39 protein-coding genes (1 of these 39 cut by a window edge) are annotated in these 57671 nt (G+C 46.5%); 21 read left to right on the top strand and 18 right to left on the bottom strand.

Annotated elements, in window-relative coordinates; all coding sequences use genetic code 11:
• Positions 1–306 precede the first annotated feature (306 nt).
• From glgC to BIT28_RS17865, 3 genes are all read left to right on the top strand, one after another.
• Positions 307–1524: a glucose-1-phosphate adenylyltransferase gene (gene glgC / locus BIT28_RS17875; RefSeq protein WP_075766190.1), complete on the top strand. Its 1218-nt coding sequence runs from the start codon at positions 307–309 to the stop codon at positions 1522–1524.
• A gap of 10 nt (positions 1525–1534) precedes the next feature.
• Positions 1535–3040: a glycogen synthase GlgA gene (glgA, locus tag BIT28_RS17870; protein WP_075766188.1), complete on the top strand. Its 1506-nt coding sequence runs from the start codon at positions 1535–1537 to the stop codon at positions 3038–3040.
• 338 nt (positions 3041–3378) lie between these two features.
• Positions 3379–5265, top strand: coding sequence for a methyl-accepting chemotaxis protein (locus BIT28_RS17865; protein ID WP_075766186.1), 1887 nt, complete (start codon positions 3379–3381; stop codon positions 5263–5265).
• Between the two features lie 145 nt (positions 5266–5410).
• Here the strand turns inward: BIT28_RS17865 and BIT28_RS17860 are convergent, their stop codons facing one another.
• The gene (locus BIT28_RS17860) at positions 5411–6325 is read right to left on the bottom strand and encodes a LysR family transcriptional regulator (RefSeq protein WP_075766184.1); all 915 of its coding nucleotides are present in this window, start codon (positions 6323–6325) and stop codon (positions 5411–5413) included.
• Positions 6326–6563: 238 nt separating this feature from the next.
• Here BIT28_RS17860 and BIT28_RS17855 point away from each other — a divergent pair, with 238 nt between their 5' ends.
• Positions 6564–8201 carry a glycoside hydrolase family 13 protein gene (locus tag BIT28_RS17855; protein WP_075766252.1) on the top strand — a complete coding sequence of 546 codons (1638 nt, stop codon included), beginning with the start codon at positions 6564–6566 and terminating at the stop codon, positions 8199–8201.
• 141 nt (positions 8202–8342) lie between these two features.
• Here the strand turns inward: BIT28_RS17855 and BIT28_RS17850 are convergent, their stop codons facing one another.
• The 5 genes from BIT28_RS17850 to BIT28_RS17830 are packed head-to-tail and all read right to left on the bottom strand — an operon-like array spanning position 8343 to position 13996.
• Complete coding sequence (locus BIT28_RS17850; protein ID WP_281251581.1) at positions 8343–9077, bottom strand: ABC transporter ATP-binding protein; 735 nt, start codon at positions 9075–9077, stop codon at positions 8343–8345.
• Positions 9070–10350, bottom strand: coding sequence for an ABC transporter permease (locus BIT28_RS17845; RefSeq protein ID WP_075766182.1), 1281 nt, complete (start codon positions 10348–10350; stop codon positions 9070–9072). The genes BIT28_RS17850 and BIT28_RS17845 overlap by 8 nt, the downstream gene beginning before the upstream one ends.
• A 1-nt stretch (position 10351) precedes the next feature.
• Complete coding sequence (locus tag BIT28_RS17840; protein WP_075766180.1) at positions 10352–11569, bottom strand: ABC transporter permease; 1218 nt, start codon at positions 11567–11569, stop codon at positions 10352–10354.
• On the bottom strand, positions 11566–12873 hold the full coding sequence (locus tag BIT28_RS17835; RefSeq protein WP_245823750.1) for a TolC family protein: 1308 nt from the start codon (positions 12871–12873) through the stop codon (positions 11566–11568). Before BIT28_RS17835 ends, BIT28_RS17840 begins: the two co-directional genes overlap by 4 nt.
• Positions 12866–13996, bottom strand: a complete 1131-nt coding sequence (locus BIT28_RS17830; RefSeq protein WP_075766178.1) for an efflux RND transporter periplasmic adaptor subunit — start codon at positions 13994–13996, stop codon at positions 12866–12868. Before BIT28_RS17830 ends, BIT28_RS17835 begins: the two co-directional genes overlap by 8 nt.
• Before the next feature lie 452 nt (positions 13997–14448).
• On the opposite strand from BIT28_RS17830, the gene BIT28_RS17825 reads away from it, so the two are divergent.
• Positions 14449–15555 carry a tyrosine-protein phosphatase gene (locus BIT28_RS17825; RefSeq protein ID WP_075766176.1) on the top strand — a complete coding sequence of 369 codons (1107 nt, stop codon included), beginning with the start codon at positions 14449–14451 and terminating at the stop codon, positions 15553–15555.
• 92 nt (positions 15556–15647) lie between these two features.
• Here the strand turns inward: BIT28_RS17825 and glgX are convergent, their stop codons facing one another.
• Positions 15648–17597: a glycogen debranching protein GlgX gene (gene glgX, locus BIT28_RS17820; RefSeq protein WP_075766174.1), complete on the bottom strand. Its 1950-nt coding sequence runs from the start codon at positions 17595–17597 to the stop codon at positions 15648–15650.
• 373 nt (positions 17598–17970) lie between these two features.
• Here glgX and BIT28_RS17815 point away from each other — a divergent pair, with 373 nt between their 5' ends.
• The 3 genes from BIT28_RS17815 (at position 17971) to BIT28_RS17805 (ending at position 22251) form a co-directional block, all read left to right on the top strand.
• Positions 17971–19263 carry a carbohydrate porin gene (locus BIT28_RS17815; protein WP_075766172.1) on the top strand — a complete coding sequence of 431 codons (1293 nt, stop codon included), beginning with the start codon at positions 17971–17973 and terminating at the stop codon, positions 19261–19263.
• A gap of 130 nt (positions 19264–19393) precedes the next feature.
• The gene (locus tag BIT28_RS17810; RefSeq protein WP_075766170.1) at positions 19394–20326 is read left to right on the top strand and encodes a MalM family protein; all 933 of its coding nucleotides are present in this window, start codon (positions 19394–19396) and stop codon (positions 20324–20326) included.
• A gap of 125 nt (positions 20327–20451) precedes the next feature.
• The gene (locus BIT28_RS17805; RefSeq protein ID WP_075766168.1) at positions 20452–22251 is read left to right on the top strand and encodes an alpha-amylase family protein; all 1800 of its coding nucleotides are present in this window, start codon (positions 20452–20454) and stop codon (positions 22249–22251) included.
• 108 nt (positions 22252–22359) lie between these two features.
• On the opposite strand, the gene BIT28_RS29620 is transcribed toward BIT28_RS17805, so the two are convergent.
• Positions 22360–22512 (bottom strand): hypothetical protein, encoded by a 153-nt coding sequence (locus BIT28_RS29620; RefSeq protein ID WP_175577555.1) that lies wholly within the window; start codon positions 22510–22512, stop codon positions 22360–22362.
• Between the two features lie 792 nt (positions 22513–23304).
• Between BIT28_RS29620 and BIT28_RS17800 the strand changes: the two genes are divergently transcribed.
• From BIT28_RS17800 to BIT28_RS17790, 3 genes are all read left to right on the top strand, one after another.
• Complete coding sequence (locus tag BIT28_RS17800; protein WP_075766166.1) at positions 23305–24495, top strand: potassium/proton antiporter; 1191 nt, start codon at positions 23305–23307, stop codon at positions 24493–24495.
• 189 nt (positions 24496–24684) lie between these two features.
• Positions 24685–25869, top strand: a complete 1185-nt coding sequence (gene malE, locus BIT28_RS17795; RefSeq protein WP_075766164.1) for a maltose/maltodextrin ABC transporter substrate-binding protein MalE — start codon at positions 24685–24687, stop codon at positions 25867–25869.
• Between the two features lie 150 nt (positions 25870–26019).
• Positions 26020–28815, top strand: coding sequence for an amylo-alpha-1,6-glucosidase (locus tag BIT28_RS17790; RefSeq protein WP_075766162.1), 2796 nt, complete (start codon positions 26020–26022; stop codon positions 28813–28815).
• Positions 28816–28998: 183 nt separating this feature from the next.
• Here BIT28_RS17790 and BIT28_RS17785 read toward each other — a convergent pair whose 3' ends face one another.
• The 3 genes from BIT28_RS17785 to malK form a co-directional block, all read right to left on the bottom strand.
• Positions 28999–29178 (bottom strand): hypothetical protein, encoded by a 180-nt coding sequence (locus BIT28_RS17785; RefSeq protein ID WP_075766160.1) that lies wholly within the window; start codon positions 29176–29178, stop codon positions 28999–29001.
• 184 nt (positions 29179–29362) lie between these two features.
• On the bottom strand, positions 29363–30238 hold the full coding sequence (locus tag BIT28_RS17780) for an alpha/beta hydrolase (protein WP_083651935.1): 876 nt from the start codon (positions 30236–30238) through the stop codon (positions 29363–29365).
• Between the two features lie 98 nt (positions 30239–30336).
• A complete protein-coding gene (gene malK / locus BIT28_RS17775) occupies positions 30337–31446 on the bottom strand; it encodes a maltose/maltodextrin ABC transporter ATP-binding protein MalK (protein WP_075766158.1) in 1110 nt (369 codons plus the stop codon).
• Positions 31447–32074: 628 nt separating this feature from the next.
• Here malK and malE (BIT28_RS17770) point away from each other — a divergent pair.
• From malE (BIT28_RS17770) to malG, 3 genes are all read left to right on the top strand, one after another.
• A complete protein-coding gene (malE, locus tag BIT28_RS17770; protein ID WP_075766156.1) occupies positions 32075–33256 on the top strand; it encodes a maltose/maltodextrin ABC transporter substrate-binding protein MalE in 1182 nt (393 codons plus the stop codon).
• Positions 33257–33323: 67 nt separating this feature from the next.
• Positions 33324–34898, top strand: coding sequence for a maltose ABC transporter permease MalF (gene malF, locus BIT28_RS17765; protein ID WP_075766154.1), 1575 nt, complete (start codon positions 33324–33326; stop codon positions 34896–34898).
• An 11-nt stretch (positions 34899–34909) separates the two neighbouring features.
• Entirely contained in the window at positions 34910–35800 is an 891-nt protein-coding gene (malG, locus tag BIT28_RS17760; RefSeq protein ID WP_075766152.1) for a maltose ABC transporter permease MalG, read from the top strand.
• A gap of 729 nt (positions 35801–36529) precedes the next feature.
• On the opposite strand, the gene BIT28_RS17755 is transcribed toward malG, so the two are convergent.
• The 3 genes from BIT28_RS17755 to BIT28_RS17745 form a co-directional block, all read right to left on the bottom strand.
• Positions 36530–37696 carry a GGDEF domain-containing protein gene (locus BIT28_RS17755; protein WP_245823748.1) on the bottom strand — a complete coding sequence of 389 codons (1167 nt, stop codon included), beginning with the start codon at positions 37694–37696 and terminating at the stop codon, positions 36530–36532.
• Positions 37697–37939: 243 nt separating this feature from the next.
• Complete coding sequence (locus BIT28_RS17750; RefSeq protein ID WP_075766148.1) at positions 37940–38497, bottom strand: DUF1415 domain-containing protein; 558 nt, start codon at positions 38495–38497, stop codon at positions 37940–37942.
• A gap of 144 nt (positions 38498–38641) precedes the next feature.
• Entirely contained in the window at positions 38642–40651 is a 2010-nt protein-coding gene (locus tag BIT28_RS17745) for an exoribonuclease II (RefSeq protein ID WP_075766146.1), read from the bottom strand.
• A 412-nt stretch (positions 40652–41063) separates the two neighbouring features.
• On the opposite strand from BIT28_RS17745, the gene BIT28_RS17740 reads away from it, so the two are divergent.
• From BIT28_RS17740 to BIT28_RS17725, 4 genes are all read left to right on the top strand, one after another.
• Complete coding sequence (locus BIT28_RS17740; protein ID WP_175577558.1) at positions 41064–42743, top strand: sensor domain-containing diguanylate cyclase; 1680 nt, start codon at positions 41064–41066, stop codon at positions 42741–42743.
• 213 nt (positions 42744–42956) lie between these two features.
• On the top strand, positions 42957–44852 hold the full coding sequence (locus tag BIT28_RS17735) for a DEAD/DEAH box helicase (protein WP_075766242.1): 1896 nt from the start codon (positions 42957–42959) through the stop codon (positions 44850–44852).
• A 347-nt stretch (positions 44853–45199) separates the two neighbouring features.
• Entirely contained in the window at positions 45200–45805 is a 606-nt protein-coding gene (locus BIT28_RS17730; protein WP_175577557.1) for a class I SAM-dependent methyltransferase, read from the top strand.
• A 177-nt stretch (positions 45806–45982) separates the two neighbouring features.
• Positions 45983–51853, top strand: coding sequence for a non-ribosomal peptide synthetase (locus BIT28_RS17725; protein WP_075766142.1), 5871 nt, complete (start codon positions 45983–45985; stop codon positions 51851–51853).
• A gap of 29 nt (positions 51854–51882) precedes the next feature.
• Here the strand turns inward: BIT28_RS17725 and BIT28_RS17720 are convergent, their stop codons facing one another.
• Positions 51883–52839 carry a LysR family transcriptional regulator gene (locus tag BIT28_RS17720; RefSeq protein WP_075766140.1) on the bottom strand — a complete coding sequence of 319 codons (957 nt, stop codon included), beginning with the start codon at positions 52837–52839 and terminating at the stop codon, positions 51883–51885.
• Between the two features lie 266 nt (positions 52840–53105).
• On the opposite strand from BIT28_RS17720, the gene fabG reads away from it, so the two are divergent.
• Positions 53106–53840: a 3-oxoacyl-ACP reductase FabG gene (gene fabG / locus BIT28_RS17715; RefSeq protein ID WP_075766240.1), complete on the top strand. Its 735-nt coding sequence runs from the start codon at positions 53106–53108 to the stop codon at positions 53838–53840.
• An 83-nt stretch (positions 53841–53923) separates the two neighbouring features.
• On the opposite strand, the gene BIT28_RS17710 is transcribed toward fabG, so the two are convergent.
• Positions 53924–54463, bottom strand: coding sequence for an HD domain-containing protein (locus BIT28_RS17710; RefSeq protein WP_075766138.1), 540 nt, complete (start codon positions 54461–54463; stop codon positions 53924–53926).
• Positions 54464–54875: 412 nt separating this feature from the next.
• Here BIT28_RS17710 and cspE point away from each other — a divergent pair, with 412 nt between their 5' ends.
• Both cspE and BIT28_RS17700 read left to right on the top strand, forming a co-directional pair.
• On the top strand, positions 54876–55085 hold the full coding sequence (gene cspE, locus BIT28_RS17705; protein ID WP_075766136.1) for a transcription antiterminator/RNA stability regulator CspE: 210 nt from the start codon (positions 54876–54878) through the stop codon (positions 55083–55085).
• Positions 55086–55432: 347 nt separating this feature from the next.
• Complete coding sequence (locus BIT28_RS17700) at positions 55433–56302, top strand: SDR family oxidoreductase (protein ID WP_075766134.1); 870 nt, start codon at positions 55433–55435, stop codon at positions 56300–56302.
• A gap of 98 nt (positions 56303–56400) precedes the next feature.
• Here the strand turns inward: BIT28_RS17700 and BIT28_RS17695 are convergent, their stop codons facing one another.
• Entirely contained in the window at positions 56401–57405 is a 1005-nt protein-coding gene (locus BIT28_RS17695) for a substrate-binding domain-containing protein (protein WP_075766132.1), read from the bottom strand.
• A gap of 91 nt (positions 57406–57496) precedes the next feature.
• Positions 57497–57671 carry the end of a ribokinase gene (rbsK, locus tag BIT28_RS17690; RefSeq protein WP_075766130.1) on the bottom strand. The gene runs 743 nt beyond the window's last position, so 175 of the gene's 918 nt are visible here — the last part of the coding sequence; its start codon lies off the right edge, out of view; it ends in the stop codon at positions 57497–57499.

Genomic DNA, 57671 nt, shown 5'->3' with positions numbered 1-57671 from the left:
AGCTATTTACCTCCTAAAGAGGTAGGAGACAGGGGGAGTAGAGGCGTTTAGCTAGCAAATTCGGGCGTTCCGTGAATTATGACAATTATATAAAATCTCGTTATTGATATTTCCCACCAATAAATACGAGGACAAGGCAGTCACTGTCGGTGTGAAAGTAGTAGTCGTCATACCAATAAGTGTGAACGTTGTAATAAATTTTTACTTTTGTAATATATCAATCAAGATTCACTGCAAAAGCATTCTCAATAGGCATGGAAGTGTGGTATATATGAGCATGATTGCTTACTAACAAGGAGGTACACTATGGCTGGTGTTTTAGGAATGATTTTGGCAGGTGGAGAAGGGTCGCGTCTGCGTCCGTTGACGGATACGCGTACTAAGCCTGCAGTGCCATTTGGAGGTAGTTACCGCCTGATAGATTTCGCATTAAATAATTTTCTTAATGCTGATCTGATGAAGATTTATGTGCTGACTCAGTTTAAATCTCAGTCACTCTACGTACATATGAAGAAGGGCTGGAATGTCTCAGGTATTACGGGCCGGTTTATTGACCCGATCCCTGCTCAGATGCGGATGGGTAAGCGCTGGTATGATGGCACGGCAGATGCTATTTACCAGAATCTGCGTTTTGTTGAACTCGAAGAGCCGGACCAAGTATGTATTTTCGGTAGTGACCATATCTACAAAATGGATGTTAAGCAGATGCTTGACTACCACCTGGAGAAAAAAGCGGATCTAACGGTATCGGCCCTACGTATGCCGTTGAGTGAAGCCAGTGCCTTTGGGGTGATAGAAGTGGATGCCAATGGCTGCATGGTTGGTTTCGAGGAAAAACCTGAGAATCCGAAGTCCATTCCGGGTGATCCTGATCATGCATTAGTTTCCATGGGGAACTATATCTTTGAAACTGGCGTACTGAGCAAAGAGCTCGAGGAAGACGCAGTTAACGAACAATCAAGCCATGACTTTGGCAAAGATATTATTCCTAAACTGTTTCCGTTGGGTAAAGTATTTGTCTATGACTTTACGACCAATGTGATCCCGGGAGAGAAGAGCACAGGCTACTGGCGCGATGTTGGTACTATCGAATCATACTGGCAGGCACATATGGATTTGCTGTCAGAAGATGCGCCGTTTTCTCTATATAACCGTCAGTGGCAGCTGCATACTTATTATCCGCCACTCCCGCCCGCAACAGTGCTTGATAGCGAAGAGCACAAGGTTGATACCAATAACTGCATGATATCGGCTGGCAGCTATATTCGTGGCGCTAAAGTCTATAAGTCAGTATTGGGTTTCCGCACCAATGTTGATCATGGCTCTACAATCAGTGAGTCAGTTATTTTGGGTGATGTAAAGATCGGTGCAGGCTGTTCGATTCGCCGTGCTATTATCGATAAGAATGTTCATATCGCACCTGGTACGATTATCGGTGAGAATATTGAAGAAGATAAGAAGAAGTACCATGTGTCAGACGAAGGAATTGTCGTGATACCAAAAGGAGCAAAAGTTGGTTATTAGAAAGAAACCGATGTCAGGAAAATCGCTCAAGATATTATTTGTGGCGTCTGAGGTCGAAGGTTTGGTCAAAACCGGCGGTTTGGCGGACGTCGCCAAGTCGTTACCTTCAGCGCTTCAAGAGATGGGGCATGATGTTCGTATTGTCATGCCGCTGTATCAGAAGGTTGTAGGTTCTGAGCAGGCAGAGACACTGCTTGATACCGAATTATATGTTGCCCCTCAGCCTGCACCTGTAAGCTACCAGGTGAAAGCGCTGGAGAGTGGCAAGGTGACTGTCTACGGAGTCGATGCGCCTCAGTATTTTGCGCGCCCCGAGCTGTATGCAGAAAACAACCAGGCATATTCTGACAACGGTGAAAGGTTTGCATTTTTCAGTGCCGCATCGTTGGATTTGTGTGAGAAGATGGGCTTTCAGCCGGATGTTGTTCATTGTAATGACTGGCATACTGGTCTGGTTCCCTTCCTGCTCCGGACTCGGTACGCCGATGATGCGTTTTTTGCTCAGACGAAAAGCGTGATCACAATCCATAATGCGGTATTCAAAGGCGTATTTAATTATGAACAGTACAGTTTGATCCCTGAGCTGATTCAGCGTCGCTATATCAATGCCGAAGTCGACCCTTCCCATGTCAGTATGCTAAAAGCCGGTGTGGCTTATGCCGACAAGGTTAATGCCGTCAGCCCGAACTATGCCTCCGAATTACTCACGCATTTAGGCTCTCACGGAATGGAAGCAGACTTTCAGGCTCGTGCCGCTGATCTTTACGGCATCGTGAATGGCTGTGACTATCAAGACTGGAATCCAGAAACGGATCCCTTTATTAAGCAGAGCTTTAAAGCCAACAAAGTTAGCCTGGTGCGAGGTAAAAAAGCGTGTAAACGTGATTTACAGCAACAGGTCGGGCTACCGGTTGAAGATGTACCGCTTTATGGAATGGTTTGCCGTTTGACTGAGCAGAAGGGTATTCACTATATCATTCCGATGCTCAAAGACTTCCTGGTCAATGATGTACAGGTGGTGATAGTTGGAACGGGTGATCCCAAGCTGGCTGCGGCACTGCGTGATATTAGTGGAGCCCATAAAGAGAAGTTTGCTTTTGTCGAGGCCTACAGCAATCCGCTGGCACATTGTGTTGAGGCCGGTGCAGATTTCTTTATGATGCCATCAGAGTTTGAGCCGTGCGGATTGAATCAGATGTATAGCCTTGCTTATGGCACCTTGCCGATTGTGCGTGGGGTGGGTGGTCTGAAGGATACCGTGATCGACTATGATCAGACTCCGCAGGTGGCAACGGGCTTTATTTTTGATGCACCGACGCCGGAAGCCTTGCTTATTAAGCTTCAGCGTAGTCTATTGCTATATAGCCAGAAGCCACAAGAGTTTAAACGCCTGCAGCAAAATGCAATGGCGTGTAAGTTTGAGTGGAAGGAATCGGCTGAGCAATATGTCAATATGTACATGGGACAAGAGCAGGGACGCGTTGCTTCCCCTCAGGCTCCCGAGTATTTAGCGTAGAATAGCTGCTGCTCAGTTGTAGCAAATAAGATAGTAAGCAATATCCTCTCAAAGCCCTCCTTCATGAGGGCTTTGCTTTTTCTGGAATAAAGCCTTTCATTCTAATAGTTGATTATCTCCTTATAGGATTTATTTTGTCGACGTGAGTCAAGAAAATACTGCTGATACTTTGAACACTATAATAAAAGTGCAATAATTTCGAAGCTTGAAATAAATGGCGGGCATTTGATCTTCGCTTAAGTCGGGGGGCTTATTTTCAAGTCGTATACGGCACTGTTTATGTTGCCGAAAAAATTATAGGCGTATTGCTGTTATTATAAGAATCGTAAAGGGAATCAATGTCTAATCTAACTCTTCGGCAAAAACTGGCGCTTTCGGCCAGTATCGCCATTATCTTGGGTGGAATGCTGGTAACGGCACTTTCATTTATCTCCTCGTTGGGTCGTCTTGATGATGATCTTAATGATCGGCTTCGCGGTGTTGCATCGGCTTATAACAATTACGTTATTGATTGGATGGATTCAAAAGCGTCGGCTCTGTCGGCGATGTCAACGAATGCAACAAATGATGCCTTGACCGAGCACTTAAAACAGGTCCGGGACTCGGCAAAATTCGACAATGTGTTTCTTGCCTTTAGTGATGGTAGTCAGGTTAATGCCAATGATGTCCAGCTTCCACCGGGCAACAACGATCCGCGCAAATGGGGTTGGTATCAAAATGCGATCAAACTTAATGGCGCTGTAACGGTAGAAAACCCGACGATTGCGGCAGCAACAGGCGCTACGGTTGTTTCTATGGGCAAGGCGTTAACAGTGTCAGGCCAGCGTGCAGTGCTTGGTGCTGATGTCGAGATGGCGAACATCATCAAACAGCTGGAGGAGGTGACATTGCCTGGTGAAGGGTACATGTTCATCGCTAATGCCGAAGGGAATGTTTTTGCTCATGCTGATTCATCGCTGTTGAATAAGACTATTAGCACGATTGATAGTGATCTGACTGATACCTTGATCAAGAACTTAGCTCGTGAAGGGCATATCGAGAAGAAGGTGCTAAACGGTAATGAAAGCTTTGTCTTTGTTGCGCCGATTGAGGGCAAAAAGCTAAACACTGTTGTTGTGATTGACTATGACTCTGTCGTGGCACCCCTATATAGTACGCTCTATGATCAAATGCTGACGACACTGCTGGTTGTGATTATTTGTGTCTTCTTGTTTAACCTGCTTTGTGGGTATTTGTTCAGGCCTCTGAAGCAAGTATCCAACGCCTTGGCACTGATCGCGCAGGGCGGTGGTGACTTAACCCAGCGTATAGAGCTGGACAGTAAGGATGAGGTGGGAGAGTTAGCAGCGAACTTTAACCAGTTTGTAGCCAGCCTGCAGTTGCTGATCGGCCATATTCGCACCCAGGGCGTTGAGCTAAGCCAAACGTCGAGTGAGGGGGTACAGCGCGCAGATAAATCGGCACGTGATCTACAGTGCCAGCAAGACGAGATCGCCATGGTGGCAACGGCTGTTACAGAGATGGCTTCAGCTACTCAGGAAATTGCTTCTCATGCTGAACAGACTGCCCGGGCGGCGCAGGACTCGACAACTCATACTCACAGCGGCAGCGAGCTGGTGGCTCAGAGCAAAGTATCAATCAATAATCTGGCTACTGAAGTGAGCGAAGCGACAACGGTTATCAGTGAGCTCAATGACCATGCCCAGGGGATCAACAGTATTTTGTCGACCATCCAGGGGATTGCTGAACAAACGAACTTGCTGGCTCTGAATGCAGCTATCGAAGCGGCACGCGCAGGCGAGCAGGGGCGAGGTTTTGCTGTTGTGGCAGATGAAGTCAGAGTGTTGTCTCAGCGAACTCATACCTCGACAGAAGAAATTCAGTCAATGATTGCGACATTGCAGCAAACGACGTCTAAAGCCGTTAACCTGATGGAAACCAGCTCACAACTGGCGCAGTGCTCGGTAGAAGATGCTGATCAGGCGACGGCGGCACTGGAGCAAATCAATGATTCGGTAGCCATGATCAGTGATATGGCCACCCAGATTGCAACAGCTGCGGAAGAGCAAACACATGTTACCGATGAAATCACTCAAAATACGACCACGATTAAAGATGTGACCGATCAGTTAGCAAATGATGCCAGCGAGGCTCGCCAACAGGCTGAGCACCTTAGTACTCAGGCAACTAACCTGAATGACAAAGTGGCGACATTCGTAGTGTAACGGCAGTGAGTTGGTTGCATACAGTCAGGGCTTAATACCCTGAACCTAGAACCTAGAACCTAGAACCTAGAACCTAGAACCTAGAACCTAGAAGTGAAAGCCTGTGAAACCTTAGTCGGTATCGCAGGCTTTTTTATTTATGGGGTTATTCGCTGAGCTGCTGTCCGCAGGCGATTAGCTGATGCTTGATGTCATTGACATGATCAACAAGGGGATCATTGAGATGGTAAATACCGACAGTTCCGGTCTGGGCCTTCTGATCTTGCGTGAGCGGTACGATATTCGACAGCGAGAAGTAATCAGCCATACTCAGCGGGTAGGGCATTATCGCGGTGGTGGTCGTGAGGATATCAATGCTGGCAGTGAGTGAGTTGATCTCATAGACGATGCGCTCAGAGACTTTTTTTCTTTCCCGCTCCAGTTGTTTGGGCTGTGGATTCTCGATGAGATGTTGATAGGTTTCGGAGTCCGGCGTGACCTGAAGCAACGGGTAGAGTTCGGTATCTGAGTCTTTTCCCTGATTGAGCAGTAACGGATGGGACTGGTGAACGAACAGGGCTTCTTTATCCTGGAGAAGAGGTATAAAGCTGACATTACAGCGTCGTGACAGGCCGATGATTTCGTGTCCGACAAACAGGTCAATTTGGCCATGGATCAACATATCCATTAGCTTGAGGTGGTTACCGAACTCCAGCTGAATAGAGATTGAAGGGTTATTGTGGCTGTATTGTTGCAGTGCTTGCTTGACGAAAACTTCCCACCAGGCATCGCCTGTCCCCATTCGGATCTTCTCGGTCTTTCGCTCTTTGAGATCGGCCATTTTGTGCAACAGGGCATCATGGCGACGTTGTAGTTCAAGAGCCTGCTCCTGCAAGAGCTGACCATACTCGGTGAGCTCTACGCCTTTTGATTTACGGATAAAGAGCGGGACATCAAAGCTCGCTTCCAGCTTTTTTATGTTGCTGGTCAGTGTCGGCTGGCTGAGCCCAAGGTGGCTGGCTGCCAGGCTGATATTGCCCAGTTCGGCAACGACAAGAAATTGTTTGTAGCTTTTATCCATAGGGAAAAGAAGAACAGAAAAATAATATCGACAAGTCTCACATTTATTTGAATGGAAGAAAATGCTCAATGCCTAATTCTTGTGATCATGGTCGCCTAATTCTACTTTGATATAGATTTTACCTATATCATCTTGGGTTTTATGTATTTTAAATCCACAGAAAACAGCTTTATGATATCGGCAATAAAGATATCACTTGTTAGATTTTGCCTTTTTTAGGGAGCCAATTTTCATGAAGATGACGCCGAAGTGGTGGCATGATGCTGTTGTTTACCAGATTTATCCTCGTAGCTTTTGTGATTCTAACAATGACGGAATGGGGGATCTGCAGGGGATCATCGGCAAGCTGGATTACCTGAAAAAACTAGGTGTAAACGTGATCTGGCTATCGCCAGTGTACCGCTCGCCAATGGATGACAATGGCTATGATATTTCTGATTATCAGGATATCGCCCCTGAATTTGGCACCATGGAAGACATGCAGCAGCTACTGGCTGAGGCCAAGCAGCGTGACATTCGAATTATCATGGATTTGGTGGTAAACCATACTTCCGATGAGCACCCGTGGTTCATTGAGTCACGTAAGTCAAAAGATAACCCGTACCGTGACTACTATATTTGGCGTCAGCCAAAAGAAGACGGTTCTGTGCCTGATGATCAAGGTTCCGTGTTTGGCGGTGGTGCGTGGGAGTTTGATGAGACGACTGGCGAATACTTCTACCATATCTTTTCTAAGAGGCAGCCTGATCTGAACTGGGAAAATCCGAAGGTTCAGGAAGAAGTACACAAGATGATTAACTGGTGGATTGATCAGGGCATCGGTGGCTTCCGCCTTGACGTAATTGACTTGATCGGCAAAGAAATTGATAAGAAGATCACGGGTAATGGTCCGCGTCTTCATCAGTTGATCCAGGAAATGAACCAGGCGACCTTTGGCAAAAAAGATTTGTTAACGGTAGGCGAGACCTGGGATGCCACTCCTGAGATTGCCAAGCTGTATAGCAACCCTGCACGCAACGAGTTCTCGATGGTATTCCAGTTTGAACATATTTCTCTGACCTGGAAATACGGTGACAAGTGGAATCCAATCGATCTTGACTTGCCTCAGTTCAAGCGTGCTCTGACTAAATGGCAGGTAGAGCTGGCTGAGGAAGGCTGGAATTCCCTGTTCTGGAATAACCATGATTTGCCGCGTGTGGTCTCTAAGTACGGTGACGTCGGTCGATATCGTGTAGAGTCGGCCAAAATGCTGGCGACAACGATGCATATGATGAAGGGTACCCCTTATGTCTATCAGGGTGAAGAAATCGGTATGACCAATGTTGCCTTTGACAGCATCGATGATTACCGTGATATCGAGACCCTGAATTTCTACAAAGAGCGAACCGAAAACGGTGTTGCACCTGAAACCATGTTGGCTGCGGTACATGAAAATAGCCGCGATAATGCCCGAACGCCAATGCATTGGGACAAAACAGATAATGCCGGATTCTCTCAGGCTCAGCCATGGATAAAGGTTAACCCTAACTATCCGGAGATTAACGTAGAAGCTGCTCTGGAAGATCAGAACTCCGTCTTCTATCACTATCAGAAGCTGATTGAGCTTCGTAAAGCTTTACCGGTGATTGTGTATGGTGACTTTGAACCTGTATTTGAAGATCACGATAAAGTGTTCGGTTATGTCCGTACAGATGAGCAACACCGCCTGTTTGTTCTGAATAACTTTACCTCTGAAGAGGTGGTATTGAATATACCGGTAGAGCTGCAAGCTGCTAATGTTGAATGTATTATTTCCAACTATGACTATCGCCAGCAAATAGAGGAAACGGTAACGTTAAAACCGTATGAGTCTTTTGCGGTGCTGCTGCCTGCATAACCAATACAACATGAATGATTAACTCGCTATAGCTCCATTCATTGTCTTGGCTCTATTCAATAGTTGTTTGAATAGAGCCTTTTTTTAGCTTGAGTATATAGCTTTTATTAAAGCTTCGGCGGTCATCAGCGGTAAGTCGTATTACTGGTGAAGACGCTCATCTCCAACCACTTGTCCGTCTTTGATGTTAATTATCCGGTGTGTGCGTTTTGCTAGCGCGGTATCGTGAGTTACGACAATGAGTGTTCTTCCTTCCTGGTGTAATTCATTGAACAGGGCTTCAATCTCGGCGCCTGAACGTGAGTCTAGGGCCCCTGTTGGCTCGTCAGCTAAGATGATCTGCGGATCGTTAACTAGCGCCCGGGCAATAGCCACACGTTGTTTTTGACCGCCAGACAGCTGGTTTGGCTTATGATCCATACGATCGCCCAGCCCGACACGTTCCAATAAATATGCTGCTTTTTCTCGCCGCGCTTTCGATTTTATCCCTCGGTAGACTAAAGGCAGCGCGACATTGTCCAACGCACTGGCATATTCCAGCAAGTTGAATCCCTGAAAAACGAAGCCAATGTTTTTGTTGCGTATCATTGCCAGTTGTTTACTGGTCATGACTGAAACATCTTCATTATTGAGGTGGTAACTACCCAAAGTGGGCTTATCGAGGCAGCCTAACACATTCATTAGCGTTGATTTCCCTGAACCCGACGGCCCCAGAATCGATAAGAATTCCCCCCGGTTTATTTCAAGTGAAACTTGGTCCAGTGCGCGAACCGTTTCCTCGCCACTTTGATAGTGCTTACTAATCTCTTGTAATTGTACTATTGGGGTCGATATCGACATACTTGTCCCGCTTGGTTGATTATTTCTCTCAGTCATTTTGCAATGCTTCTAGTGGCGTAATAGTGGCGGCGCGATTGGCTGGAAACCATGCTGCAGCAATGCCAACAAGGGCCAAGGACATAACAACAATTACTACAATGGGTATTGACAGCTCAGGTTTAGGTTTCCCTAGTTCGTCATAAATGATGTTGCCGTCGAGCGGTATATTTTGAAGCAGTTCTATCAGGCTAAATGTCAACATTAGCCCGATCAGCCCGCCTATTGTCATGGTCAGTAAAGATTGCAACAGATAGTGCCGCTTTATATCGCCTGGTGTGGCACCTACCGCCATTCTGATCCCTATATCACGGGTCGCCCGTTTTACTGTTGCATACATGATGTTGGCAATCCCAATACCAGCAACGCCCAAGGTAACTAAGCCAATAATGCCAAGGAAACTCTGTAGTCCAATCAAGAAGCGACGCATGGTTTTCTGACGCAATAACAAATCCTGTGTCTGAACAAGCTGATCGTCTTCCATACTGGCCCCGTATTTTCGTGCGATCACCTGTTTTACCTTCTGCGCAACCACAGTCCGATCAATGTTTTTTTTCGGCTCTATATTGATAGCATTCAATTCGCCATTGGGGTTGAAGCGTTGCCACGTTGAAAAAGGAATGAAAACGGCGTAATCCAGAGGGGTTCCACTTTCGATATAAGAGCTATCACTTTTTAATAAGCCAATCAAAGTAAAGGTTTCATTGCCGACCTTGACGGTTTTACCAACCGGATTGGTTGTCAATTTCGGTGAGTCAATCCAGTCAAAATCATCATTATTACTGAAGAGCTCATAGGCGGCACTTTGGCCCAGAATGATGACTTTGCGCTGTTCTTTTATATCCATTGGATTAAACCAACGCCCACCTAGTGCTATGTCAAAGTCCATCAGATCTTTATATCCCGGAAAAACGGCCAAAGGCGATTGCCAGGTGCCATTATCCCCATGAGTTACATTAGTCGTCCAAAGGGCGCTCGGTTCGACTCTGTTAACAGACGGAAGGGCACGGATCACTCCGATATCCTCGGGCTTTAGCTTGAGCTGCTCTCCCTGATGAAACCGACCGAAATCTTTAATCGCATAGCCGCCATTCAAGTAAATCAATTTACCGTTACCGCTTTCTGAGCTTCTAATCAGTCCCTGACGCAGACCTTCACCCGCAGCCAGCATTACTGTAATACAAACCGTTGCCCATACTACGGCTAGGATCGTCAGGAACAGGCGTAATTTTTCGGCAGCCATCTCTTGCAATATTTGTCGAATTACAAACATGTCATGCCCTCGCATTCAAGGCTTTTACGGGAGTTAATGCGGATGCTCTTTTCGCCGGAAAGAAAGATGCGACGAGCGCCAATGCACCGGTAACGCCAAGGGTCATTATCACGGCATCAAGGGTAATTTGCGGAATACCAAGCCAGTCAGGTATTCCGACTGTCGTCATGAGTATCACTGTGCCATAAGAGATCAAAAGTCCAAGCCCGGTACCGGCTAATACCAATAAGCCCCCTTCGGTAATAAACTGCAGCAATATGGATGCTGGCGTGGCGCCAATCGCTAAACGGATACCTATTTCACGAGTACGCTCTGTTACCGATAAAAACATAATGTTGGCAACACCAAGTGCACCTACGGCTAGGGTCATAGTTCCGCTGGCACCAAGAAAGAGCTGGATACCACGAAGCAATGACATGAAGAACTTGGCCTCCCGGCTGAAGTCAGGCAGATATAGCGCGCGATTATCTGTCGGATCAAAATGCTGCTGTTTGGCAAAGAATGAAATCAGGCTTTTCCTCAGAACAACGCCGGAGATCCCCTCTGCGGGTTCAACCAGTAACATGGACGGGGTCTTCTGCCATAAATCGGTAAAGGTAGGACTTGGCATCATGACCTGTTGTTCGTCATTATCCATACGAACGCCTCCTTCACTTTGCTCGGTTATGCCAATGACTGTAAAAGGAATGCCGTTTACCTTTATTTGTCCGCCTAAAGATAAACCGCCGATATTCGCTAATTGCCAGCCTACTACGACCACTCGGTTGTGATTTATAATGTCGCTTGGAGTGATATTACGTGAGCCCTTGATTAGCCTGAACTTGCGCCAGGCAACAAAGTGACTGTCAACACCTCGAACGTAGCCGGGTAAACTGCGACCATGCTTATCTGTAACGGATGCCTCCCAGTTTTGGTAAATTACCGAGAGTTTTTTTACTGCTGATTGATGCTCCAGCTGGCGCATTTCCGCTTCGCTGATCTTTATTTCCCGCCTGGCTGGTAATCCTTGCCAGGGCTTGCTGGTCACTCCCTGATAAACAGACTGAGTATCACTCATCAAAATCGAAAATGACTGAGTATTAACCTGATAGAATCCTTCACCAAGCGCCACCAGCACCAATACCGAGACAACCCCCCATATAATGGCAATTATCGCCAGTAAACTTCGTAGCCGGTGGGCAAGCAGAGTTTGTAGCGTTTGTTGAAGCATTGCACTCATGATTGTAATGCCTGTGAGATATGCTTAACGGTATCGTCGTTGAGCTGGCCAACAGATTTAAACAGTGCGACTCGATGTAACCAATATTGGTACAGCAATGATTGCAACAGGTTACGGCTGTCAAACAGGTTATTGTGTGCAGTGATCACATCGTCAGCGTTCGCAAGTCCGGCTTTATAAACGGTTTGTTTATTTTCAAGCGCTTTTTCTCGCGAGCGAATCTGCTTTTGTGCCATTTCAACACGTTGCCAATCGAGGTCGATCTGATTAAAGCGACTTTGAACAAGTTCCCTGATATTGATTTCGACCAAGCGGACATCTTGTTTCGCTTGCAAAACGTCCAGTTTGGCAAGATCAACACTGGCACGGGTAGCACCATTTAGATCAAGCGGTAAACTCACAGAGATACTGGCGTTTAAATCATTATGACGGGCGTTGTCGTTATCGCTGTACATAACCCGCCCGTTGACGACCGGATAGTAACCAGACTGCGCCTGTTCCTGCTTGAACTCGACCGATCTGAGTTTTTGTTTGGCTGCAAGTAGCTCGGGGCTATTATTTTTTGCCATGGTTAGCCATTCCGCTTCAGTTTCAACAGCCATGCGCGGTTGGGTCAGATTCTTGGTACTAATTTCATCTATTTGTTGTGGAAAGTGGTTTATCAAGGCTGCGAGGGCAGCTTTCTTTTGCTCAAGCTCTGAGCGTCGAGCCAACAGTGCGGCTTCAATATCAAGCTGATTTGCCCGGGTATCTTCGAACTCGGTTGACATTACCTTGCCAGCTTTAAAATTCTGCTCAATGACATTGAGCATCTTAGTTCCTTCTTTTAGCTTTTGTTCCGCAAGGCGTAGATCTCCCTGAGCTTTGGCCAGTTCCAGATAGGCAGTAATGAGTTTTTCAGCCAAGTCGTTGTGTGCCTGTAGGCTTCTTAATTGCGATTCCAATGCAGATGCTTCAGATGCATCCAGTTGTGACCACTTACTGCTATCCCACAGAACCTGATTTAAAGTCACGTTGTAGCCATTGCTATCTTTGTCGTGTTCATACCAGTTGCTGCTGGCACCAAGTGATAATTCCGGAAGCAACTGACTACGACTGCTGCGAATATTCGCCTCACCTACTTTTTCGTTAATCAGTGCTTTCTGGTAGTTGGGGTCATAAGATTTTGCTGCGTTCCAGGCTTGTTCGATCGTCAAGGCGTAACTTGGCATACCTGTGCTTAGCAGTAACAGAAATAGCCCGGAATATAGTGCTTTTGGCATGACGGTATATTTAAACCGCTCATATAAATGATGGTTAGACATTAGGACCTCCCATCATACTTGAATCTACAATCTCATCTCCGTCAGACAGGCCTGAGACCACTTCAACATTAATGCCATCAGACAGGCCTAGCTTTACAGGTTTCGTATGGAAGCCTTGCTTAGATTCGTCGGCTACCAGCACTTCCGGTGTTTCCCCCTCAAACTGCAAGACACGCTCTGGAATGGTCGTAACCGCTTCCGCCTTTTTAAGGGTTATTTGGGCTGTTGCCGAGAAACCGGAACGGATTGTAATGCCTTCCGGGAACTGAATATCACCGACTTCAACCTCAAAGCCATTATCAAAGCTCTGGTTGTTATTGCTTGTTGTCGCATTCAGCTTTTCTGACTGGACGGCAACCTTTTTTAAGATGCCGGTTAATTCTTGTTCAGAGTACGGAGCTAGGATCAGTGTAACGGGCATGCCGACATGAAGTTGCGCCGCATCATGCTCGCTGACGCTGCCTTTGAAAATCATGTCCTTCATATCCGCCAGTGACATCATTTCCGTTGCGGACTGGCTGGATTCAGTTGAGATGATTGGCTCGCCAACTTCTACTTTTAGGTTGAGAACCGTACCGCTGATGGGGGCGAAGATAGTCGATGTCAGCTTCGATGCTCCTATCGAAGACTCGCCACTGCGGATTAAATCCAGGTTTTGTTGCTTTTGCTGAAGATCGGCAATTGCTCGCTTCACTTTGGCTTTAGCTTCAATATATTGCCCGTAGTTTTCCGGTACGATTTTCTGAGCGACAAGACGTTTAAGGTTATCTAGCTGAATTTGACTGGATTCTAGCTCGGCTTCGCTCGCCATTAGTTCAGTCATTGCTTGGGTAAGGCGCGCAGGTGTTGGATTGGGACGAATTTTAAATAGAGGTGTACCGACTTCAACATTATCACCTTCCTGGTGATAAACCTCGCCGACAATCCCTTCAATCTGGGATTTTATCTGTACCGAATGGGCTGGAACTATCTGTCCAACAGCGACTGCTTGCTTTTCAATCGTCCCGATTGATGCCGTAATGACAGGCAGAGTGTTATCAGTCTCCGATACTGGATATAAGTAATACCCGGCACCGGCCAAGCAAACAATAGTCAATGACATTGCTATCCAGCGTTTTTTCATAATGAGTTCCGTGGTTGAAAGGTTGTAAAGAGAGCGTCAATCGCAGCAAAAGTATGCCTAAACAGACAACGATTCTTTGTACTTATTTGTCATATTTTGTATGAAACAGCTTGATTTTGAGGTGCATTAAACAGTAATTAGTTATCGTAAGTCAATAAGTAATTATCATTTTATGACAGAGTGTTCATGCATGAGCCGCTAAGATCTCTTGTAGAAATACTTGGTGACATTAGCTCTGGCACTCGGTTTTAACTCGTAATAAAATTGAATATAGGCATTAATCATACAAATCAGGCGTGCTAAAGAACAGATTAATGAACGGAGTATTTTTTTGATAGTGATCAAATGATTGTGCTGACTGTCTGCGAAATTAGGGATATTGCAACTTCGGCTGATTTCATTATAAACAGGCTGAATTGCGGTATTAACAAATACAATTTTATGGGAAGAAAATGCTGCATTATCAATATACAGAGCATGATGTTGTCTTCACGCTGCCTTATCCGGGAGATGAGCTTTATCTGGTTGGGACTTTCAGTAATTGGCAAAAGCAGGCGGCATTCAAATTTGAAAAAAACGGCAACGGTTTTGTGCTGAGAAAACCGAGAGATGAACTGAACAAAATTGGTAACTCAGGTTATATAGAATACTGTCTATGGGGGGATGATGCGTCTCAGCCGCTTCCGTTTAATAATGAATACCCGGTTGGCTATTACTTCAATAGCCAAAGCTTTGATAGTCAAGGTAACGGCGGGTGCAATTACTTGTTGCTGCCGGAAAATATCAGCCAAACAGAGCTGACCCAAATAGCCAAAGACAGCCAACGTTCATTTACAGTCAAACAGTCAGCGTCAGAGTTCTTGTCCGAATATACCTTGGCAAACTTTCGTCAGGTTGAAGGGGGGAATATCGCTGAGGGTAACCTTTTTCGATCTTATCATCCGCTTGTTCCATCCCGTTCTGAGCATGTTGCTCTGTGTGATGTTGAAGTACAGCGTCAGGGCGTCGCGATGAAATTGCTTGAACGGCACGGTGTTCGTACTGTGATTAATTTATCTGAAACATCACAACAGTTGGCCAGTTATATCCATTCGGCTCCAGCCAGCTATTACAAAACACTGTGGTTAGAGCAGCAGGTTGTAAACGTACCGGTCGCCTACGAGACGGTCTATTTTATGTCAGATCGGGATGAAAGCTTTAATGCCGAGGAGCTTGGTTTTCAAAGCGGAATACGGGCGGTGATCCGATACATTGCGGATAACCCAGGTCCTTACCATGTGCATTGTCGCTTGGGTTCGGACAGAACCGGTGTGATTATTGGCTTTCTTCAGCTATTGATGGGGGCCGACAAAGCGCAAATTAGGCAGAATTATTTGCAGACTAACGAGATGGCTATTGGGGAATACCGAAGCTTCCGTTTGCTCGAACAGGCTTTGTGTCGCGCATTGGGGGAGGATTGTTTTGACAATGATGTTGTCGCTAAGCGCTATCTGCCTAGTTTGGGCTTATCAGGCGCAGTCATTGACAAAGCCTGTCGAAATTTGGCCTGTAAGGCGTAGTTGATAGCTGTTTCTAACCAGTAATACCTTATTGGCGTATAACAAAGCCCAGCATGAGCTGGGCTATTGTTCGTCTGTTGCCTCTGAAGTGATTATTCGCGATAGAGAATCGTCATCGATTTGGCACTTTGCATATAGGTCGTCTGAACCTGGCGCTGGTTGAGGCGAGATTCGGATGTATCACAAACGACGGACCATTTACTCCCGCTCGGCAGGCGATAGCGGGTAGGGATATCAGAGCTGTTGATCAGGAACATCAGCTCGTTGCCTGTTTTGTATAACCCCAGGTAGAGGGCAAACGCATTGAGTCCTTGCCAGTCCTCGGCCGTCATCATCTGACCGTTGGAACAATGCCAGTGGATACGGTGATGACCGCGTTCATGCCCGCTGAAGGCCTTAATAAACGGACTCATTACCTGTTTTCGCGCTGCTAGCATTTGCGTCAGCCAAGTATTGAAGCGCTTATCATCCTTGCTGAGATCCCAGTTGGCCCAGCTAATCTCGTTATCCTGGCAGTAGGCGTTGTTGTTACCGCCCTGGGTGTGCGAAAGGCTGTCCACGGCAAGCAGGTGAGGGATCCCAAAACTGAACAGCAAGGTTGTCATTAGGTTGCGCTTTTGTCGCTCTCGTTTGTATATCACGGAATAGTTAGATGTTTCACCTTCTACACCATGGTTGTTAGAGCGGTTGTCGCCGTGCCCGTCACGGTTGTTCTCACCATTGGCATGGTTGTGTTTATGATTGTAAGAAACGAGATCGTGCAGGGTAAAGCCATCATGGTATGAGATAAAGTTGACGGGGAGCTTGTCCGGCCAGCCTCCGGCACTGAACATATCCCGTGATCCCATCAGCCGGGTCGCAAACTCCTTGACGTTATTGTTGCCTTCCAGCCAGTAGCTTTTTACCGTGTCACGGAAGCGGTCGTTACACTCGTTCCAACCACGCGGGAAGTGACCAAGCTGATAGCCGTCAGGGCCCACATCCCATGGTTCGGCAATAAGTTTGACTTGCCGTAGGATAGGATCCTGGGCGATGGCTTTGAAAAAGGCGCTTTGGGTGTCAAAGCGATCTCGTTTTCGTCCGAGTGTGGCGGCCAAATCAAAGCGGAAGCCGTCAATTTGATAGTGAGTAACCCAGTGGCGCAGGGTATCTAACACAATATTGAGGCTTGGCTGGTAAGTGAGATCGACGGTATTGCCGCAACCTGTGTAGTTGAGGTAGTTCTTGTTGCTATCTTGCAGGTAGTAGTTTTTATCCAGGCACTTGAAATGGAATTTAGGGCCGCCTTCGCCACCTTCAGCGGTATGGTTAAATACGATATCCATAATCACTTCAATGCCGTTTTTGTGCAGTTCCCGGACCATGGTTTTCATCTCGGTGACTGCATCGTTAGCCGCATAGCGTGGCTCAGGAGCCATGAAGCACAGGCTGTTGTAACCCCAGAAGTTGACCTTATCCATTTTCAGCAAATGCGGCTCAGACATACAGGAAGTGACAGGCAATAACTGAAGGGTGGTGATTCCCTGCGTTTTAAAATATTCGATGACTGGGGGCTGACATAGACCGAGGTAACTACCGCGGTATTGTTTGTCGAGTTGGGGGTGTAGCTTAGTAAAGCCTTTGACGTGGGTTTCGAACAGCACGGTTTCTTCATAAGGAACCTGTGGTAGTGTCGTTTGCTGCCAGTCAAATTGGTGATCAATAACAACAGACTTTGCAAACTCCCAGCTTTTATCTGCAGTGAAAGGTTCTACATAAAAGGGGGGGGTATCCAGTGCTTGGGCATAAGGATCGAGCACTAGCCGGAAGTCGTGCTTGTCTTTAATTTGGTAGCCGTACCGCTGTCCTGCTTTTATGCCCGGAACAAATACATATCGGCATCCCATGTATTCGTTGTCAAGTTCAATGGTTGTTCTTTTATTTTCAGCGTCAAACAGAATTAATTTAATTTCTTGGTTATCTGGGCAGTGAATTGAAAAATTACAACCTTGATCACACAATGTAGCCCCTAGTGGATAAGGTTGAGCTAATTTAGCAAACATTTGGTACTTCTCTTTGCTTATTTTACCTATTTATACCTGTTATTAAATCGGGAAAATCTCGTCAGTCAAGGAATGTTTTTTTTTGATAAAAATTTAAATTAATTAAGATTACTGATTATTTCATTATTAGTTCAAATAAGTGACTGGCCTCTTGTTTTTCTTTTACTTTTCGTATTTTTCTTACAGTATTACGCCTGATCTTCGTGAGGCGTATCACGAAACATCGCTACACCCTAATTACTACGCCCCTCTACTCCTCCCTACTCCCCCCGGTATTAGGAGGATGTATTTGTCTGAATGAAAGCTGAATATGAGTCCCGAAAGAAAGGCTGCCAGATAGTAGCCAACACAATAATTATGAAGGGACATTCCTATGAAACACAAGTTAGTACCTGTAGCAGCGGCATTACTAACCGCACTAGCTTCCGCCAACGTAGCAGCAGAATCCGGAACAGACGTAATTACTGACGGCTGGGAAGTACACGGTTATGGCTCTATGAACTACCGTATGGTAGAAGGCGAGACAGTTGATACTGAATTTGGTAAGCCTGACTATAAAACTGCTGGTACACACGGTAAAAGTACTAACCAGGTTGAGTTTGTAATTAAGAAACACACTGAGCACCAGAATGGCGTTTGGTCTGACTTTGTTGTTCGCTCTGAATATGGCAATGGTAACTCTTATGCATATTCATCACCTGGCAGCCAGAAAGATAACGATCAAGCTCAGTTTGAAGTTAAAGAAACTTATGTAGAAATTGGTGGCTTCTCTTTCCTAGGTGAAGATACTTCTATCTGGGGTGGTCAGCGCTACTTCAACCGAGCAGCAGGCCTTCTTTCTGGTGAGTTCTGGAAACAGTCTTCAGGTGTTGGTGCTGGTATCCAGACTAAACTGGCTGGCAACACAGCAGGTATTGCTGTAGTTTCTGCTGATGCAGACAAGTTCCCTAGTGGTATTGACTTGCTACCTGAAGGTGAGCGTAAGACGCTTACATCCATCGATTTATATTACTATGGCGTAAAAGCACTAGGCGGCAGCTTTGATTTCGATCTGAAAGTAATGTCTCAGGCGAACCAAGACTCAAGCTCTGACAGCGGCTTAGGTATGGCAATTACTTATAACCGCGACTACTACGGTCTAGATGGTTGGACTCAGACTGCAATTGCATACGGTGAAGGTGTTGCACAAAACCGTGGTGTTAACTTTGGTAGCTGGGCTGGCGGTAATGATGATGCACAATCAATCTTCCTGACTTCATACGGTGTACTAAACATTTCAGACAACTGGCAGATGGGTTCTGAACTGACATACATCGGTGCTCTGGATCAACTGTTTGGCGCTGAAGATCTTAAGCGTTACATCGCAGCGGTTCGTCCTTCTTACAAAGTAAACGATAACCTACGTCTTGAAATGACAGCATCTTACGGTCACGAAGAAGGTAAAGATGGATACTGGGGCCGCTCTGGCGACTCTGTTGAAAGTGATATCATCAACCTAGAACTAGCTTCAGCGTTCACTGTTAATGCTGACTACTTCGGCCGTCCACAAATCAAACCTTACGTAAGCTACATTAAAGCTGACGATGAGGAGAGTGCTGGCATCATCGGTATTCGCAGCGGTGATGACCAAGTTGTTGTTGGTGTTCACACTGAAATCTGGTTCTAAGCCATTTAATGTTAAAGGCAGCCCAAGGGCTGCCTTTTTGAGTATATATCTATTGGATTCTGCTGTAGATTTGTTCGGATGCTAATAGATGTATACCCATAAAATGATGTTAGGGTATGGGAGATCAAAGATGAAAATAATTAAAACAACACTTGCGGCTTTGCTGGCGGCAAGTTTACTTGGCTGTACGGCTTCCCCTTCAGCTGAATCAACAAAAGATATTGCAGTGGCTGCACCAGTTTGTTGTAACTCATTTAGTGAGTTTTCTTGGGTACCAATGAATGGAGATAAGATTGATTTCATCATTGATGACTATTCTCAAGTGAATGAATTTGCTGAAGGGAAAAGTTATTTTGCGGCATTTGCTATCCCTCGCAATATCGAACGCCTGCAAGTTGATGTAAAAAGCTGGATGAAAATTGCCGGTGTCTTTGCTCCAAAAGTTATTTTGTTAGACCCTGAATTTCAAATAGTTAAGACCATTGCTCTTGATGAGTTTGATGTCATGCCAGCAAACCTGTTTAGCCTTTCGAGCTACCAGCATCGTATAGTAATGGATCAGCAAACAACGCCTTATATGGTTATCTACTCGCCACTGGAATACCGCGAAGGGGAGATTACGATTCCTCATCCAGAGCGTATTCGTGCCGAAGAGCTTGGCCTGGCGAGACCAATGGTGACCGATCCTGTTATCCAGCATCAGAAGTTTGGCTCACTAGAGCTGGATTTGAAACCGCTGAATTTGCGCTCTTACCGAGCCGACGAGTTCGTTGTTTCAGCACCGGCAACTGCTCCAGTATCAAAAAAAGCACCTGCTAAGGCACCGACTACTGCCGTTGTTGCACCTGTGCCTGTTGCAGCTGCAGCCTCGACACAGCAATCTAGCACCAATACGGTAAATACACCGGCTATGCTGCCTGAAACAGAGGCCTTCTATAACTCTCAAATTAAAGCCGCTGTTGAGAAGAATGATATGCACAAAGCGCTTCAGCTCCTGGAAGAAGCCAAGCGTGCCGGATCTCGTTCAGCCGAAACGACTTTCGTTGAGCTTATCAAAAAGTAGCCGCTATAAACTGACCACGCCAGGGTGTTGATCATCTGTCTTGGTGTGGTTTGAGAATACGGGTAAGCCTTTGCCCGTTCTCGCATCTCTCTAACTCCACTATTAGCCTTCTGAGTTAACCTATCATGACTGACGTTAAGAAACTCAAGACACTTGATAAGCATGTTGTCTATCAGGTATTTACTCGCTTGTTTGGCAATACCAACACAACCAATAAAGCCTGGGGCACCATTGAGGAAAACGGTGTCGGGAAATTCAATGATTTTACGGATAAAGCATTAAGCGAGATCCGTCAGCTAGGTGTAAGTCATATTTGGTATACCGGTGTGCCTCACCATGCGTTGGTTCGAGACTACAGCCAGTATGGGATCAGCACCGATCATCCTAGTGTGGTAAAGGGGCGCGCGGGATCGCCATATGCAGTAAAAGACTATTACAACGTTAATCCCGATCTTGCCGTCGATCCGGCCAGGCGTCTTGAGGAGTTTCAGGCGCTTATCGAACGTAGCCATCAACATGGCCTAAAAGTCATCATTGATATCGTACCGAATCATGTCGCACGACGTTACGAAGGACTGACGAACCCGGTCGGTGTCGAGGATTTTGGTGCATCGGATGAAACGACACAGGCCTATCACCGGGATAATAATTTTTACTATATTCCGGGTGAAACCTTCAGACTGCCAGAACCTGAAAATGGTTATTTGCCTTTAGGCGGCGAAGCCCATCCGGATTTGAATACCCCTTATGAAGAGTATCCTGCCAAATGGACCGGCAATGGCTCACGTCTGGCTCAGCCAAACTTCGATGACTGGTACGAAACGGTCAAGGTGAATTATGGTGTTAAACCTGATGGGACAAAAGATTTTGATGAGTTACCAAAGGGATATGAGCTAAAAGACCACAATGAGCATTTCTTATTCTGGCAAGATAAGTCAGTACCTGATTCGTGGATTAAATTCCGTGATATCGCCTTGTACTGGCTAGAGCTTGGTGTCGATGGTTTCCGTTATGATATGGCGGAAATGGTACCGGTTGAGTTTTGGAGCTTTATGAACTCCTCAATCAAGCAGGCAAACCCGGATGCCTTCTTGATGGCTGAAGTCTACCAGCCGCACCTATATCGTGACTATATCCACCTTGGCAAGATGGACTATCTCTACGACAAAGTGGATCTGTATGACAGCCTGAAGTTAGTGATGCAGGGCAAGGGCTCTACCGATGCGATTGCAGAAGTGCAAGAGCAGTTGGAAGATATTGAACACCATATGCTGCACTTTCTTGATAACCATGATGAACAGCGAGTCGCCAGCCCTGAGTTTGCCGGAGATGCCAACAAGGGCATACCTGCGATGTTGGTGTCGACAACGTTGAGTACCTCGCCGACCATGGTGTATTTCGGGCAGGAAGTGGGTGAAGCCGGTGCTGATGATGCCGGGTTTGGTCTTAAATCACGTACCACGATTTTTGATTATTATGGCGTTCCTAGTCACCAGCGTTGGATGAACGGTGGTGAGTTTGACGGTGGTTTACTCACGGATGAAGAAAAGGCATTACGCGATTTCTACCAGCGCTTGCTTAATTTTTCGCTGACTAACTCGGCTATGACGGGTCAATACCAAGAGATTCACCGTTATAACCGGAAGAACAACCCGAGCTATAACGATCAGTTATTTTGTTTTAGTCGTTTTGACGAACAGCAAAAACTGTTGATCATTGCCAACTTTGCCGAGAGTGATCATGGCCCGACAGAAGTCATTGTTCCTACTGCACTGATTGATGCCTGGGGGCTCAGTGATGGTAACTACCCGTTGGAAGAGCAGCTTTATGGCAAGGAAGAGGTTTCGCTAATGGTCGCAGATGGAGAAGGTAAAGTTTGTATCGAGCTACCACCTCTGGCTGCGAAGGTGTTTGCGCTGAGCTAGCATTGGAACAATAAGCACAAGTAGTTGCCAGAACAGATAAATACGGAAAGATAGATAATAAAAGCTGCTGATATCAGCGGCTTTGCCACATCTGAGGATTTATTTCATTCACTTACCTTTAGAAGGGTAAGGATCACTAGTCGGGAAATACGGTGTACACCAGCCACGATCTTCGATGTACCAGTTACAGTGATCAGATGCCACAGCAATGTTGATAGAGAATAAGCTGACGGCAATCAGTAGTGCTTTCAACTTCATCATTCTTCTCCTCGTAAACAGCTTGTCGTCTACATCCAAATAAACCCGGTTGAGGTTGTTTGGGTATACATATAGAACAAGTTTCTTGCCATTTATTACACAGAAGTGATGACTTTCCCGGTTTAAAGCAACAGGGTAATACGGATCTATCCTGCATGGCGGTTCGCCTTCTGAGAATGGAAGAGGAAGATATACCCAAGCTACCTCAAGATGCTCGTTTCAGCGAGAATTACTTGGCTTGTAGGCTAGGCACCGATTAGAAAATCTAGTGGCTCTAAATTAATAATCGGTAACAACGCATAGAAGCCCCTATCTACTTAAAAGAACTGGAACTCGCCCTTTGGGAGTGAGCCAGCGACCCCATTTCTGTGTCAAATAACGTTGAAAGGGAAAGCCATTCCTACCGTCATTTTCCTTAAACTGAGCTCGCTGGTCTCACTCTGAATCCTGCATCTTGAGGTAGCTTGGGTATACTGAGTACCTTGAAGTAATAAAACATATTATTATTGGGTCTATGGGGGGTTAAATTGGTCTAAGGCCTTTTTTGTTTGCAAAATGTGTCTGCATGCCTTTTGTCACTTGATCTTAATGAGCTAACTCATTACTTTTAAATGGCAACTGAGAGCGTATGAGTCTAAGCTTTTATGAATTTGGCTGTATTTAGTTGAGTTATCCCTTAATTAAATGCAATTTACGGTGCTTTCTTTAAATTGCTTCAGTCTTTGTTTGCCTTTTAGCTGAATTATCGGTGCCTCCAGGTTATTTTTGTTCATGGAACATTTTAGGAGTGTTGTATTGAGTACAGAGTTCACAATGTTGGGAATGGCCGTACTGACGGCGATAGGTATTTTGCTTCATCAGCCGTCGAAGACCCTCGGCCTGCCATCTTTACTGATATTCATCGGGGTTGGCTTGTTGTTTGGCAACGGCGAGTTCGATTTTGTGTACGATGATCTTGAGCAAACGTCATTCATTGGATCTCTGGCTCTTAATGTCATTGTGTTTGTCGGAGGGTTGAATACCTCTAAGTCCAGTATTCTCGTTGCCTATAAAGAGGGGGGGATGCTGTCAACGGCTGGGGTCGTATTGACTACAGGCATTCTGGGCGGGATCTTGTATTTTGTGCTCGATTTTGATTTTTTGACCTGCATGTTATTTGCTGCCGTCGTATCGTCTACAGATGCCGCTGCGGTGTTTTCTATCCTCGAATCGAAAAAGCTCAAGCTAAAAGAAAATACCGATACCGTTCTTGAGTTTGAATCGGCAACCAATGACCCCGTTGCACTGTTACTGGTGGTGATTCTGACCGGGATGATTGCCAGTACCGGACAGTCGGTGGGAGCAGCCGGCATTGGCATTGAACTGGTCCAGCAAATTGTCGTGGGGATCGGTGCCGGTTATCTGGTCGGGCTAGGTGGCGTGACCTTACTAAATAAAATCAAGCTTGAAGAATACGGGTTGATCCCGGTATTTATCTTGGCCTGCTTTGTTATTGCTGCTTACGGTAGTGATGTACTGGGTGGAAATATCTTGATTGCCTCCTATGTCTCCGGTGTCATGATGGGAAATGGATTACGGCGGGGCAAGGAAGTAAGTAAACACTTCTTTAATAGTCTTTCATGGCTGGCGCAGGCGTTGATGTTCATTATTCTTGGTTTGCAATTTTTCCCCAAGGCACTCATTGGTGATGTATGGATAGCCATTATTCCGGCATTGATATTGATGTTAGTTGCTCGTCCGCTGGCGGTCTTTATTAGCTTTCTGCCGTTCAGGGCGGTCAGCATCAAGAAGAAATTCTTCATTTCCGCCATCGGACTCAAGGGTGCGACACCCATTGTCTTTGCCTTGATCCCAGCTGCTGAAGGCGTCGCAGGGGCACAGCAAATGATGCATATGGTGTTCTTTATCGTATTGATCTCAGTAATAGTTCAAGGTTGGGCGATTGAACCTTTGGCGAACAGATTAGGTCTGAATCAAAAAGAGTAGCCCGGTCTTTTATCGGTTAATAAGACGGCGAAGGATCACCTTCGCCGTTTGTGTTTTTGTCCAACAAAATGTGTTCAGTTTCACATAGTTGAGCAAAACAGGGTGGGGGCGTAGGGAGGGGGATGATGCTCATCTGCATGGGGGGGAGGAGAATGCCCCTGTTCACAAAAATTACAACGGAAATCGACTATGAAACGTGTTCTGAAAACTCTGACTCTTTGCTCTCTTACAGCTGCGCTAGCTTTTCCAATGGCAGCCTCTGCCATGCAGGAAGGTGAAATCCTGATTTGGATTAACGGCGATAAAGGTTATGAAGGCCTTGCTGAAGTTGGCCGCAAGTTCGAAGAAGATACTGGTGTCAAAGTTAACGTTCAGTACCCTGAGTCTCTGGAAGCTAAATTCCAGCAAGTAGCAGCAACAGGTGGTGGTCCGGACATCATCTTCTGGGCTCATGACCGTTTTGGTGGATACGCTAAATCAGGTTTATTGGCTGAAGTAAAACCTTCTGCAGAGTTTAAGGACAAGTTTGTCGATTTCAGCTGGGATGCGGTGACGTACGATGGCAAGCTGGTTGGCTACCCAATGGCAGTTGAGTCTCCATCTCTTATTTATAACAAAGACCTGCTTCCTGAGCCACCAAAGACATGGGAAGAGCTGTATGCCATTGAGAAGCAAATGCAGGCAAAAGGCAAGAAAGCCATCATGTGGGATGTGAAGAACGCTTACTTCACATGGCCGATGATTTCTGCCAACGGTGGTTATGCGTTTAAGAAAACGGAATCTGGCTTCGATGGCAAGCAGGTTGGTGTGAATAGCGACGCGGGTATTGCTGGTCTGAGCTTCCTGGTTGACCTGGCTAAGAAAGATGTTATTTCACCGGATATGGATTACGCCGTTTCTGAATCTGAATTCAACAAAGGTAATGTCGCGATGACCATCAATGGTCCATGGTCGTGGGGTAACCTTGAAAAATCAAACCTAAACTACGGTGTTGCTGTACTGCCGACGCTTAACGGTGGTGCTTCTAACCCATTCGTTGGCGTACTGAGTGCCGGTATCAACGCCGCTAGCCCGAACCAGGACCTGTCTGTTGAGTTCCTTGAGAACTACCTGCTAACTAACGAAGGGCTGAAAATGGTTAACGATGACAAGCCTCTTGGTGCAGTCACACTGAAATCATTCCAGAATATTCTGGCTAAAGACAGCCGTATTGCGGCCACGATGACCAATGCCCAAAACGGTGAAATCATGCCTAACATTCCTGAAATGACGGCTTACTGGTTTGCTGAAGGTGCAGCTATCGAAAATGCACTGCTTGGTCGTCAGACAGTTAAAGAAGCTTTGGATACCGCGGCTTCTCAGATTAACAAGTAAGACGATTGTGAGCCTCTAACATGGCAATAGCAACGTCATAGCAATCAAATCAATGCGCAGCCTAGTCTGCGCATTGTGCTATCTGAATAAGACATTTCTGCATTTGATATCAGGTAAAAACGATATATCGCTTATTGATAAGGAATATATGTGAACGGGTTAGAACAAGCTCCTTATAAAGAACAGTTGTACGTAAAGGGGACGTTTAATGGCTGGGGAGATGATACTCCAATGGCCTATATGGGCGAGGGATGCTATCAGGCGGTTATTTGTCTGTCGGCAGATCAGCACAGCTTTAAGGTTTCGGATCAGCAAGGCAGTGAACAGCTGACTTTTTCTGCTGATAAATACAAGGCTGTCTCCTGCTTTGTCGATCAGTCTCAGCCGTTAATCGCGGCCAAAGGGATCGGCAATGATCTATCATTTCTGGCCCCTGAGACCGGCCTTTATACTGTCTCATTGACCGTTACAGCAGGTAATCCTTTTTTGCTGATCGCACAGGGCGGCGAAAATCGAGATGCCGAGCCGAGCCGTGATTTGGTTCAGGCTGATTTTTCCATCGTGGCAGAATCGGGTTCATTACAGGCTAAGCCCGAGCCAGTATTGGCACCTGATGCATTGTTCGAACAGCTGGCTATCACCGCCGATAGCAGTGTCCCGTTTGTCTTTGGCGATAATGTTGATGGTTACTTTGAAGGTATCACCCATGGGTTTGTGGCTGCCGGTAAATACCGTCACAAACAAGGTTGGTATCTGGGGACATTTGCGTCTTTTGTCGACGGTAAGATCAATGACAAGAACGTTGCACCTGAAGCGGCGATTTTCCCTTATGGTGTAACTCATCATTATGACAATGGGGCTTCGGACACCTTTATGTTGCTGACTCAGCAGCGTGGGGCGGTAATCAATGTTTCCTCAGAGCATGCGGCAATACTGTCGATAGCCCCGCAGCTGAACCTTGCAATAAATACCTCGACGGTTACCAGTTTTGATAATGGCGTGTTATACGCACTTGACCCGGCACTGCGACAGGACAACACCCCGTCATTTATCGCGTTGACTGCTAACCGGCCTTTCAGGTTCAAGGAATCAACGTTTGCAGATCTTCCGGCCTTAAATGATGTGGTGCACCTAAGTGGCAGTCATGTTAAACCTGTGATTGAAACTCTTGAACAAGAAACCAGTATTACGCTTTATCTGGCATTTGCAGAAACGGAAGCGGAGGCGGTCGCACAGGCCAATATGCTGTTGGAACAGGACGGTTATACCCGCCACCAGCAAAATACTTATAACATGTTGACGCAATCGTACCTTTGGACATCGGATCTCGAGTATAACCGCGCGCTGATGTGGGCCAAGGCGTCAGGCAAGGTGTTTGTTTCCAATGAGTTTGGCAAAGGGATCTGGGCCGGCTTGCCGTGGTTCAAAGACTGCTGGGGACGTGATTCCTTTATTGCCTTGCCGGGTATTACTCTGGTAAACGGGGATTTTGATGATGCAAAAACTATCATCGATAACTTTGCCTCAATGCAGCTGGCAGATGAGCAAAGCATCAACTATGGTCGGATCCCGAACCGGGTAACCAGCCTGACCAATATGATTTACAACACCACGGATGGTACACCCTGGATGGTGAGGGAGGTGTGGGATTATCTCAGGTACAGTGGTGATCTTGAGTATGCCAAATCGATTTATCCGGTAGTCCAAACTTATATCGATGGTATCGAGAAAAATTACCTTGATGGGCACGGCCTGATGACCCACCGGGATCCCGATACCTGGATGGATGCCAAACTAGAAGGCAAGCTGCCGTGGTCTGCCCGGGGTAACCGCGCCAATGATATTCAAGCGTTGTGGTACACCAGCCTGAAGGTTGCTGTAGAGCTGGCAAGGCTGAACGATGATCTGGAATCAGCGCTGCATTATCGCACCCTGGCCGACAAGGTGCAGTCTAGCTTCCAGGCAATGTTCTGGGATGAGAGCAAAGAGCAGTTGGCAGATCGCCTACGTGAAGATGACAGCCGCGATTTGCAGGTACGCCCTAACCAGCTGATGACATTGACCGTACCGTTTGACGGTGGCCTGGTTGATAAAACAACCGGCGCGAAGGTGGTGAAAAATGCGGTGACTGAACTGCTGTTCCCGTGGGGGATCACGTCACTTTCTCAGTATGACCCTGACTTTCACCCGTATCACGCGAACCGTGAGGAATACCATAAGGATGCAGCCTATCATAACGGTACGATTTGGGGCTGGAATGCGGGCTTTACGGTTTCAAGCCTAGTAGCATACGGCTATGCGGATTTCGCTTACCAGCTGACCAAAGATTTGTCACGTCAGATCTTGTCAATTGGCCATCGTGGGGCGATGAGTGAGAATCTGGATGCTTTTCTGGATAGCGAAGATAAAGTGACGACGACAGGTACCTATGCCCAGGCATGGTCTGTGTCCGAGTTTACCCGTAACGGCTATCAGGATTATATGGGCTTTGCTCCGAATTTAATGGCTGATAGAGTGACGCTGTCACCTTGCCTGCCGTCGACGTGGCACTCAGCCCGTGCGTTATTGCGCTTTGGTACTAATAACGCGCTGAATGTCGCAATTGATCGTACCGAAGGGGGCGTAGATAGCTACCAGTTGAGCTATGCACATGCATCCGGTGAATTACTTGAGCTGATCTTAACGGCAGAGAATAAGGCTAAATACCTGCTTGAACTAGAGCTGGGGGAGGAGATGGTTAATGTACGTTTTGATCCATTAGCCATTGAAGCCGAAGTAAACGGCAAACAAATGCCGTTGGTTTGTGTTCAGCCTAGCTACCAGGATCAAATGGGCCAGCTGCAGTTCGCCAAGCCAGATCTCACGCTCGAGTTCCCTGTGCTAAAAGGTCAGCATGTACTACAGAAATACGTCGAGGACAGTGGTCTTGTAAAGGCAGGAGACTAGTCACCTGTCCTGGAGCCATCAAGCATCGCTCTAGTTGATGTATAAGGGGAATGACAAGACGCTGCTCAATGAGCAGCGCCTTTTTTTGAATAAGTCATACCGGTAAGGGTAATCTAGCTTAGCTATAGGTGATTGGTACGCATAAGGTACATGTCATCGCTTGAAACCCGGGTATGGCATTGTTTACTCATCGATAAACACTTTTCCTTCTATTGAATAGGGCTCGTTATCGTCATAGAGGTGTGAGTTTCCCTTGAGCTTTTTGATTTTAGCTTCAAGCGCTTTTGCCTCCTGGTAATTACCTTCCTGGTAAGCCATATAGATTAGCTGCTCGATATCTTCAATTCTGTCGTGGCTGCTCATGTAATGATCCTCCATCAAAGATACATCCAGATATCCTTACTGCGTGCTTCTATGGGCCGGGTGTTAATTGCACCGGGCCTCTATTAATTTGCGGGAGCCTTGCGGTATCAACAATCCCTGACTGTATAAGTTTAGGTGTGAAGCGGGTTCCCCTCCACCAAACTACAACTGAAAAGCCTCAGGTCTAGCGAGCATAAAGTTGCTTTACCATCTCAGGGAAACGCCTTGCCCAGGCACTTTCACTGTGTACGGCATCTTTTTCAACAGAAAGACTACAGCTTAACATGTTGCTTTTGTCTTGCAGCAATTGGTAGATACGCTTGGCACCGTCGAGGTAGACCGTGGGAAAGGTTTTGATGGTGTGCTCGCTGGTTTCTGCAGTGCCTATATCCATATAGATATTCAGTGGAAATAAGACAGCCGTTTGTTGTATAAAGTTTGCTATTGGTTTATCTGCAAACCAGAACGCTGGTGAAAATACACCGGCATTGGCAAAGCTTTGTTGATAGCGCAGGGCAATGTATAAGCTGATCAGTCCGCCCATAGAGCTGCCGGCAGCTGTTGTATACTCCCGTTCGTGTCGAGTGCGGTAATGCTGGTCGATATAGGGTTTTAGGGTTTCAGCTATAAAGGCGCCGTAGGCTTCACCTTCGCCGCCCAGATCGAGTTTTATGTCATTCCATTCATTGAGCTCTGAGGCTGGATTGCAGGGCCATGGCGAGTACTCATTCATCCGTCCGAGGCCATCATGTAGCGGGCTGTTATCGATAGCAATAATGATGATGCCATCAGTTTCACCGCTAGCCTGCATATGATCGAGTTGCTCGCCAGCCTGCCAGCTCATGCCTGAAATACAAAGCTCCGGCTCGAAGACATTCTGTCCGTCATGCATATAGATGACCGGGTATCGCTTGCTGCTGGTTGCGTAATCTTCAGGCAGGTAAATGCGGACAAGTCGGCGGCGATTGAGCTGTGGCATGTCGAAGCCTTCGAGTAAAATCATGCGACTAGGATCATAGCTTTTTATCCGGGCATCGAAAGGAATGGTGTGTAACGTCATCGCGGGCTCCAACAATTGCTTAGTTTCGTGTAACTGACAGGTACAAAAAAGCGCTGTTAAAATTAACAGCGCTTTTGTCTAGGGGGAAAAGAGGTAGCTTATACGCCTGGCTCTTTGTATAGACGACGACAAGCTTTACCGTCACTGTGGAACAGATGGCATCGGTGAGCAGGGATCCCGATCTTAAACTTATCACCTGCTTCAAGATCAAGTGTATCCGGGCGGCGATAGATAAAGTCAGCATCCATATGCTCAAGGTGCAAGTAAGCCTGAGTCTCGTATCCTAGTTTTTCGATGACCTGTATCTTACCTTCGACACAAACATCCCCCTCTTCACAAGGTACCAGGTGCTCTGGGCGAATACCCAGCGACATACGATCACCTTTGTTAACAGTGCTGCCGTCAACCGGGATCCAGAATGTATTGCCGTCGCCCATCTGGACCATTACGCGCTCATCTTCAACCTGTTCAACGTTCACACTCATGAAGTTCATTTTCGGAGAGCCGATAAACCCTGCAACAAAACGGTTCTGCGGGTAGTGATAGAGTTCAAGCGGTTTACCAACCTGAGACACATAACCACCATCAAGAACAACAATTTTCTCAGCCATGGTCATGGCTTCAATCTGATCGTGGGTTACGTAGATCATGGTACAGCCAAGTTGCTTGTGCAGCTTGGCAATCTCGATACGCATCTGTACACGAAGTGCTGCATCAAGGTTAGATAGAGGCTCATCAAGCAGGAAGACATCTGGTTGGGAGACAAGCGTACGGCCGATAGCAACACGCTGACGCTGGCCACCAGAAAGCGCCTTAGGCTGGCGATCCAGCAGGTGACCAAGTTGAAGAATGTCAGCAGCATGATCAACACGCTTTTTGATTTCTTTCTTGTCAGCCTTTGCCAGCTTCATACCGAAAGACATGTTGTCGAACAGGTTTAGATGCGGATACAAAGCATAAGATTGAAAAACCATGCCCACACCACGCTCTGAAGGAGGAACATCGTTCATTCGCTCCTCACCGATGTACAGGTCACCTGATGTAATATCTTCCAAACCTGCGATACAACGAAGAAGGGTAGACTTGCCGCAGCCTGATGGCCCTACAAATACAACGAATTCGCCTTCGGCAATATCGAGATCAACATTTTTGGAAATCAGGTTATCTCCATATGCTTTACATACATTTCGTAAAGTGACACTCGTCATCGAGCCTATTCCTCTAAGTTTGTTGTTGCCTGTAAGGCGTGTTCATACGGCATGATATTCATGCCTGGCCTTACGGGTAAAGAATTTTTAGGTGTAGTGAAGAAAAAAATGGGTAGCGTGAGTATCACTCAGGCAGTGGAATGAATTGCTACCCTGACCAAATCCACCTTACTTACTTCCCCAAGAAGTAAGGCGGTGCTGTCGTTTCCAATTAAAGTGGTTACTACTAAAAAGTCAAAACTGCGAAATAGAACAGTAAAATCTCTTCATCTACCCCGTTGGGTATGGGGCTATTCTCACCCAGCTGTCACGATGAAACATCCTCCTTTGTCAGAATTAAAAAGGGGGATGAGGGGGGGAGGAGTGTTTAGATCACACTTTGATATTCCTGTTGCTGATGTGGGTATTTAATCGAAGTACTATGTGCGTTGCATCACATTCAGGTGTCTTTTTTAGAGCTGTGTCACTAAGCCGGACGACGTAGATCACGCTTTTAAATCTCAGGGTTAGGGGGCGTAGGGCTCAGGATGATGCCGAGTGCTGATTCCTGATAGATGATACAACCTGCAAATTGTGCTGCAGAGTGTCTCTGCGGTACGACATATAACAATCATGAAGGATGTTAAAAATGAAGAAAGTCCTCAGCACTGTAGCTTTTTGTACCCTTGCCGCACTTGGCTCTGTAAATGCACATGCCGCGATTGAAGAAGGCCAACTTACTATCTGGATCAATGGCGACAAAGGTTATAACGGCCTGGCTGAAGTAGGTAAGCAGTTTGAAGAAGACACTGGTGTTAAAGTAACAGTTGCTTTCCCTGATGGCCTATCTGAGAAGTTCCCTCAGGTTGCTGCAGCAGGTGACGGTCCGGATATCGTATTCTGGGCACACGACCGTTTTGGTGGCTACGCAAAATCAGGTCTGTTGGCTGAAATTAAGCCATCTAAAGAAGTAAAAGACAAAATCATTGACTTCACTTGGGATGCTGTCCAGTACGACGGTAAGTACATCGGCTACCCGGTTGCTGTTGAAGCACTTTCTCTGATTTATAACAAGGACCTTGTTCCAAACCCACCTAAAAACTGGGAAGACGTTGAAGCACTAGACAAGAAGCTTCAGAAAGATGGCAAGAAAGCTATCATGTGGAACCTGAAAGAACCGTACTTCACATGGCCGCTACTATCGGCTGATGGCGGTTACGCGTTCAAGTTCACTGCGAGCGGATACGACGTGAAAGATGTGGGTGTGAATAACGCCGGCGCGAAACGTGGTATGAACTTCATCAAGTCTTTGGTAGACAAGAAAGTCATCTCGCCAGACATGGACTACAGCGTATCTGAAGCTGAGTTCAACAAAGGTAATGTGGCAATGACTATCAACGGCCCATGGTCTTGGGGCAACGTTGAGAAGTCTGGTATCAACTACGGTGTAACTGTTCTGCCTAAGCTGAACGGTAGCCCATCTAAGCCGTTCGTCGGCATCCTGACTGCGGGTATCAGCTCTGCATCGCCAAACCAGGATCTTGCGGTTGAGTTTATCGAAAACTACCTACTGACAGACGAAGGTCTGGGTAAAGTAAATGATGACAAGCCTCTTGGTGCGGTAGCTCTGAAATCATTCCAGAAGAAGCTAGACAAAGATGTTCGCATTGCAGCCACTATGGACAACGCAATGAACGGTGAAATCATGCCGAACGTTCCACAGATGGCAGCATTCTGGTACGCACAGGGTAATGCAATCAAGAACGTTGTTGATGGCCGCCAGGACATTAATGGTGCGCTAGACGAAGCTGCGGGCCACATGCTTAAGTAATACCTTTTTGCGGGGAGGGGTAACTCTCCCCATTTTATTGTCATTTTTTTGCTAGCAAGGAGCTGAGATGCAGTCAGTTCAAGGTGCAGGACTTTTGGAACCACAACAGGAAAGTCCTAAATTAAATTATCGCAAGTGGCTGAAATGGTCGCTTCTGGGCATGATCGGTGCAGTTAATGGTTATGCTACCGTATTAATGTATGCACAAGGTGAAATGCCTTTTGCACTTCTTACCGTTGTCCTAACCGCACTTGCTCTTTATATTTTTGGAAGCAACAAAACATACGCCCACCGTTACATCTTCCCTGGTATTGCAGGGATGCTTATTTTCATTATTTTCCCATTGGTGTATACCGTTGGGCTTGCTTTTACCAACTACAGTGCATCGAACCAGCTATCGCTGGAAAGAACACAGGCTGTTCTGGAGCAGAGAAGCTTCCAGTCTGGTGAAAGTTACCGCTTTGATTTGTATAAAGTAGATAACGGCCACCAGTTGGTAATCAATGCGAACGGTGAACTGCTGGCTTCTGATGTTTTCGACCTTGCCGCTCCGACAGAGGACGCGATGAGCCTGCGCGCTGTTGACAGCGTTCAGGGCGAGAAAGAGAAGATCAAGGCGATCGTTCAAAACCGTGCAAACTTATCAAAAGTTGAACTGGTTATGCCAAGCGGCCATGAGATCAGAATGAGCGGCTTGCGTAAGTTTGCAGCCGATACTCCTCTGTTTACTCTGCAGGAAGACGGGCTGACCATGCTGAACAATCAAACTCAGCAACTGTATAAGCCGAATATGGAGGTAGGTTTCTATCAGCCTGTAGACGCTGACGGTAACTTTGTTGGTAAGACAATCTCTCCGGGATTCGCTGTCGGTGTTGGTATGGCTAACTTCGAAAGAGTGGTGACCGATGACGGTATTAAAGAACCTTTTATCGGTATCTTTATCTGGACTGTTGTTTTTGCTTTCCTGGCTGTCGCATTAACACTGGCTTTAGGTATGGTGCTAGCGTGTCTTGTTCAGTGGGAGCCACTGAAAGGCAGCAGCATTTATCGTGTACTTCTTATTCTTCCTTATGCGGTACCAGCGTTCATTTCCATTCTGATATTTAAAGGTTTATTTAACCAAAGCTTTGGTGAGATAAACTTGTTCCTAGAAGCTATATTCGGTATTAAGCCATCGTGGTTCTCTGACCCTATTATGGCAAGAGTCATGGTGGTGCTGGTGAACACCTGGTTGGGTTTCCCTTACATGATGATCTTGTGTATGGGCTTGTTGAAATCCATTCCGTCTGATTTATACGAGGCCTCTGCGATTGATGGTGCCGGTCCGATCCAGAACTTCTTCAACATTACACTACCTATGTTGATCAAGCCGTTGACACCGCTGCTTATTGCCAGCTTCGCATTCAACTTCAATAACTTTGTAATGATTCAGCTACTGACTGCTGGTGGTCCGAATATGGTGGGTACTTCAGAGCCTGCCGGATACACGGATCTGCTCGTAAGTTATACCTATCGTATCGCTTTCGAAGGCGGCGGCGGTCAGGACTTTGGTCTTGCTGGTGCAATCGCGACAATTATTTTCTTACTGGTGGGTGGTATGGCACTACTAAACCTTCGATTCACTAAGCTTTCACAGGACTAAGGAGAGACGTTATGGCTATGGTTCCATCTAAGTCATTGAAGTACCGGGTATGGGCAACACATATCGGCTTATGTATTTTCTTATCAATGATTATTTTTCCGTTGTTAATGATCATTGCGATCTCCTTCCGTGAGGGTAACTTTGCCGGTGGTGAGATAATTCCAACTCATCCAACATTGGATCACTGGCGTCTGGCATTAGGTTTTTCGGTAACTAACAGTGATGGTTCGGTAACACCACCGCCATTCCCTGTACTGCTGTGGCTGTGGAATACGGTGAAAGTTGCTGGTATTACCTCAATTATCATTGTTGCACTCTCGACAACCAGTGCTTATGCGTTTGCCCGTATGCGCTTTAAAGGTAAAGATACGATCCTTAAAGGGATGATGATTTTCCAGATGTTCCCGGCAGTTCTGGCTCTGGTTGCGCTATATGCACTGTTTGACCGTTTAGGCCAGTACATTCCGTTCATGGGACTGAACACGCATGGTGGCTTGATTTTCTCTTACTTAGGGGGTATCGCGCTTCACGTATGGACTATCAAGGGTTACTTTGAAACGATTGATGTATCACTTGAAGAAGCGGCTGCACTTGATGGCGCAACGCCTTGGCAAGCATTCCGTTATGTTCTGCTTCCACTATCAGTGCCAATTCTAGCGGTAGTTTTCATTCTGTCGTTCATCGGTCTGGTTGGAGAAGTGCCTGTAGCATCGTTGCTACTAACAGATGTGGATAATTACACACTGGCAGTAGGTATGCAGCAGTACCTGTATCCTCAGAACTACCTGTGGGGTGATTTCGCAGCAGCTGCGGTACTATCAGCCATTCCTATTACCATCGTGTTCTTGCTGGCACAGAAGTTCCTTGTAGGTGGCTTGACGGCTGGTGGCGTGAAAGGCTAACTGGTTATCACTTCAACACAAAAGGCTTGTCTTCGGACAAGCCTTTTTTTTATAACGACAATGTTCGCTCCTTTCTCTCTCGGTGAATGACGCTTGCTCAGACTTTGTTCGGCTCGGAAGATAAATCGTTTGTCGATATTTCACGAGATACCTGGAATACAGACTTAATATGCAATTGGTATGGCTGGTGTATTTGTCTTGTTGTCTGAAGTTGAAATAAATTAATCTGTAATAGTATCAATACAGCGACTAATTGCTGGCTGTAAAGCTGTAGAAGTTAAAAATATCTCATACGGTATTTTGGATGAATAAGCCGATAACTTTGAAGGATATAGGGTAAGTCTCAATTCACTGCTTTTTTAGTTTTAAAGGGTCAGATTGGCTGCTACTATAATGCGCATAGGGTATTAATTGTCCTCGTGAGCTTATTGTCAGTTATTGGGGTGGGCTCAGGTGATACATTTCACGGGAAGCATTGAGATGAAAGTGCTTTCTGGTAAGTATTAAGAATAACAATAACGCTCATTTTGCTTATGGTGAGCGGCTCCCAAGTACAGTTCCTGACAATGGTTTGGCCGCCGATCTGTTAGGGCTCTCTGTACTTAACCTTATATTGGCGTTGCTGCATAGCTGGACTTACTCTTCTGCTAGCAATAGGAAAGGATAAGTTTTATTGGTAACCGATACCCGATGATTTCATCGGGTTTTTTATTTCTGGTGAAAAGGTTGTTACTGACTGACTTTATTGCGGCCTGATTTTTTTGCTTTATACAGTGCCTCATCGGCAGCCTTAAGAACCGCGGCAGGGTTGTGATCGGGAAAGCTGTCGGCAAGGCCGATACTCACTGTAACGGTAACCGTTTTCTGTTTAGACTGCTTTTTCCGCATTTTTGCGCCTTTCTGGTTGCTTGAAGGGCGATCATCGTATTGACGAATGGCCATCTCATAGTTGGCAATATCTTGCCTGAGCTGATCGAGATGATCGATGCACTCGCTGCTTTCTTTCCCTTTAAATAACACTGTGAACTCTTCTCCGCCGTAGCGGAATACCTCGGCGCCGCCTCTTACTCGCTGCATAAACTGGGCAACTAGCCGTAATACATCGTCACCTGTTTTGTGTCCGTGTGTGTCATTGAATGTCTTAAAGTGGTCAACATCAAGCATGGCCAGCGTATAGGTTCGACCTAGGTGCTTAAGCTCCGTTTCTAGCGCACGGCGGCCAGGGATCCCCGTTAACGGATCGACATAGGCCAGTTCATGGCTACAGGTAATGAGGTTAAGCAGCAGCAGTACTGCTGCGACCGAGAAGGCCGTTGATGATATCAAGTCCTGGTCAAACGCACTGAATGTAATACCGGCAAACAGCAGGCTGGTAAAGATGGCCTGATCGTAGCCATGATTGCGCTTGAGGATTGCCGATGCACAGGCTAATCCGATACTCAGATACAGCAGGATCAGTAATACTGGAAGAGGGGAGATATCTGGCAGTGCATAGAGGTAGCTATCCCATAGTCCGCTGAGGTCCTGCTCGGCAAAATGATTGACAACCAATGCCCCCCAGGCAAGCTGGCAGACGAGAAAGATTAGGTAGCCCGTGCCAAAGCGGGAAAACAGACGTCGTTCTGGAAGTAGGTGAAGCTGTAGCAGATTTAACGGTAACAGGGTGGCCAACAATACATAGATAATATGTGTCTGATTATCTGAAAGTGGAGACTGCAGGTAGTTCTGGATGATGTAAAAGGCCACTATCATCAGCAAGGCTGTCAGCGCTGTTTTTCCCTGATTGAAGGGCTGACTCAAAAGAATAACGAGGCTTAGCAATACGTAAGGCAGTACCAGCAATAACCCGCGGTAAGGGGAAAAGCTGATTAGCACTGGCTCTAATGAGAATATCATTAAAACAGCAAGTATTAACGGTAACCCGAAGCGAACGCCTGCGCTTCTAAATATTGCAAATGAAATCGATGGCATTACAACCTGTTTCTCTAATTAGGGCACATTATCACGAATCGAATAATCATCGTCCTTTGGTCAGAAAGTCTGGCTCACTGAACAAATAGCAGAATATGAGCCCTTATCTTTCTGGCAAGGGAGTTCCCTTAACTCCCTTGGTTATCTATTTATCGTAACTAAATAGAATTACTTGATAAGAAAAGGAAATAATTTTCGAATCTGTTCCGGGGACAAACCTTCTACGCATTCAATATTTCGTTCCGGTATACCTTCCGGATCCGGGTAGTGCTTCAGCACTTTTTCCATGCTGGCTTCACGGATCAGGTGAAAGATCGGATAAGGAGAGCGATTGGTAAGGTTTTCGGCATCGTCTGGCTGAGTTCCATGGAAACAATAGTCTGGATGGAAGCTAGCAATTTGATAGGTCCCTTCTTTTCCTGTCTGGATGATCAGGGCGTCGACCAGATTGAGAAACTGGTTGTAGTCATCAAAATGTTCAAACAGGTTTGGGGCTGCAACCAGCGTGGTTTCAAGCTCTTCGGGCGATGTGTCGTCCAGGATGACGATCTGCTGGTAGATATCTTCCAGTAGCTGCTCTTCTGATTTGGTTTCGCAAACATGGATCTTGATCTGCTTGTTGCGGTTTGGCTTGGCGGCAAAAGGACATAGATTGAGGCCAATGACTACGTCTTCCAGCCATTGTTGAACATGTTGAATAACGTTTGATTTAACTGCGTCTGACATTGCTGACTCGATGTACTGCTTAAAATAATTATTGGCTAAGAGTAACAAGATTGAGCCAGAAAGAAAGCGGTATAGGGAGGCGGCTTGGGTGTAAGTATGAAAAAGGGTCAGTAACGACTGACCCTTTGCATGATGAAAAAGGAATTAGGCTTTTTCTTCCGACGGCTGAACAGTGTTCTCGCCTTCGGCAACTGGAGCCGGGAACTCTTTCAGCGGCTTGGCAACCAGCTGGCGGGTTACACTACGCACTTCTGTCAGTTTCACTTCGAAAGAGTCACCGAGCTGATACTCTTTGACCTTATCGATGTTGATGATACCCAGATCACTGTTACATTCTATTCGCTGCTTGTTATCGAGGATAAGCGGAGCCGGGATGAATGCTGCCGCACCGTTCTCCAACAAGCGTACGCGCATACCGGCGCGGTTGATGTCAAAGATTTCGGCGGTAAAGACGGTTTCTTCCTTCACTGCATCCTTAAGCAGGCGTACGTATAGCCAATCAGAGACATCACGCTCGGCCATGCGATGGCGGCGGCGGTGAGTGGCAATCTCTTCTCCAACAGAGTCATCCGGGGTCTGAGTCGGCTCGGCACCCGAAATAACCGCTTTAAGTAGGCGATGGTTAATCATGTCACCGTACTTACGGATTGGGGATGTCCATGTCGCGTACACATCGAGTCCCATTGCATAATGAGGAGCTGGCTTGTTGCCTACTTCGCTGTATGCCTGGAACTTGCGAAGGCGGTTATCGAGATACATAGTCTCCTGGGCATTTAACCAGCGACGCAGGGCACTGAAACCGTCTAGCGAAGTCAGTTCTTCTTTCTCGAATGGCGCTTCTGCGTTTTGCAGGAAGTCCATTGCGGTATCCAGTTTTTCAGGATTGAAGCCATTGTGGTAGTTGAAGACACCCATGCCGAACTTCTCTTGCAGCACACGACCTGCACAAATATTCGCCGTGATCATCGCTTCTTCGATCATACGGTTTGCGGTACGACGAGGATCGGTGTGAATCGCAACTACGTCGTTATCTTCGCTAAGCTCAAAGCGATAATCCGGACGATCCGGAAAGACAACGGCGTTGTTGGCCCGCCACTCGCTGCGCGCATTGGCAAAGCCATGCAGTGCATCGACCTGCTCCGCGATGACAGCGTTTGGTGCCCAGTCCTCGCACTGACCGTGTTCGATCAGATCTGATACCTTGTCATAAGCCAATCGAGCCTGAGACTTAATCCATGCCGCAAAGAAGGCAATATCGTCTTGGATAACACCATCTGCATTAATGGTTACACGGCAGCAGATCGCCGGTCGTTTCTCGTTTTCAATCAACGAACAGAGTTCGTCACTCAGCTCCCTTGGAAGCATCGGGATGTTTCGACCCGGCAGGTAGATGGTAAAGCCGCGCTGGCGTGCCTCGTCATCCATTTTATCGCCAACAGCGATGTAAGATGTCGGATCGGCAATAGCAATCGTGATCTCATAGCTGCCATCATCTTTGGCGATAGTATAGAGGGCATCATCCATATCTTTGGTGGATTCACCATCGATAGTAATGAAAGGCAGATCAGTAAGGTCTCGGCGTTCCAGCTCTTCTTCGAGCATGCTCCAGCTGTCTTGAGGGGCTGGCTCTGCGTTTGGTAGCTCATGGCGGGCTAGTGTTACCCACCACGGCGCAATTTTGTCATTGCTGTCTGTGATTTTTTCTTGGATTTCACAAAAGAACGTTTTGTTGTCGCCAACCAGTGGGTGGCGAGTCAAGTTAGCGACAACCCAGTCACCTTCTTTCAATAGTTCTGGATTTAGGCCTTTGATAGCGCGTGCTTTGATCGCATCTTTTAGTTGCGGGTGATCCGGTATCACATTCAGGCGGTCGCGGATCAGTTTTACACGGCCAATAAAGCGAGTCATGAACTGTTCAACCAGTTCCTGAGGCTCAGCAACTTCCCGCTCTTTTTCAGTACGGATTACTGCCACAACACGGTCGCCGTGCATGACATTTTTCATATAAGTTGGCGGAATGAAGAAGCTTTCTTTGTTGTCTGTTTCCAGGAAGCCAAAGCCACGGTCTGTTGCTTTGATATTGCCCTCTTTTTTTGGAAGGGTTTCCTGAATTTGTTTTTTAAGCTGTGCTAATAATGGATTGTCTTGAAACATTATGCCCGGTCTCAGATTGTGAACGAACACACTATAAGGCCTTCATGCGTTAAAACCAAGCGCTATACCTGCCACGCTCCTACCAAAGACTGCATTTCGTGAAAGATTTAACGGGCTTGTGGCTGCAAGAACATTCACTCTGCCTACTCTCCACAGAGAGTTAGGAGATTTCTGGAAATGTATGACTAATGATCCAAAATTTGGGGTGAAACTGACTGTTTTGATATAGGCCGAAGGATAATTAGACTAATGGGCTGATATTCGGTTGGTTCTAAGTGTATCTAGTCACAGTCTTGGAAATAATGGTTACACCATTTGTGACTTTCTGGTAATTAAGGTACTTGTTATAAAGAAAAGATGTGTTCAGCACACCAGTCACCCGAGGAAGGTTCGCGTAGTTATGGTTGTAAGAGTGAAAAAGACATTTGATCAGCTCGTGGATGTGCTGGCTCGTGAGGCAGACATGGAGCAGTGGTGCCGATGTTTGTTATCGGCCTTAAGCCGTGAGCTTAAGTTTAGCTATCTTACACTGATGGTCGAGCAAAATTACCAGACAAAAGTGCTGTCGAGCTTAGTGGATGAAGATTTTAAGTACTACTTCACCACGCTTTCCCTTGAGGACTACAACGGAGTACCGACAAAGCTGCTGAAACAGGCCAAAGATAAAGGGCGTTTTGTCAGCGCGTATGTGGATAAGCCGTATAAAGCGTTCTGGCAAGAAAGTGATAGTGAATGGTTTCAGCTGCTATTGCCGATCACGATGCATGGCAGCAACATTGGGTTTATCTATGCAGAGACTCAGGAACCCCACTTTTTCGAAGCGGGTGAAGAATACCTCAATAACCTGTTGCTAATACTCGCATCAGATATTAGTGCCCGCGTGTTGCGAAAGGAGTCGCTCGATCACCACCTGACCCGGCGTAGTGTTGAAGCCGAGCTGGAGGTTCGCAAACACTCAATCAGTGAATACTTGTCATTATTGAGACGCTTGCAAGAGCTGACACTGGCCTTGTCGAAAGCGAGCGATCTCGACCAGCTCTATCACGATGCCATTTTGCTAGGAAGAAAGAACCTGGCCATTGACCGGATGGCGATCTTCCTGACTGACTTTAGCAAGAACACGATGCAGGGAACTTACGGTACGGATCCGGACGGTAATCTTGTGCAGCGTTCTGATTTTACCAGCCCCATTCCTGACCATCCATTGGTGAATGAAGCGCTGAGCCGTAAAGATCATGTCGTTGTAAAAGAAAATGCACCCCTCTATTTTGGTACCAAGCAGGTTGGCACTGGCTGGAATGCAATGATCGCGATGTGGAATGGTGATGAGTGCATCGGCTGGCTGGCGGCAGACAACCTGATAAACCAGCGTGGGTTAACTGAGCACCAAAAAGAGATACTCAAATTGTTTGGTGTTGCATTGGGACAGCAAATAGTTATCAAGCGCAACCATGAGCAACTCACCAGCCTTAATGCTCAGCTGGAAGAGCGGGTGTTAAAGCGAACAACCGAGCTGCGGGAAACCAACCGGGCACTTGGCGATGTCAACCGGCGCTTGGAGCAATGGTCGATGCAGGATGGATTGACAGGCGTTGCCAACCGGCGCCTGTTTGATTTGACGCTGGCTCGCGACTGGAAAAAAGCCCTTGAGAATCAGGAGCCACTCAGTTTGATCATGATAGATGTCGATCATTTCAAGCTATTTAATGATACTTACGGACATCTGGAAGGGGATCATTGCTTAAGAAAAATCGCGATTTCTTTGGAAAAACTGGTGGAAGCGTATAAAAAATCACTCTTTACTCGCTATGGTGGTGAGGAGTTCGCCTGTTTGTTGCCAAACACGGATACACAAAGAGCGAGGGCTGTCGCTGCTGAGCTGCAGGCGGCTGTTGGTCAGTTGGCACTTACCCATGAAGGCGTTGAAAAAGGGAAGGTAACAATCAGTCTTGGTTATCATACGCTCACTCCAGATGGTTTATCCGAGGCTGACAGATTGATTGAGGGAGCTGATCGCGCCTTATATATGGCCAAGAAATGCGGCAGAGATCAGTTTTATCAATGGGATGAACAAAATGTAGACCCTAAATAATGTGAAACATGTTTAACTGACAAGCTTATTGTTCAATAAATAGGTTTTTGAAAGTTAATTTGTGACAACGCTCAATTTTTTCTGGCATTTTATCGAGTAATAGCGCACAATGCGCGCCTCAAATCGTCGAGGCCCATGCTTGTGGTTGCTGTTGCAGAACCGTTTAAAGTTAAAGGGGCCCCGCTTAAAGTTAGATTACATATTGGGATCCCAATGCAAGAATCTGTTACAGAATTTCGCCAGTTAGAACTGGCCGACACACTACTATCCGCACTTGACTCAATGGGCTTCGTTGCGCCGACCCCTATTCAGGCGGCGTCAATTCCTCTTCTACTTACTGGTACCGATGCGCTAGGTAAAGCTCAGACAGGTACTGGTAAAACAGCAGCGTTCTCTCTACCGCTTCTGAACAAGCTTGACCTAGGTCAGCACAAACCACAGGCAATCGTTATGGCTCCGACCCGTGAGCTTGCGATCCAGGTGGCTGCAGAAATTAAAACGCTAGGTCAGAACATCAAGGGCCTTAAGGTACTGGAAATCTACGGTGGTGCATCTATCGTTGATCAGATGCGTGCGCTTAAGTCTGGTGCTCACATCGTTGTTGGTACTCCAGGTCGTGTAAAAGATCTAATCACTCGTGACCGTCTGCACCTTGATGAAGTACACACTTTTGTACTTGATGAAGCTGATGAAATGCTAAAAATGGGTTTCGTTGACGACGTTACCTGGATCATGGAGCAAGCACCAGAGTCAGCACAGCGCGTACTGTTCTCTGCAACTATGCCTCCAATGGTTAAAGAGATTGTTGACCGTTTCCTTCGTAGCCCGGCTCGTATCGACGTTGCAGGTGAAAACCGTACTGTTTCTCAGGTAGAGCAGCAGTTCTGGGTAGTGAAAGGTGTCGAGAAAGACGAAGCAATGAGCCGTCTTCTTGAAACTCAAGAAACTGATGCGTCAATCGTATTCGTACGTACTCGTCAAGATACCGAGCGCTTGGCTGACTGGCTATCTGCTCGCGGCTTCAAAGCGGCTGCACTACACGGTGATATCCCTCAGTCGCTACGTGAGCGTACTGTTGATCATATCAAGAAAGGCGTTATCGATATCCTGGTTGCAACTGATGTTGTCGCTCGTGGTCTTGATGTGCCGCGTATTACGCACGTATTCAACTACGATATTCCGTTCGACGTTGAGTCGTATATTCACCGTATCGGTCGTACCGGTCGTGCTGGACGTACAGGTAAAGCTATTTTGCTTGTTCGTACAAACCAGATCCGTATGCTGCGCACTATCGAGCGCGTAACTAAATCTCGCATGGAAGAAATTCAGCTTCCACTACGTGATGCTGTTGCCGAAGCTCGTCTGAACCGTCTTGGTCAGGAGCTTGCTGCTCAGAAAGAGCAAACAAGTGTAGAAGCGTTCGTTGAGCTTGTAGAAAAGCTACAAGAAACAATTGAAGTTGATGCGGCAACGCTAGCGGCTATGCTGCTTCAGCGCCAGCAGGGTAACCGTCCACTGTTCTACAAAGGTCCGGATCCAATGATTGCTGCTATCGAGCGTGACAAGCAGCGTCGTGAGCGTCGTCGTGACGACCGAGGTGGAGAGCGTGGTGAGCGTCGTGAACGTCGTTCTTACAACAATGCTGACTGGGATACTTACCAGCTTCAGGTTGGCCGTGAGCAAGGTGTACAGGTTAAAGATATCGTTGGTGCTATTGCGAACGAACTAGGCCTGAGCAAAGAGTTCATCGGTGCTATCAAGCTAGCGCCAGAGCACACTTATGTTCAGCTTCCTAAGAAGATGACAGCAGAAGTATCTGCACAGCTTAAGAAGCTACGCATTCGCCAAAACGACGTGAAAGCTGTTGTTGTCGAAGGCGAGGTACTTCGTGAGCACCGTCGTGGTGGCGGTGGTGGTCGTGACGGCAATCGTGGTGGCTACCGTGGCAACCGTGATGGCAACCGTGAAGGTGGTCGTGGTCGTCGTGATGGCGAGCGTCGCTTTGATCGCAACCGTGGTGGCGACAACCGTGGCAGCTACCGTGGTGAACGCAACCATGGTTCAGCAGACCGTCCACGCCGTGACCGTAAGCCTCGCTACGAAGCTTAATCACTAGCGTATTAAAGAAAACCGGGCTTTTGCCCGGTTTTTTTGTATATGTGGTAAATGAAAGTGTCAGTTTCCCTTTGCCAATGCTTGGATATAGATATATTTCAGACGACATTCTTGACGCTTTAATTCCCTGATTGTTACGAGTTGATGAGAATAACAATAAAATATTGTTGTTTTGATTGTTTGCTAATTGTATGCAGTTAATTAGCAATAATTATAGCTTATCAACAAGTTTCACTGTTTGCATGAAATGACTCGCAAATACATAAAACTGTCAAATCAATCGATAGTGAAATGTGCATAATTGAATGCTCATACGGATTATATTTAACGTTGGGGGAGCCATGAAAGTTAAAGAATTCATTCAGACATTATTAGGCATGAGAGGTTTTCAGCCGGAACAAACAACGTGGGAAGAACAATATAAAAATAACCAGTGGAATCACCTTCATCAATTAGATGAGTTAGCACACTACAATGTTATTCGTGGTTATATAAATTTCTTTAAACCTAACGCTGATATTTTAGATGTAGGTTGTGGTGAAGGTGTCCTTAATCGTGAGCTGAGCTCGTCGGACTATAATTATTATAAGGGTATTGATTTTTCTGATACGGCAATAGAGAACGCCAGGTCTAAGAGGGAAGATGAGAAAACCTTCTTTGAGCAAGCCGATGCGCATGCCTACCAGCCGGATAGGAAGTACGACTGTATTGTGTTTTGTGAGAGCCTTAACTGCATAAATAATCCAGAAAAGCTGGTTGAACGCTTGAAAGAATACTTAAAGCCAAATGGAATTGTAATCATATCATTGTTCAAGCAACTTTGGATTGACAAAATAATGTGGAACAAGGTTCAAACCAGTTTTGAAATTATCGATAAAACTACAGTTAAAAATGGGAAGGGAAGTGCTTGGCAATGCAAAGTGTTAAGGCCTATTAATAATAGCTAAAACGTTATGGCTTCGTGCTTATCTTATATTCGTATTGAATGAGGGCGTTTAAGTTTATCTGTTGCGAGGCCATTATATTCTTTTTAATAATAACTATTAATTGCTTGATGGTATTTCTAAAGTAGTGGTATTGGCGTTAATAGTTAATTTCCGGTAAAGGTAATAAAGGGAGTTAACGTGAGTAAGTCGGAATTATCCAATATCAATGAATATCACCTTGATGGTGATGTCTTTCTTTTGCATCCAGCTCAAGAGACGGTTTATTTTGATCAGCAACTTCACCCTGATAACCCAATGTACAACATCGGTGGATATCAGGTAATAGAAAACGCCTATGACCTTAAAACAATGCGTCAGGCATGGCAGTACCTCTATGAGAAAGTAGATGCGCTGAGGTATTCATTGACTTCAGGCGATGATCACTTACCCCGCCAATATATCCTGGATCCTTCGTCGGACCGTGTTGCTGTGGAGTACTATGATTTCTCAGGATCGTCATCACCACATGATTGTGCCGTACACTGGGTCCGTGAGCAGTTCGACACGCCTATGGATGTTATTCATGGTGAAAGGCATCAAGTTGCCTTACTGAAAGTTGAAGAAAAGAGATACTACTTAGTGTTGCGGTTTCATCACCTCTTTATCGACGGGCTAGGCGTCTACCGCCTGTTCGAGTGGTTCCACCAGGTTTACGATTGTCTTCGTCACGATAAGTCGCTTTTATGGCTGGATTACCTGCCTCAATACCGTGAGCAAGTCATCAGTATGCGGGAGTTTCTGGGTTCTTCACGCTATCAAAGGAGCAAGGAATACTGGCAGCGATTGTTAGATAGCAACGAAGTGACTCGCCTTCCCCGGTATTATCAAGAAGCGGGTAGCGGCGAGTCTCGCTGTGAATTGGCCGCCTGCCTGTCCCGTCAACTGGAACACTATTGTGATGACCAGGGCATTAGTCTGCTGGCTTTGTTAACTGGGGTTGTGAGTATTTATTTCGGGCGAACACTCGGAAAAGAAGATGTTGTGTTGGGCACTGCAGTCCATGGCCGTACCAATAAAAAGAGTCAGCAAGTGATTGGGATGTTTTCGAATATTATTCCGATGGTTTGCAATATTTTGCCGGGAGAGCGCTTTAATGACTATGCCCGTCAGGTCGCCGGACAATTAACCAGAAGTTTTCGCCACAGCCGTTTCCCGGCTAGCCATATAGCCCGCCTGTCAGATAATGAAGGGGGACACCTGTCAGACATTCATGTGCTATATGAAAAGTTTGAAAACAGCCCTCAGGGCAGCAATGCCCCTCACGGCGCGGTTCCCATCCCTGATACTGACCACGAGATGGATATTATTTCGATAAGTAGCCGGTACGATATTCAGCCACTGCAAATTCGGTTAATAGATTTTCAGAGTAATCAGAAGCTTGCCTTAAGGATTAACTACCTCAACCAATGTTTTGATCATCAGGAGATAGCCCAGTTTATCTCCAGAGTGATCAACATGCTTAAAGTCGTCGTGGCTGACGAAAATGTCAGGGTTGATGATATACCTTTGCTACTCAATTCTGATACTGAATTTGAGCTCAACAAACAGCCGTTGGTAACGGGTGCATTGCATCAGTATTACTGTCTGCACCAGCTTGTCGAGTGTCATGCGAAGGCGACGCCAACGAATACAGCTTTGATTGTTGAGGGGGAGCGCCTTTCATATGATGAGTTGAATAAAAAAGCCAATCATTTGGCAAGACGGATCAGAGATACGTATCAAGCCGCAGGCGAACCACTATCCCCCGATACCTTGATAGGCCTCTGCATTGAGCGCAGTATCGATATGGTAGTGAGTATGCTGGCTGTGCTCAAGGCCGGCGGTGCCTATTTGCCAATCGACCCCAAAGCGCCGGTTGAGCGTACCCAGTTCATGCTCGAAGATGCCCGGACCGCCCTGGTATTAACCCAGCGAAGCCAGTTTGGCAGACTGGATGGTATCATTTCTTCGCTTAATCACCCGCCGCTGCTGATTGCGGTTGATGACGGCACGGGCTGTGAATTTTCCGATGATAATTTATCTTCTAAGGTCAACAGCTCTCATCTTGCTTACGTTATTTATACCTCAGGTACCACAGGGCAACCAAAAGGCGTGTTGCAGACCCATCAGAATGTTCTGCGCTTGTTTGAAGCAACAAGAAATGACTACCAGTTCAATGCAGATGATGTCTGGGTTTTATATCATGCCTACACGTTTGACTTCAGCGTTTGGGAGCTCTGGGGGGCGTTATTAAACGGCGGGGCCCTGTTCATTCCAACGGCAGATACGGTTCGCGATTTACCGGCTTTTATTGAGGCCTGTGCGCAGTATCGGGTGTCGGTCCTTAACCAGACGCCAGCTGCTTTTTACTCATTTGCCGGGCAGGTAACGCGGTCTAGCCTACTGTGGCCACAACTGCGGTATGTGATTTTTGGCGGAGATAAGCTCAACCTTGCACAGTTAGTCCCGTGGTGGCGGCAATACGGCGACAAGCACCCACAGCTCGTCAATATGTATGGTATTACCGAAACGACCGTTCATGTTACCTATAAACCACTGCGTTTAAGCGATGTTCACGGGGTATCACACATTGGCCGCCCGCTCCTGGATATGCGTTGTTATGTCCTTGATGAGAACTTGCAGCCCGTACCGCCGGGTACGCCGGGTGAGCTCTATGTTGGCGGAGCCGGTTTGGCCAGAGGTTACCTGAACCGGCCGACGTTAACGGCCGAGCGGTTTGTCGATAATCCATACGCAACCGAGTATGACCGTCGTTTGGGCTATGATCGGCTCTATAAATCGGGCGATCTGGTGCGTAGACTCTCTGACGGCAATCTTGCGTATCTGGGGCGAAATGATTTTCAGGTGAAAATCCGAGGATACCGTATTGAGCTGGGAGAGGTTGAGGCGGCTCTGGTCGCTTTGCCGGAGATCTCGCAGGCGGTGGTTATCGACCGTGAACGTGACGGGCACAAATATCTGGCGGCCTATTTGGTCTCTGAGCCTTCGTGTTTACTGAACGCTGTTGAGCTGCAAGATACGTTGGCCACTGTACTTCCCGACTATATGATACCGGCCACTTTCTCTGTTATTGATGATATTCCGCTTACTCAAAACGGTAAGCTTGACCGGCAACGTTTACCAGAGCCTGAGTTTATTGATAAGGACAGTTATCTGGCTCCCCGCTCGATGCTGGAAGATCAGCTATGCAGAATCTTCCAGCAAGTGTTAGGCATGGAAAGAATAGGTATACGGGACAATTTCTTTCATATCGGCGGAGATTCGATTATCGCTATCGAGCTGGTTTCGGTGATCCGCCGGGAAGGATTACGCGTAACCACTAAGGATATTTTTGATGCACCTACCATCGCCCAGCTTGCAGTGAGGATCTGTCGAAGTGATATTGAGAGTGATGTGCTTACTGAGCAGGGTGAGCTTGTAGGTGAATTTGGCCTGCTGCCTATTCAGCAGCAGTTTTTCGACAAATCGCTAGCCAGCCCACATCACTGGAATCAGGCATTTATCGTTGATATTCCGACAGCGATTGAGGATACAGTGCTCGCTCAAGTGATCGACAGGTTAATTGCCCAGCATGATGTGTTGCGATGCCGCTTTAATCCAGGTATCGATGGAACCTATCGGCAAGCCTTTTTGCCGGTGTCCGAGGTGGTGGTGACGGCTTTCAAAATAGACACATCATCGCTTAGTGATGATGATCTAGACGACAAGCTCACCGGAATTCAAAGTAAACTGAATTATTCGACCGGTCCGTTATGGCAGGTTGCTCATATAACGGGATGCAGCGATGGAGTAAACCGGTTATGGTTTGCCTTCCACCATCTCATCATTGATGCGGTGTCCTGGCGTATTCTGGTTGATGATATTCGATATCTGTTAAGCGGAGGGCTGCTTGGGGATAAAACAAGTAGCTATCGCCAGTGGGTTGCAGCCATAGGCGATTATGCTAATCACCATCAGGGTGAGCTACCTTACTGGCAATCAGTATTGGATGATCAAGTTCTGAGAGCCGTATCGGACAAGAGTTGCCAATATAGGTTGTTTCTTTCTAAAGATATAACAGGGGCTTTGCTGAGAGAGGCAAATTCCGGTTATAAGACAGAAATCAATGATCTCCTGTTGAGTGCATTAGCCATAGCGCTGAACCATGTTTTCAAAACTCCTGTCAGTCATATTGTCCTTGAAGCTCACGGTCGGGAAGGGATTGATACCTCTCTGGATGTGAGTCGAACGTTAGGGTGGTTTACGACGCTCTATCCTGTACGCTTGAAGGATGAAGGTGATATAGGGGCCACGATTACTGGGATCAAGCAGATGCTAAGAGCGATCCCGAATAAAGGCGTTGGCTACGGTGCTCTGTGGCAGAGTGGCAAAGACCTCGGCGGCCCACTGCCTGATATCAGCTTTAACTACTTTGGTCAGTTCAATAATCGCCAGAGCGATACTGGCAACGCCGGATGGACTATCCGCTCGGAAGGCTGTGGCCAGACAATTGCCAAAGTGAATCGTAAACCAGCCTTGCTGGATATTAACTGTGTGATAAGTGATGGTGTCCTCGAGTTTAGGATTGCGTCTGGTTTAGCTGACGGGCAAGGTGAGTGCTTTGTCCAAGCTCTGGAAAAGGCTTTGGTTGATGTTATTGAGCATGCAAAGTCAGTTGATTCGCCTTTGTCTGCTGACGATGAAGCGGATACTTGGTTGAGCGAAGGCTATAAGTTGCCTGGAAACCGCCAGTGGTATTTTCTGCGAACAAAGGAGTTAGAGTGCTGGGGGCCGTGTGCCCTTTTTGAGTTTAGTGGTAATGAGAACTATAGCCAGCAGATGCAACAGGCGGTAGAAGCGGTTGTGAATCATCATCAAGGTTTGAGGATTAATATTATCGATGATGGTGATAACCGGCTCGAAAGGGTAAGACCAAGTGCTCGCTTTGAATGTTTCGATTATTTAGATTGCGCGGCTATGTCAGAGGACGAATTTGAAAACGTGTTAGCGCAATGTCGGCATAGCCTCGATTTTTCTCAGTCATTGCTTCGCTTTCTGTATTGCGACCGCGGAGCGGACAGGCAGGATCAGCTTTATGTTGTTATTCATCATCTGACGATGGATCGCTATTCATTGGGCATTTTCTTCCGTGACCTGATAACTACCCTTGAGCGCATTACACAAGGCCAAGCGCCCGCCTTGAGTCGGGCAGGTTCAAGTTTCGGTGATTGGGTGGAAGAAAGTTCTCGCTGGTTAAGCAGCAATGAAGCAAGTGATAGTCTGCAATTTTGGCAGGCTAAGCTTGAGCAGCATGTTGTACCACTGCCAACCGATTACCCATTTAGCCATCAGGCAAACAATATAGGTACCCGCAGGGAGCTTGAGTTTATGCTGCCCAGAGAGGCAAGCAGAAGACTCAAGAAACGGGCGGCCTCTTACGGGCTTAATGAGTACTTCTTTGCGATTACGGCAATTATCAAGGGACTTTCCGAATGGTGTAGCGCAGGGCAAGTTTGTTTTGAGGAAGTGCTGGTCGGGAGAGAACATTTCGACAACTTGGATTTATCTGACACGGTAGGCTGGCTTAATGACTACCTGCCTATCTTTGTCACGCCAGATCCGGCTAAAACGGGTGTGGAGCTTGTACAGTCGGTTCGTGAGCAGGTAATGGCATGTAAGCAATTTGGCAAAGGGTTTAGCGAGATCAAGTATAATCGAGATACGCAGTCCGAGGGCGGCATTGCAGGGCTGATTCATCCTGAGATTGATATCAACGTCATTCCTGAAACTTTGTCGATTGATCAGAGCGTTTTGGAGCACCCTTTTATCAAGTTGGTCCGCTACGATGAAATGGTTGGCAAGGAAAGGGAAGCAATGCACAAACTGTCTTGTACTGTTTCTTTTGTCGATGGCAAACTCGTATTTACGTGGGAATATGGAGAGTTGATATATAACTCAGCAACGGTTGAAAAGTTAGCAGCGTCTTGCGCCGAGCATTTGCTGGCGCTGGTGGATTCAAGTTGTACCTAACGCGTTAGGGAGTGTTTATTATCCTACCCCTATTTGGCTACCAAAGTGGGTTGCTGGGTATGTTTATAAGCACTCCATTTTTTTTCCTTTTCGATTTCGCCAACTCGTTGGATGAGGTAATCCTTAAAGTTCGCACAGCGTGCTGGCATATATTTTCTTGGTTTGAAGTAAAGGTTCAGTTCAAATTCACTACTGACATAGTTTTTTAATACGGGAACCAAATTGCCTTTTGCTATCTCTGAACCTATCAGGCTATAAGGTAAATAGGCAATCCCGCCGTGGGCAAGAGCAATATTTTTCAACACTTCACTATCATCGGCTTCAACAGTCTGAGATATTTCGACTGAGTTATATTCACCGTCTTGTTCAAATATCCACTTGTTACCACCAACTAGGGTAGTCGCGTACAGGCACAGGTGTTGGGTAAGATCATTGGGTACCGTCGGCTCGCCAAATTGCTTGATATACTCCGGCGAGCAGCAGGCCGTCAGTGGCTCACGCAATAAGGAACGTTTTACCAGCAAACTGTCTTTGTCCTGAAAGCCGCGATAGGTCGCATTGGCTCGTATTGCAAAGTCGACATCATGGACGTGATCAACTTCAAAAGCGGTTTCGAGTACGACAAAGTTAACGAACGGATGTTCCTGCAGGTATTCACCGATGATTTGGCTCAAATAGTGCTTGGCAAACAAAGGGGTACTTGCAATTTTTATTGTTCCCTTATCGCCGTTGCTTAAGTTTTGGACTTCATTGAAAACATCATCAATTTCAGTATGAATAAGACTGAAGCGATCATAAAGGCGCTGACCTGCCTGTGTCGGGCTTATTTTTCTTGTCGTGCGCTTTAATAGGCTTACTCCCATATTCTCTTCAAGTTCGTTTAGCCAGCGACTGGCAGCTGATGCTGATATTCCATTTTTTTTGGCCGCTTCGCTGATGGAGCCTGAACGTATGACATGAAGAAAAAAGACAACCTTGTCTAACATTTCCTTTCCTGATTAATAATTAGCCACATACAATTTATAGCAAACTACGTCCTTGGAAACCAATGAAATAGCGATGACACAAAGATTGCAAGGTTATTTCCTTTATTCGCAAATGTGAATTGCAACAATGTAGGTAATAATTTTTCATCATTCCTCTAAGATATGTAGACATGAAGTGAATTAGTGATGATTGTGTTTCCCAGCACGCTAATTGGAGCCATTTTTTGTATTCATACCTTTTATTGGTATTAAGGATGAGGGAAATGATGTTAAAAGATAAGATCTGCGTTGTTACCGGTGGTGCGCAAGGAATTGGGCGTTGTATTGTTGAAACCTTTGCGTCTAATGATGCAAAGATGGTATTCGCTTGCGATATGAATGCTGCGGTTATGGCAGAACTTGAGTCTCAGTACACAAATGTACGTGCTGTTGAGCTAAATGTGTGTGACCGCTCGAGCATTGCCAACTTTGTCGAGAAGGTGAAAGCTGAATTTGGTCATATAGATGTATTGGTAAATAACGCGGGTATTACTCGTGATAATTTGATTGATAAAATGACTGAGGATGACTGGGATCTCGTATCGGACGTTAACCTCAAAGGTGTTTTCAATATGACTCAGGCTATCGCGCCTGTGATGATGGAATGTGGGGCCGGTTCGATTATTAGCATGTCTTCTGTTGTGGGTACAGACGGTAATGTCGGACAGAGTAACTATGCGGCCACCAAAGGCGGCGTGATAGCGATGACTAAAGGCTGGTCGAAAGAATTTGCCCGCAAAGGGGCTAAGGTTCGTGCCAACTGTATCGCTCCCGGATTTATCGAAACGCCGATGACTGTCGATTTGCCAGAAAAAATTCTGGATTATATGAAGAAGAAAACGCCGTTGCAGCGCATGGGAACGCCTGAAGATATTGCCGAAGGTGCCTTGTTCCTTGCCAGTGAACGCTCCTCGTTTATCACTGGTCAAACACTGAAAATTGACGGCGGATTAGTCATCTAAGTCTTGTACTGTTAGCAATAGCCATCGGCAGTTCCGGTGGCTTTTTTCGTTATAACTCGCCATTAAGTTGTGTCAGGGGGCGCTTACCATTTCATCATTGGAGCCGGGTTAAGCGGGTGCTTCTTGATTTGCAGCCAGGTGAGTTGGACCAAGCGCTTATGAAAACCTGCATTGGGCAAGGCCTTTTTCACATCAGTGATGAAGGCTGGTGAAACCCCGCACTTAATCATCCCTAAAGAAAAATCCACCAAATCACCGCGTCTGAATAATTCAACTAGCGGATAACGCTTATTCTTAAACGGCCTTAATTTATGGTGCTCATTGATAATAAGCTCTATCTCTTCAGTCCATTCCTGGAGGTTATTTGCCTTGAGGTAGTCATTGGCTTGCTTTATTGACGGTGAAAGATAGTCAACGGTATTGTCACTCCAGATCCCGATGTCATGAAAGGCGGCTGCAATAATGAGTTTTTTGCGTTCTTCTTCACTGGGGATGGTCAGGTAAAAGCAGAAGTTCAGCATTCTGGTGACATGATTTTTATATCCTTCAAAGTCATCGCCGATGACAGGCTTCCATGGGGCTAAAATTTCATCAAGTAATGGGATTTGGGTTTCGACTGACATTATGCTTCCTTAGGCTCATTGATGAAGTGGTGTGAGCCTCTGATAATTATTGGTCACGCCTAGGTGTTTCTCTACAGCTAATACTGACAATTATGATAGTAAAACAGACAGAGAGCTTTGGGCGTTGGGAAGTTATCTGTTTTGCTCTAAGTGACTGAACATGAGCTAAACGAAGCATGAAATAAATGATAAAAACACTATACAAAGCGTTAAATGCTGGTAGTATAAACCCCGGCCTGTAATCAGACCTATTTATATGAAATACAAATTATGCTTTTAGAACGCTTCTCTACACCTGCTTACCAGCTAGTTTCATGAAGTTTCCATTCATAATTATTCCTCACATAAGTAATTCTTTTCCCGGCTATACACGCATTATGCGAATTATTTGTTAAAAAATTAGGATATAATCATGTCTAAATCTACTGGTACCGTTAAGTGGTTCAACGAAGAGAAAGGTTTCGGTTTCATCACTCAGGACAACGGCGGCGCTGACGTATTCGTTCACTTCCGTGCTATCGCTTCTGAAGGTTTCAAGACTCTTGCTGAAGGTCAGAAAGTTTCTTTCGAAACTGAGCAAGGCCAAAAAGGTCTTCAGGCAGCTAACGTAGTTAAGCTGTAATTTAAAGATTATTCTTTAAATGACAAAATGCTGGCCAAGGCCAGCATTTTTTGTATCTGACAGTCCAATTCGTTCTGCGGAAACTTACTCACTACAGCTTTCAATGGCCTCTCTTCGTAAGCTTTTTGTACCTGGCACCTATCGCCACCCAGCCTCCCACCTCAAGACCTGACCGCCTAATTGAAGTTACCCGGTATTTTAAATCGATTTTTGCGGTTATCTTGTTCTGAATGGTGTTTTAGTCCACCTGGTCCAAAATGTATTGATATTGTTGGGGTGGGGTGGTAATTTAATAGTCCATGTGGTCTATTAAAGTGTTTTGGCGAGGGTGTAGAGGGGGAGATAAAATGACAAAGGTACTTGTAGCAGGAGCAACGGGCTATCTGGGGCGCTATATCGCCCACGAGCTGCAGAGCAGAGGTTATCGGGTCACTGTAGTCGTTAGAAATTCAGCAAAGCTTACCGCTTTCGAGAAAGCACATTTCGAGGTCATAGAGGCTGAGGTGACAAACCCAGACTCATTGGCGGGCTGTTGCGATGGTGTGGACGTTGTTATCTCAACAGTCGGTATCACCAGGCAAAAAGACGACCTGACCTATATGGATGTTGACTATCAAGCCAATCTGAATCTGTTACAACAGGCGCAACAAGGTGGGGTTAAGAAGTTCATCTATGTCTCCGCCCTAAATGGTGAAAAACTGAAACACCTGAAGATTTTTCAGGCCAAAGAAGCTTTCGTCGATGAGCTTAAAGCTTCTGGGCTTGGGTATTGTGTTATTCGTCCCAATGGCTTTTTCTCTGATATGGCTGAAATCTTTCATATGGCGGAAAAAGGGCGCGTATATCTCTTTGGTGACGGCACGCTGAAAGGAAACCCGATACATGGCGAGGATTTGGCTGAGTATTGCGTCAATGCGATTACCGCTTCGGACCAAGAGCTTAATGTTGGCGGGCCGCAGACGCTGACACAAAATGAGATAGCGAGTATAGCTTTTGAGGCTTTGGGGACGACACCCCAGATAACCCATATTCCAGACTGGTGCCGTGTTGCTATTTGTAAAATACTTACTACGTTTACCAGCAGCAAGTTTTACGGGCCGTTTGAGTTTTTCCTGACGGTAATGGGGCGCGAGATGGTAGCACCGCAGTACGGCAATCGTACGTTGAAAGAATACTATCAGGGCTTAAATGATAAGACGCCAGAGAGTGCTTCCTAGCCGCTATTTTCAGGTAGGTTCAATACCGCTGGGAACGAAAATTCCGGACAGCCGTCCGGAATTTATCGTCTTGTTGCCGTTGGTTACGCGTTCGTGAGTTATTGCAACTGTTTGACACTGTCGCGCTCTACCAGGGTTGGCTCAAGCTGAATGACCTGGTTGCTCTCGCGTTTACTCTGGATCTTATCCAGCAACGTATCAACGGCTTGCTGACCAAGTCGGTGCTTGGGCTGGTGGATAGTGGTCAGAGAAGGCGTGATGTATTTGGCCAGCTTGATATCATCGTACCCAACGATGGAGAGATCCTCAGGGACAGAGAGGCCTTTTTTGTGTGCCGTGTTGATCACCCCCATTGCCATCATGTCATTACAGACAAACAGCGCAGTGGGAAGCGGGCCACGCTCGTAGAGTTTGTTAAAAGCTATTTCTCCGCCTTCACACTCAAAGCTACCGCTAACAATCCAGTCTTTGTTGATTTCCAGCCCGGCTTCTTCCATCGCCTGTACAAAACCAGACAGTCGCTGCTGGGCGGGAAGCTTATCCAATGGGCCGGTCAGGCAGCCAATCTTCTTGTGACCCTGCTCGATTAGGTGCCGAGTTGCCAGGTAGCCTCCATGGTGGGAGTTATCCTGAATTTTATCGCTCGGAAAATCAATTGGCCCCCAGTCCATCACCACTGTCGGTACAGGTTGATGGCGAGTAAACAGATCAAACTCTTTGCCTTCTACTTCGCTGCACATCAACAGCAGGCCGTCGACACGCTTTTGCAGCAAGGTGTCGAGGTTGGAGTGCATACGCTCGACATCACCTTCGGTATTGCAAAGAATTAGGTTATAGCCCTGCTGATAGCAGCGGCGCTCGACGCCTTTGACCACTTCACCGAAAAACGGGTTGGTCGAGGTCGTGACAAGCATGCCAAACGTGCGAGTATGGTTGACTTTCAAGCTGCGGGCGAGGGCTGACGGGGCGTAATTAAGCTCTTTAACAGCAGCCTGCACCCGTACGGAAATATCCTCGCTGACAAAACGGGTCTTATTCAGGACGTGGCTGACTGTGGAGGTGGATACCCCGGCATGCTTTGCAACATCTTTGATTGTCGCCATTGAGTTCTCCCTGACAATACCAGATATCTGGTACAGCCTATATAGCCGCCCCGGTCAGTGACATGGGAAGCTATACAGGCGATTGACTAAATTAGTGCTCAATCAGAAAGCGTTCCACTTCTCTACGGTGTGGAATGGAAGTCTGAGCACCCATACGTGTAACTGAAATTGCAGCGGCTGCATGTGCAAATCGAATTGCCGGCTCTAATGCTCGCCCTTCCTGCAAAGCAGTAAGCAGTGCGCCATTAAATGTATCACCGGCAGCG

Source organism: Photobacterium proteolyticum, assembly GCF_001939735.1.
Lineage (GTDB): Bacteria > Pseudomonadota > Gammaproteobacteria > Enterobacterales > Vibrionaceae > Photobacterium > Photobacterium proteolyticum.
Note: the sequence above shows the minus strand (reverse complement) of the source record. Positions and strands in the feature narration are given on the sequence as shown.

What these genes read in the sequence shown, in the direction of transcription:
- glgC (WP_075766190.1), top strand. Translation starts at nt 307, where the DNA reads ATGGCTGGTGTTTTAGGAATGATTTTGGCAGGTGGAGAAGGGTCGCGT.
- glgA (WP_075766188.1), top strand. Translation starts at nt 1,535, where the DNA reads ATGTCAGGAAAATCGCTCAAGATATTATTTGTGGCGTCTGAGGTCGAA.
- BIT28_RS17865 (WP_075766186.1), top strand. Translation starts at nt 3,379, where the DNA reads ATGTCTAATCTAACTCTTCGGCAAAAACTGGCGCTTTCGGCCAGTATC.
- BIT28_RS17860 (WP_075766184.1), bottom strand. Translation starts at nt 6,325, where the DNA reads ATGGATAAAAGCTACAAACAATTTCTTGTCGTTGCCGAACTGGGCAAT.
- BIT28_RS17855 (WP_075766252.1), top strand. Translation starts at nt 6,564, where the DNA reads ATGACGCCGAAGTGGTGGCATGATGCTGTTGTTTACCAGATTTATCCT.
- BIT28_RS17850 (WP_281251581.1), bottom strand. Translation starts at nt 9,077, where the DNA reads ATGACTGAGAGAAATAATCAACCAAGCGGGACAAGTATGTCGATATCG.
- BIT28_RS17845 (WP_075766182.1), bottom strand. Translation starts at nt 10,350, where the DNA reads ATGTTTGTAATTCGACAAATATTGCAAGAGATGGCTGCCGAAAAATTA.
- BIT28_RS17840 (WP_075766180.1), bottom strand. Translation starts at nt 11,569, where the DNA reads ATGAGTGCAATGCTTCAACAAACGCTACAAACTCTGCTTGCCCACCGG.
- BIT28_RS17835 (WP_245823750.1), bottom strand. Translation starts at nt 12,873, where the DNA reads ATGTCTAACCATCATTTATATGAGCGGTTTAAATATACCGTCATGCCA.
- BIT28_RS17830 (WP_075766178.1), bottom strand. Translation starts at nt 13,996, where the DNA reads ATGAAAAAACGCTGGATAGCAATGTCATTGACTATTGTTTGCTTGGCC.
- BIT28_RS17825 (WP_075766176.1), top strand. Translation starts at nt 14,449, where the DNA reads ATGCTGCATTATCAATATACAGAGCATGATGTTGTCTTCACGCTGCCT.
- glgX (WP_075766174.1), bottom strand. Translation starts at nt 17,597, where the DNA reads ATGTTTGCTAAATTAGCTCAACCTTATCCACTAGGGGCTACATTGTGT.
- BIT28_RS17815 (WP_075766172.1), top strand. Translation starts at nt 17,971, where the DNA reads ATGAAACACAAGTTAGTACCTGTAGCAGCGGCATTACTAACCGCACTA.
- BIT28_RS17810 (WP_075766170.1), top strand. Translation starts at nt 19,394, where the DNA reads ATGAAAATAATTAAAACAACACTTGCGGCTTTGCTGGCGGCAAGTTTA.
- BIT28_RS17805 (WP_075766168.1), top strand. Translation starts at nt 20,452, where the DNA reads ATGACTGACGTTAAGAAACTCAAGACACTTGATAAGCATGTTGTCTAT.
- BIT28_RS29620 (WP_175577555.1), bottom strand. Translation starts at nt 22,512, where the DNA reads ATGATGAAGTTGAAAGCACTACTGATTGCCGTCAGCTTATTCTCTATC.
- malE (WP_075766164.1), top strand. Translation starts at nt 24,685, where the DNA reads ATGAAACGTGTTCTGAAAACTCTGACTCTTTGCTCTCTTACAGCTGCG.
- BIT28_RS17785 (WP_075766160.1), bottom strand. Translation starts at nt 29,178, where the DNA reads ATGAGCAGCCACGACAGAATTGAAGATATCGAGCAGCTAATCTATATG.
- BIT28_RS17780 (WP_083651935.1), bottom strand. Translation starts at nt 30,238, where the DNA reads ATGACGTTACACACCATTCCTTTCGATGCCCGGATAAAAAGCTATGAT.
- malK (WP_075766158.1), bottom strand. Translation starts at nt 31,446, where the DNA reads ATGACGAGTGTCACTTTACGAAATGTATGTAAAGCATATGGAGATAAC.
- malE (WP_075766156.1), top strand. Translation starts at nt 32,075, where the DNA reads ATGAAGAAAGTCCTCAGCACTGTAGCTTTTTGTACCCTTGCCGCACTT.
- malF (WP_075766154.1), top strand. Translation starts at nt 33,324, where the DNA reads ATGCAGTCAGTTCAAGGTGCAGGACTTTTGGAACCACAACAGGAAAGT.
- malG (WP_075766152.1), top strand. Translation starts at nt 34,910, where the DNA reads ATGGCTATGGTTCCATCTAAGTCATTGAAGTACCGGGTATGGGCAACA.
- BIT28_RS17755 (WP_245823748.1), bottom strand. Translation starts at nt 37,696, where the DNA reads ATGATATTCTCATTAGAGCCAGTGCTAATCAGCTTTTCCCCTTACCGC.
- BIT28_RS17750 (WP_075766148.1), bottom strand. Translation starts at nt 38,497, where the DNA reads ATGTCAGACGCAGTTAAATCAAACGTTATTCAACATGTTCAACAATGG.
- BIT28_RS17745 (WP_075766146.1), bottom strand. Translation starts at nt 40,651, where the DNA reads ATGTTTCAAGACAATCCATTATTAGCACAGCTTAAAAAACAAATTCAG.
- BIT28_RS17735 (WP_075766242.1), top strand. Translation starts at nt 42,957, where the DNA reads ATGCAAGAATCTGTTACAGAATTTCGCCAGTTAGAACTGGCCGACACA.
- BIT28_RS17730 (WP_175577557.1), top strand. Translation starts at nt 45,200, where the DNA reads ATGAAAGTTAAAGAATTCATTCAGACATTATTAGGCATGAGAGGTTTT.
- BIT28_RS17720 (WP_075766140.1), bottom strand. Translation starts at nt 52,839, where the DNA reads ATGTTAGACAAGGTTGTCTTTTTTCTTCATGTCATACGTTCAGGCTCC.
- fabG (WP_075766240.1), top strand. Translation starts at nt 53,106, where the DNA reads ATGTTAAAAGATAAGATCTGCGTTGTTACCGGTGGTGCGCAAGGAATT.
- BIT28_RS17710 (WP_075766138.1), bottom strand. Translation starts at nt 54,463, where the DNA reads ATGTCAGTCGAAACCCAAATCCCATTACTTGATGAAATTTTAGCCCCA.
- cspE (WP_075766136.1), top strand. Translation starts at nt 54,876, where the DNA reads ATGTCTAAATCTACTGGTACCGTTAAGTGGTTCAACGAAGAGAAAGGT.
- BIT28_RS17700 (WP_075766134.1), top strand. Translation starts at nt 55,433, where the DNA reads ATGACAAAGGTACTTGTAGCAGGAGCAACGGGCTATCTGGGGCGCTAT.
- BIT28_RS17695 (WP_075766132.1), bottom strand. Translation starts at nt 57,405, where the DNA reads ATGGCGACAATCAAAGATGTTGCAAAGCATGCCGGGGTATCCACCTCC.